We start from the raw sequence: 54,660 nt of genomic DNA on the forward strand, positions 1-54,660 counted from the left end.
AGGACGCCCATGCCGCGATCGCCAGCGCTGTTCCCCGATTCCATGCAGGTGTTCGAACGCGGCTGGCTGTCGTCGAATAACATCCTGTTCCAGGGCAGGGACGACACGGCCCTGATCGACAGCGGCTATGTCACGCATGCGCCGCAAACCCTGGCCCTGCTGCGCCACAGCCTGGCCGGCCGGCCGCTGGAGCGGCTGTTCAATACGCACCTGCACTCCGACCATTGCGGCGGCAACGCGCTGCTGCAAGCCGCATATGGCTGTCATACGGCCATTCCCTCCTCGGAAGCGGACAAGGTGGCGGCGTGGGACGTCGACGCCCTCAGCTTCCAGGCCACGGGCCAGCAGTGCCCGCGCTTCGGCTTCGACGCCACCGTCTCGCCCGGCGACACCTTTAGCATGGCCGACATGGCCTGGCAAGCGCTGGGCGCGCCGGGCCACGATCCGCACTCGCTGATCTTTTACTGCGCCCAGGAGGGCATCCTCATTTCCGCCGACGCCCTGTGGGAAAACGGCTTTGGCGTGATCTTCCCCGAACTCGATGGCGGCTCCGGCTTTCCTGAGGCGCGCGCCACCCTGGACCTGATCGCCAGCCTGGACGTGCGCGTGGTGATCCCCGGCCACGGGCGGCCGTTCCAGGATGCCGCCGGCGCCCTGCAGCGCGCCTATTCGCGCCTCGACTACCTGGCGTCCGATCCCGTGCGCAACGCGCAGAATGCGGTGAAAGTGCTGCTGAAATTCCTGCTGCTGGAACGCCAGCGCATCGCCCTTGCCGAGATACCCGCGCTGCTGCGCGGCATGCCCATATTTGAAGAGGCCAACCGGCGCTTCCTGCGCCAGGAAACGGCCGCGCTGGCCGAATGGGCCGTCTCGCAACTGTTGAGGGCTGCAGCGGCACGCGTCGAGGGTGAGTACTTGCTTAACGAGGGGTGATGCGCGGGCGCAATAAATTCAGCACGATCGTACTTTTTCTGCACTATAATCAACGTTCAGTGTTTTTTACGTCCGATCAACTTTCCAGCGAGTCCGCCATGGCATTGCCTGTTGCGTTGCAAAACCTCTCCTTACCCGTTATCGCGTCGCCGATGTTCATCGCCAGCGGCCCGGCCCTCGTCGCGGCGCAGTGCAAGGCCGGCATCGTCGGATCCTTTCCCGCCCTGAACGCGCGTCCCGCCGAATTGCTCGACACCTGGCTCACGGAGCTGCAGGCCGAGCTGGCCGCCTTCCAGGCCGCCAATCCCGACAAGAAAGTGGGACCGATCGCCGTCAACCAGATCGTGCACCAGTCGAACGACCGCCTCGCGCATGACGTGGAAGTGTGCGTCAAACACCAGATCCCCATCATCATTTCCTCGCTGCGCGCGCCGCCCAAGGAAATGCTCGACGCCATCCACAGCTATGGCGGCATCGTGCTGCATGACGTGATCTCGATCCGCCACGCGAAAAAGGCGCTGGAGGCGGGTGTCGATGGCCTGATCCTGGTGGCCAGCGGCGCCGGCGGCCATGCGGGCACCCTGTCGCCGTTCGCGCTGGTGGGCGAAGTGCGCAAATTCTTTGACGGTCCGCTGGCGCTGTCGGGCTCCATCGCCACGGGCGACGCCGTGCTGGCCGCGCAAGCGATGGGCGCGGACTTTGCCTACATCGGCTCGCGCTGGCTGGCCACCAAGGAATCGAACGTCAGCGACGGCTACCGCGACGCCATCGTCGATTCCAGCGCGGCGGACATCGTCTACACGAACCTGTTTACCGGCGTGCACGGCAACTATCTGAAGAAATCGATCGTCGCGGCCGGACTCGATCCGGAAGCCTTGCCCGAAGCGGACAAGAGTTCGATGAATTTTGGTTCGGGCAGCGCCAAGGCCTGGCGCGACATCTGGGGCGCGGGCCAGGGCGTGGGCTTGATGGATGACGTGCCGAGCGTTGAAGAGATGGTGGCGCGCCTGAAGGCCGAATACGATGCGGCGCGCGCGCGGCTGAAGCTGTAACGTTGGTGAGGATGTCGGATAACGCGCTGCGCGCCAATCCGACCACCATCATGAATCACTCCTGCTTCAAATCCTCGGGCTTGATGGCCCACAGGCCCGGCAGGTTGCGCCAGTAGCCATATGCATCCATGCCGAAGCCGACGACGAAGCGGTTCGGGATCACCAGGCCGACGATATCGGCTTGCACGGGCTTTTTCTTGCCGATGGCCTTGTCGGCAAACACGGCCAGGATCACTTCGGAGGCACCCATGTCCAGCAAGCGCTGCTTGACGTGCGCCAGGGTTTCGCCTTCGTCCAGGATGTCGTCGAGCACGATGACGGTGCGGCCCGCTACATTCGAGCGGGGGATGACTTTCCACACCACTTCGCCACCCTTGTCGTCGTCGCCGTAGCGGCTGACGTGGATATAGTCGAACTCGAGCGGAAAGCTCAGTTGTGGCAGCAGGTTGCCCGTAAACACGACGGCGCCGCCCATCACGCCCAGCACCAGCGGGAATTCCTGCGAATCCTCGGCGTTGAAGCGCGTGTTGAGCACATCGGCCATGCGCGTGATCGACGCCTGCACGGTATCTTGGTCGAACAGCAGTTCCGCGTTCTTGATCAGGTCACGGGCACGGTTGTGATGAAATTCTTGCATGGACTCTTGCATGGCGATGAATGGGGCTGATGGTCAATGCCGGTATTATCCCGCAAATCGGCCTTATTTGTAATCGCGCATGTCGTCGATGATCTTGCCATCCTGCGCCAGGCTGCCCACGGCCACGAGCACCACGTCGCCGCGCAGCTTGGTCAGTTCGCGGATCGAGCCGATGATGGCCTCGGTGCCGCTGGCGTCATGCGGATCGTCGACTTCGCAATGCAAAGCCATCTCGTCGTTGGCCATGCGTCCGGACACCACCAGCCGCGCCTTCCTGATCTGCGGGTGGCGGCGCGCGATTTCATGCACCTGCGACGGATGCACGAACATGGCGCGCACCTTGGTGGTCTGGTCGGCGCGTCCCATCCAGCCGCGGATGCGCGTATTCGTGCGCCCGCACGGCGATGCCGGCGCATCCGTCAGCACGGCCGACAGGTCTCCCGTGGCAAAGCGGATCAGCGGGTAGTCGGCATTGAAGACGGTGACGACGACTTCGCCCACTTCGCCCGGCGCGACGGGCATGCCGCTGCCGGGGTGGACGATTTCGAGCAGCACGTTTTCATCGATCACCATGCCCGGATTGAGCTTGCCATTGCTGGCCGTTTCATAGGCGATGCTGCCGATATCGGCCGAGGCATAGGTCTGGAACACGTGCGGCACGCCGTTCGCGGCAAACCAGCTGCGCAGGGATTCGGGCAAGGCTTCCGCGCCCATCACGGCCTTGGTGACGCTGCTGATGTCGGCGCCCATTTCGCGCGCCTTTTCGATGATCAGTTTCAGGAACGACGGCGTGCCGATATACGTGTCCGGCTTCAGGTCGACCATCGCCTGCACCTGCATTTCCGTCTGGCCGATGCCGGCCGGGATGACGGTGCAGCCCAGGCGCGCGGCGCCCCCTTCGACCATGAAGGCGGCCGGCGTGAAGTGGTACGAAAAGCAGTTCTGCAGCAAGCCGCCGGCGCGCACGCCGGCCGCATACATGGGCCGCGCGAAGCGCCACCAGTCGGGGCCGCGGCCTTCCGGGTCGAAGATGGGGCCGGGCGAGACAAACACGCGCGACAGCGCATTCTTCGGCGTCGTGTTCAAGCCGCCGAACGGCAGGGCGTCGTGCTGCAATTGCTTGAGGTCGGACTTGCGCGTCACGGGCAGTTGCGCCAGCGCGGCGCGGCTGGTGATGTCGGCGGCGTTGACGCCATCAAGGATGCGGGCCCAGCCCGGCGCCGTTTGCGCGCGCGCGATCAGCTGCGGCAGGCCGGCCATCAATTCGCGTTCGCGCTCTTCGGGCGCGCGTGCTTCCAGACTGTCGAGCGTATCGGTCATGTTGCGGATTCTCCAATGTCACGTTGCAGTTTTTTCGTCAGCCTGGCAAAAATCAGGCTGTATGAGCGGTGCAGCAGGGCCGCCATTTCCCCGTCGTCGAGCGCATCGGGGCTGGCGATATACACCCACTTGGCCCGTGCCAGGTACGGCGCCGGGCGGATGCCGGGGCGGTCCGTCAATTCCAGGAAGCGTTCCGCATCGACCTTGAAGCTCATGCCGCGCGTGCTGTGCGCTTCCGCGCCGCACAGCGCGAACATCCGGCCACCGACGCAAAACGCCAGCACGTTCGTCCATTTGATGTCTTGCGTCGCGCCGGGAAAGCCGCGGCACACTTGCTTCGCCCGTTCCAGGTCCATGCTTTGCTTCCTGCGTCAGGCCAGCCAGCGCTTGCGGCGGCGGTAGAACTTCATGTCGCGGAAGCTCTTGCGCCCGGCGCTGGACACGCCCAGGTAAAACTCCTTGACGTCTTCGTTGCTGGCCAGTTCCTGCGCCTGCCCTTCCATCACGACCCGGCCGTTTTCCAGGATGTAGCCGAAGTCGGCATAGCGCAGCGCCACGTTGGTGTTCTGTTCGGCCAGCAAAAAGGAGACGTTTTCCTTGTGGTTCAGGTCCTTGACGATGCCGAAGATCTCTTCGACGATCTGCGGCGCGATGCCCATCGACGGTTCGTCCAGCAAGATCATCGATGGCTTGGCCATCAGCGCGCGGCCGATGGCGCACATCTGCTGTTCGCCGCCCGAGGTGTAGCCGGCCTGGCTGCTGCGCCGGGTTTTCAGGCGCGGGAAGTAGTGGTAGACCTTGTCCAGCGCGTCTTTCAGCTCGCCGCGCGACAGGCTGCGCGTGTAGGCACCCGTCAGCAGGTTTTCCTCGATGGTGAGGTGGCCGAAACAGTGGCGGCCCTCCATCACCTGCGACAGGCCCCGCTTCACCAGCTCATTCGGCGTCAACTGGTCCACGCGCTCGCCCTTGAACTGGACTTCGCCCTTGGTGACGTCGCCCCGTTCGCCGCGCAGCAGGGTCGAGATGGTTTTCAGGGTGGTCGACTTGCCGGCGCCGTTGGCGCCTAGCAGCGCCACGATCTTGCCTTGCGGGACTTGCAGCGACACGCCTTTCAGGACCAGGATCACGTGGTCGTAGATGACTTCGATATTGTTCACCGACAGGTAGGGCGGCGGCGCGTCCGGCTTGATCGGGGTTTGCGTGGCTGTGTGGGTCATGGCTGCTTCGTTTTCATATGTGTTGGCGATGCTGTCGGATCACGCTTCGCTAATCCGACCTACGTGGATGCGGCGTAGGTCGGATCAGGCCGCAGGCCGTAATCCGACACCACCATCGGCAGCGATTTACTTCATGCACGCCGGCGTGATCTTCTTCTCTTCCGCGTACTTGTTCGAGGATTCCTCGACGAGCTTGCGCACCAGGGCCTTGTCGCCGACGATCCACTTCGGCGTGATGGCGGTCCACTTCTTGCCATCCCACTGCTGCACTTTCACGGCGCCCGAGCCTTCATGGTCGTCGCAGCTGGTCTTCACGGTGGGGAACATGCCCAGCGCGCCGACGGCCTTCTGGCGCGCATCGTCGACGTTCAGGTTTTCCAGGCCCCAGCGCATCTGTTCGCCCGTGATCGGTTTGCCCTTGCCGAATTTTTCCTGCGCCGTGCGGATCGCTTCCACCCACAGGATGCCGGCCGTCACGCCGCGCATGTGGTAGACGGAGCCGATGCGCGACTGGTCGGACAGGTTGCCCTTGCCGGACGCGTAGAGCTTCTTGCGGATGTCGTCGAGCACGGGGTAGTTGCCCGGCGTATTGAAGGTCATCGCCGTGTAGCCCTTGGCCGCGTCGCCCGATGGAATCGTGTCTTCCTCGGAGCCGGCCCACCAGACGCCCAGCATCTTGTCGCGCGGGAAGCCGTTGCGCTGCGCCGTCTTGATGGCAACGGAGTTCATCACGCCCCAGCCCCACAGGATCACGTGATCCGGCTTGGCCTGGCGGATCTGCAGCCATTGCGATTGCTGTTCGCTGCCTGGCGGCGCGACGGGAATTTTCACCAGTTCGAAGCCGTACTGTTTCGACAGCGCTTCGAGCACGGGCAGCGGCTCCTTGCCGAAGGCCGAATCGTGGTACAGGTGGACGATTTTCTTGCCTTTCAGCTTGTCCATGCCGCCGTCCTTGTCGCCCAGGTATCTGATCATGCCGGCGGCCTGGCTCCAGTAGCTGGAGATCAGCGGATAGACATACGGGAAGACCTTGCCGTTGGCCGCGTCCGAGCGGCCGTAGCCGATCATCGTCATGGGGATCTTGTCCTGTGCCACGCGGTCCAGGATGCCGTAGGCGACGCCCGTGGACAGGGTTTCGACCAGGGTGGCGCCGCCCTGTTTGGTTTTCAGGCGTTCATAGCATTCGACGCCGCGCGACGGGTTGTATTCGGTTTCGCATTCTTCCCAGCTGATCTTCACGCCATTGACGCCGCCGGCCTGGTTGACCAGGTTGAAGTAGTCGATGATGCCGCCGTAGAAACCGGAGCCGCCGGCCGCGTAAGGACCCACGCGGTAAGACGGCAGGGCGATGTACTGTTCCTTGTCCTGCGCCTGCGCGCTGCCGGCCATGGTGAGTGCGGCACTGGCGATGGCGGCGGCCAGCATGAGCGATTTGATGTGTTTCATTGTGTCTCCTCTTGTTTTATTTGGTATTCAAGTGAACCGACATCGACTGCAAAAACTTAATGGGGGAAGGGCCAGAGTCTCAACTTTTCTTTCGCGATCTGCCACAGCCTGGCCAGGCCGTGCGGCTCGACGATCAGGAAGAAGATGATCAGCGCGCCGAACACCATCAGTTCCAGGTTCGAGGCCACGCTGGTCGGCAGTGCCAGGCCATGCGCGATGGTGTTCAGGACGACGGGCAGCAGCACGATGAAGGCCGCGCCGAGGAAGGAACCGAGGATCGAACCGACGCCGCCGATGATGATCATGAACAGGATGCGGAAGGACAGGTCCAGGTTGTACGCTTCCGGTTCCACCGTGCCCAGGTAGGCATACGCATACAGCGCGCCGGCCACGCCGCAGTAGAAGGAGCTGACGGCAAACGCCAGCAGCTTGGTGCGCATCAGGCGGAAACCGATCACCTCGGCCGCCATGTCCATGTCGCGCACGGCCATCCACGAGCGTCCCACGTTCGAGCGGATCATGTTCTTGGCCAGCAGCGCCATGCCGGCCACGATGGCCAGCACCAGCAGGTATTTGCTTTGCGGCGTGTCGAACTGGTAGCCCAGGATGCTCATCTTCTGCACCGTGATGACGCCCGAGGAGCTGTAGTTGGTCAGGTAGGGGATCTTGGTCAGGCACCAGACGACGAAGAACTGCGTCGCCAGCGTGGACGCGGCCAGGTAGAAGCCGCGGATGCGCAGGGAGGGCAGGCCGAAGGCGATGCCCACCATGGCCGCGCACAGGCCGCCCAGGATGAACGACACCAGCAGCGGCAAGCCCGGCATGCGGGCCATGAAGTTATACGAGGCAAAGGCGCCCACGGCCATGAAGGCGGCCGTGCCCAGCGACAGCTGGCCTGCGTAGCCGGTCAGGATGTTCAGGCCCAGTGCCGCCAGCGCGAAGATCAGGAACGGAATCAGGATCGCCGACAGCATGTAGGGCGAGGCGAAATACGGCAGGAGGAAGACGGCGACGAGGAGCGTGGCCGTCAGCGCCAGGCGGTCCTGGCGGATCGGGAAGATCTGGTTGTCAGCCTGGTAGCTGGTCTTGAATTGTCCTGCTTCACGGTAAATCATGACGTGTCCTTTGCGATGGAGCGATAGCGTTGTGCGGCGTGTGCATGGGGCGGCGCTGCGGCGTCAGATGCGCCGGATGATGCGTTCGCCGAACAGGCCTTCCGGGCGCACCAGCAGGAACAGCAGGGCCAGCACATACGGGAACCAGCCTTCGATGCCGCCGCCCACCATGGGGCCCAGGTAGACTTCGGCCAGCTTTTCCGACGCGCCGATGATCAGGCCGCCGACGATGGCGCCCGGCACCGAGGTAAAGCCGCCGAGGATCAGCACCGGCAGCGCTTTCAATGCGATGAAGGTCAGCGCGAACTGCACGCCGTTGCGCGCGCCCCACAGCAAGCCCGCCACCATGGCCACCAGGCCGGCCACGCCCCACACGACGGCCCAGATGCGCTGCAGCGGAATGCCCACGGCCAGCGCCGCCTGGTGGTCGTCGGCGACGGCGCGCAGGGCGCGGCCCACCTTGGTCTTCGAGAACAGCAGGGCCAGACAGATCACCAGCAGCGCGCAGATGCCGGCCGCCACCACGTCGAACTGCGAGACGATGATATTGAAATGGTCCATCAGGAAGGGCATCGGCACGTCTTCGATGGGCAGGTCCAGCTTGTGCACCTGCGAGCCCCACATCAGCTGCGCCAGGCCTTCGATGAAAAAGGTCAGGCCGATGGTGGCCATGAAGAGCGTGATCTCGGGCTGGTTGACGAGGGGCCGCAAGACCACCCGTTCGATCGCCATGCCCAGCACGATCATGGTCACCATCGTCAGCGGGATGGCCAGCCACAGCGACAGGCCGAACTTGTCCATGATGCCCACGCAGGTGAGGGCGGCGAAAAACACCATCGCGCCCTGCGCAAAATTGAACACGCCCGACGCCTTGTAGATCAGCACAAAACCGATCGCCACCAGCGCATACATGACGCCCGACAGCAGGCCGCCGATCAGCACTTCAAAGAAAAAATTTATATTCATGAGTTGTCCAATGGGTTGTGCGTAGCCCTGCCCGATTACGGGCAGGTCGTTTCGCCGGCAGGCAGCGTGCTGCCTGAATTCCCGGCTACACCACCTAAATACGCGTTGATGACATCCTGGTTGCTGCGCACCTCGTCGGGCGTGCCGTCGCCGATCTTCTTGCCGTAGTCGAGCACCACGACGCGGTCGGAGATATCCATCACCACGCCCATGTCGTGCTCGATCAGCACGATGGTCGTGCCCAGCTGGTCGTTGACGTCGAGGATGAAGCGGCACATGTCCTGCTTTTCTTCCACGTTCATGCCGGCCATCGGTTCGTCCAGCAGCAGGATTTCCGGCTCGGCCACGAGGGCGCGGCCCAGTTCCACGCGCTTTTGCAAGCCATAGGGCAGGCGCCCCACGGGGGTCTTGCGGATGGCCTGGATTTCCAGGAAATCGATGATTTCCTCGGCCTTCTTGCGGTGCTCGATTTCCTCGCGCCGCGCCGGTCCCCAGTACAGGGCTTGCAGCAGGAAATTCGACTTCATTTTGAGGTTACGCCCCGTCATGATATTGTCGAGCACCGTCATGCCTTTGAACAGGGCGATGTTCTGGAAGGTGCGCGCGATGCCGGACTTGGCGGCCGCGTAGCAATCCATGCCGCGCCGGTGTTCGCCGCGGTAGATGATTTCCCCTTGCTGCGGGCGGTACACGCCATTGATCACGTTGAGCATCGAGCTTTTGCCCGCGCCGTTCGGGCCGATGATGGCGCGGATTTCATGCTGCTTGACGTCGAACGAGATGTCGGTCAGCGCCTTCACGCCGCCGAACGACAGCGAGATGTTCTTCAGATCGAGGATGACGGGACCCGTCTTGCGGGCCGTGCCGAAATGGGCGTCGAGTTCGTTCATTTGCATCGTGCTGTGCTCCATCATGCGGCCAGGCCCTGGGGCCGATACGTTTTGCTGTCCCAGATCTGCAGGTCGGCGCTGGTCGAGCCAAGGCGGCCATCCTCGAATTTCACCTGGGTCTCGATGTATTGCGTTGCCTTGCCCTCATACAGGGCAGAAATGAGCACCGCGTATTTTTCGGCGATGAATTTGCGGCGCACCTTGCGCGTGCGCGTCAGCTCGTCGTCGTCCGGGTCGAGTTCCTTGTGCAGCACCAGGAAGCGGTGCACCTGCGTGCGGTCCATCAGCGGGTCGGCCGCCAGTTCCGCGTTGACCTGCTCGATGCAGTCGCGGATCAAGCCGTAGGTTTCGGCACGCGCCGCCAGGTCCGTGTAGCCGGAGTAGGCGATGCCGCGCCGCTCGGACCAGTTGCCCACCGCTTCGATGTCGATATTGATGAAGGCGCAGACCTGGTCGCGCGCATGGCCGAAGGCCACCACTTCCTTGATGAAGGGGAAGAACTTGAGCTTGTTCTCGATGTAGTTGGGCGCGAACATGGCGCCGCAATTCATCTTGCCGACGTCGGCCGCGCGGTCGATGATTTTCAGGTGGCCTTCGCCGTCGAACACGCCCGCGTCGCCCGTATGAAAGTAGCCGTCGGCATCGATCACTTCTGCCGTCGCATCTGGACGCCTGAAGTAGCCGCTCATGGTGGCGGGCGACTTCACCAGCACTTCGCCATTGGCCGCCAGCTTGACTTCCACGCCCGGCGCGGGCAGGCCCACGCTGTCGAACTTGATATTGCCATCCGGCTGCAGGCACACATAGGCGCAGGTTTCGGTGGAACCGTACAATTGCTTGAGATTGACGCCGATGGAGCGGTAGAAGCGGAACAGGTCGGGACCGATGGCAGCACCGGCCGTGTAGGCGACGCGCACGCGCGACAGTCCCAGCACGTTTTTCAGCGGGCCGTAGACCAGCAGCTCGCCCAGCTTGTAGCTGAGGCGGTCCGCCAGCGACACGGGCTTGCCATCCAAAATCTGCGCGCCGCAGCGCTTGGCCACGTCCATGAAGTGGCTGAACATGCGGCGCTTGATGCTGCTCGCGTCTTCCATGCGTATCATCACGCTGGTGAGCATGTTCTCGAACACGCGCGGCGGCGCAAAGTAGCAAGTGGGGCCGATTTCGCGCATGTCGATCATCACCGTGTCGCCCGATTCGGGGCAGTTGACGGTGAAGCCGGCCACCATGGCCTGCGCCAGCGAGAACAGGCAGTCGCCCACCCACGCCATGGGCAGGTAGGACAGGATGTCTTCCTCGTCGGTGAGCTTGTCGAAGGCCACGCCGCCTTCGCCGGCGGCCAGCAGCGCCGTATGGCTCTGGCACACGCCCTTCGGCTTGCCCGTGGTGCCCGAGGTGTACAGGATGACGGCCGAATCGCTGCCATTGCCCGCTGCCACGGCGGCGTCATAAAAGCCCGGGTGTTCGCGGTCGTAGGCCCTGCCGAGCACCTGCAGCGCGGCAAAGGAGGTCAGCTCCGGCTGGCGGTAGTGGCGCATGCCCCGTTCATCGTCATAGGCGATGTGGGCCACGTGCGGGTACAGGCTTTTCAGTTCCAGCAGCTTGTCGACCTGCTCCTGGTCTTCGACGATGGCGTAGCGGATTTCCGCGTCCTGCAGCACGTAGGCCATGTCGGCGGCCGGCGCGTCCTGGTACAGCGGCACGGGCACGCCGCCCAGGCTTTGCGCGGCCAGCATGGCCCAGTACAGGCGGGGCCGGTTGTCGCCGATGATGGCCAGGTTCATGCCGCGCTGGAAGCCGATGGCGGCCAGGCCGCAGGCCAGTGCGCGCACTTCGTCGTTGACCTCATGCCAGGTCCAGGTTTGCCAGATGCCCAGGTATTTTTCGCGAAATGCGGGCTTGTCGGATCGTGCTGTCCCGTGTTGCAATAAGCGCCGCGGAAAAGTCGGCATGGTTGCTGTGGTATTCGTTTGCACCAGTGTCTCCCTGTTGCTTGTCTCAGGCCCCACCTCGTTGGATGGCGCTCTGTGTTTTTTATGTGTAAGGCGTTTGTGCAATGATAGTAGCTTGCGTTAGTTTGCCGAGTTGTCTTTTCGGGGACATTTACCCACTTTTCGATGGTGCATCGCACAATGACCAACCCTGATATCAGCCTCAAGGATGCCGTGCGCGCGGCCAACTGGGCGCAGCTGCTCGATCCCGTGCAAATGGCCCGGGTGGAGGCGGATGTGTTTGAAACCTTCGTGCCGAAAGGCGGCTTTGTCTGCCGCAAGGGCGAGCCGGTGGACAACTGGATCGGCGTCATCAGCGGCATGGTCAAGATGAATAATTTTTCCGCCTCCGGCAAGGCCATGACCTTCATCGGCGTGCCGCCCGGCAGCTGGTTCGGCGAAGGTTCATTGCTGAAGAATGAAATCCGCAAATACGACACCATGGCCCTGCGCGACACGCGCGTGGCGCGCCTGCCCGGCACCACCTTCCACTGGCTGCTGGAAACGAGTCTGCCGTTTACGCGCTTCCTGTTGATGCAGCTGAACGAACGCCTGGGACAGTTCATCGGCATGGTGGAAAACGAGCGCCTGCTGGACCTGAACACGCGCGTGGCGCGCTGCCTGGCCTCGATGTTCAACTCGCATCTGTACCCGGGCGTCGATACCCTGGTGCAGCTGTCGCAGGAAGAGATCGGCCTGCTGTCCGGTTCCTCGCGCCAGCGCGCCAACCAGGCCTTGCAGGTGCTGGAAAAGAAAGGCTTGCTGCGCCTCGATTACGGCGGCATCCGCGTGCTGGACCTCGATGGCTTGCGCCGTTATGAAGCCGATGACGCCGAATGAGGCCGCGCTGCCGGAACACCCTGCAAGCGCCCGGCTAATCGCGGTATCATAGGCGCTTCCCAGCACCGCACCTTTTCGCCGCCATGCAGACATCCGTTCAGAGTACCCCCGCCTCCCGTTTGACCGAACTGCGCGCCGCCATGCGCGCGCAGCGGATCGATGCGCTGATCGTGCCATCGGCCGACCCGCATTTGTCCGAATACCTGCCGGCCCGCTGGCAGGGCCGCGAGTGGCTGTCGGGCTTTACGGGTTCCGTCGGCACCCTGGTCGTCACGCAGGACTTCGCCGGCGTGTGGACCGATGGCCGCTACTGGGAGCAGGCGGAAGACGAACTGGCCGGCAGCGGCATCGTCCTGAAGAAGATCCCGTCCGGCGCCAGCGTGCTGTATATCGACTGGCTGGGCGAGACCATGCAGCCGGGGCAGACGGTGGCCGTCGATGGCGCCGTGCTGGGCCTGGCCAATGCGCGCCTGCTGCAGCAGGCGCTGGGCGCGCAAGTGACCCTGCGCACGGATACCGATCTGCTGCAAGCCGTGTGGCCGGATCGTCCGGCCATGCCGGCCGCGCCCGTGTACGAGCACGCGGCCGCGTATCCGGCCCTGTCGCGCACGCAGAAACTGGACGCCCTGCGCGCCGGCATAGCGGCCCACGGCGCCAGCCACCACGTGATTTCCACGCTTGACGATATCGCGTACCTGTTCAACCTGCGCGGCGCCGACGTCAGCTACAACCCCGTCTTCCTCGCGCATGCGCTGGTGGGCCCGGAGCGCGCCACCCTGTTCGTCGCCGACGGCAAGCTGCCGGCCGCCCTGCGCGCCACCCTGGAGAGCGAAGGCGTGGACGTGGCCGCGTATGACCGCGCGGCGGCCGTGCTGGCCGCCCTGCCTGCGGGCGCCACCTTGCTGCTGGACCCGCGCCGCATCACGTTCGGCACGCGCCAGGCCGTGCCCGACGGCGTGCGCGTGGTGGAAGCCATCAACCCGACCACCCTGGCCAAGTCGCGCAAGACGGACAGCGAAGCGGCGCATGTGCGGGCGGCCATGGAGCAGGATGGCGCTGCCCTGTGCGAGTTCTTCAGCTGGCTCGATGCCACCCTGGCCGACCCGCAGCGCGCGCCGCTGACGGAAATCGGCGTCGACGAACACCTGACGGCCGCCCGCGCGCGCCGCGCCGGTTTTGTCAGCCCCAGTTTCGGTACCATCGCCGGCTTTAATGCGCACGGCGCCATCATGCATTACCACGCCCATGCGGGCACGGAGGCGACCATCGAAGGCGACGGCTTGCTGCTGATCGATTCGGGCGGCCAGTACCTGGGCGGCACCACGGATATCACGCGCGTGGTTCCCGTCGGCGCGATCACGGCCGAACACCGGCGCGACTTCACCCTGGTCCTGCGCAGCATGATCGCGCTGTCGCGCGCGCAGTTCCCGCGCGGCGTGAAGTCGCCCATGCTGGACTCGATCGCCCGCGCGCCCCTGTGGGCCGAGGGCATCGACTTCGGCCACGGCACGGGCCATGGCGTGGGCTTCTTCCTCAACGTGCATGAGGGGCCGCAATCGATTTCGCAGTCCGCCATGCCGGAGCCGCAGACGGCCATGGAGCCGGGCATGATCACTTCCGTGGAGCCGGGTATCTACCGGCCCGGCCAGTGGGGCATCCGCATCGAGAACCTGGTGCTGAATGTCCCGGCAGGGACGACGCCCTTCGGCGAATTTTTGCGCTTCGAAACCCTCACCCTGTGCCCGATCGACACGCGCTGCGTGGAGCGCAGCCTGTTGCGCGACGACGAGGCGGCCTGGCTCAACGACTATCACGCCACCGTGCGTGCGCGCCTGTCGCCGCACCTGGCGGGCGACGCGCTGGCGTGGCTGGAACAGCGCACGGGAGCCATCTGATGCGCTCGACCCGCGCCACCGCCGCCATCGAGCGGCTCAAGGAACGCACCGGCCACCGCCTCTACACGATGGCGCGCACGGGCGATGAACTGTTCTTTCTCACGGAAGGCCCGGGCTTGCCGCCTTTGTGCCCGCCGCTGGAATTGGACGCCTTTGTCGCCTTCGTCAATGGCCTGGGACCGCAAAAGGCGCGCCGCGTCAGCAAGCTTGACGTGGCGTTTGAAAAGCAGCTGACGAAAAAGCCACAGGACTAAATGCCGACCATCGACTTCCTGCGCGCCTACTGGTCGCCGGCCGAGCTGGCGACGAATGGCGTGATCCTGCTGAACCTGCTGGGCGCACTGCTGCTGGGCTTGCTGGTGGGTTACGAGCGCTCGTATCACGGGCGCGCGGCGGGCATGCGCACCTACAGCCTCGTATGCATGGCCTCGGCCGCGCTGACGGTGCTGGGCGGCTATCCCGAGTTCTGGTACGGCGGGCATGGCGCCATCGTCGGCAGCGATCCCACGCGCGTCATCCAGGGCATCGTCACGGGCGTGGGCTTTCTCGGCGCCGGCGTGATCATGCGCGAAGGCTTCAATATCAGCGGCCTGACGACGGCCGCCTCGATCTGGGCCTCGTCCGTGATCGGCATCATGGTCGGCATCGGCTTTTATCTGTCGGCCATGGGTCTGGCTTTCCTGTGCGCGATGGCGATGATTTTCCTGTCAAAACTGGAAAACTGGCTGCCGTCGCGCCACGCGGTGGCCATCACCATGCGCTTCAGGCAGGGCTTTATTCCGCGCGAAGATGCGCTGCGGCGCATGGCCGCCAAGCGCGGTTATGACATCGCCAGCGGCTCGCTGACCATCGGCAGCACGGACGGCATGCAGGAATGGCGCTTCGTCGCCATCGCGCATGGCAAGAATACGGGCGCCAGCCTGTCGGCCATGTCGGCCGAACTGGCCGCCTTCGAAGGCATCGCCGGCTTCCAGCTGTCGCATGCACGCAACTGAAAAGGATGGACATGGACGCACAGGCCCAAAACGTACTCGATTTCTGGTTCCTGCCGCCGGATAACCCTGGCCATGGCCAGTCGCGCATGGAATGGTTCCGCAAGGATGATGGCTACGACGCGCAGATACGCGCGCGTTTCGGCGCGCTGATCGACGCCGCCATCGGGGGCGGCTTGCGCGAATGGGAAGCGACGCCGCACGGCGCGCTGGCGCGCCTCATCGTGCTCGATCAATTCACGCGCAACGTCTATCGGGGCACGCCGCGCGCGTTTGCCGGCGACGCCCAGGCGCTGGCGCTGGCCGTCGCCCTGACGCAGGCAGGACAGGACCGGCAGCTGCCGCCCATTCTGCGCGCGTTCGTCTACCTGCCGTTCGAACATGCGGAAGACCTGGCCATGCAGGCGCGCGCCGTCGAATTGTTCCAGCTGCTGTCGCAGGCGCAGCCCGGTTTCGAGAGCATGCTCGATTATGCGCAGCGCCACCAGGAAGTGATCGCCCGCTTTGGCCGCTTCCCGCACCGTAACGCCATTCTGGGCCGGCCCTCCACGCCGGAAGAAGCGGCATTCCTGCGCCAGCCCGGTTCCAGCTTCTAGGCCGCCATGAACGTCACCCTCAACATCGTCGGCGCCGGCCATGTGGGCCGCGTGCTGGGCCGTCTGTTCGCTGGCGTGGACGGTATCGCCGTGCAGGACGTGCTGACGCGCTCGATGGCGTCGGCGCAGGCGGCCGTCGATTTCATCGGTGCCGGCACGCCCGTCGCGCACTATGCGGCCTTGCGCCATGCCGACGTCACCATGCTGGCCGTGGCGGACGACCAGATCGGCCCCGCGTGCGCGGCACTGGTGGCCGAGGGACGCCAGGCGGGCGCCATCGTGTTTCACTGCAGCGGCGCGCTGGCGTCCAGCGTGCTGTTGGCGGCCACGCAGGCGGGCGCCTCGGTGGCCAGCGCGCACCCGATCCGCAGCTTTGCCGACCCGCAGCAGGTGGCGGCCACCTTTGACGGCACCTTTTGCGGCGTCGAAGGCGATGCGCTGGCGCTGGCCTTCCTCACGCCGGCCTTGAACGCCATCGGCGCGCGCCCCGTGCCCATCGATCCGGCAGCCAAGACCCTGTATCACGCCGCTGCCGTGTTTGCCAGCAATTATCTGGTGACGGTGCTCGATGCGGCGCTGCGCGCCTACCAGGCGGCCGGGATTCCCGAGCCCGTGGCGCGCGAACTGGCGCAGCCGCTGGTGACGGAAGCGGTGGCCAATGTGTTTCGCCTGGGCGCCGCGCCCGCGCTGTCCGGGCCCATCGCCCGCGGCGATTCGGCCACCGTGCAACGCCAGCAGCAGGCGGTGCAAGGCTGGGATGCCGCCACGGGCGAGTTGTACCGGGCGCTGGTGGCGCCCACGCAGGCGCTGGCCAAGCGCAAGTCCGAGCGCTAGCTCGCGTGCACGCCGTTGCGTCCCTGCTGTTTCGCCTGATACAGGGCGCTGTCGGCGCGTGAAAAGAACGCCGATTCGCTTTCGTCGAGCCGGTACTCGGCCACGCCCAGGCTGATCGTCACGGGTATCTGCGGCTCGGGCAGGCCGAAATCGTGCTGTTCGACGGCGGCGCGCAGGTTTTCCGCCACTTCCGCCGCCTTGGCCAGGCTGCAGTTATTCAGCAGCACCAGGTATTCCTCGCCGCCCCAGCGCGTGATGACGTCGCTTTCGCGCACGGTGGCGCGCGCCACGTCGGCCACGCCACGGATGACCTTGTCGCCCCACAGGTGGCCGTGCGTATCGTTGACGCGCTTGAAGAAATCGATGTCGAACAGGATGGCCGACATCGGCTGCGCCGTGCGCTTGGACAGGAGCATGGCGCGCTGGAACAGCAATTCCAGCGATTGGCGGTTCAATAGCCCCGTCAGCGCATCCGTCGAGGCGATGCGCTCGATGCGGCGCTGGTAGCGGTTCACCGTCAGCAAGGTCAGCACCAGTACCAGCAGGGTGACGCCAAAGCTGATGGCCAGGTTGAAGATGAATACGCGCTGCAGCGACTGGACTTCGTCGCTGACATTCTGCTCGACCACCAGATACCAGCCCAGTTCCGGAATGAAGCGCGAATTGACGAGGATTTGCGCGCGGCCCAGCTGGTACGACAGGTGCGTCGGTTCGCTCTGCTGGTTGATGATCCGGTCGGCAATGGCGGTCACGCCGGGCAGGCTGCGGATGTTGCCGTGCCCGTTGCGCATGGTCTTGCCTGCCAATACCAGGGTGCCGGCGCCGTCAACAAAATAGATGTTGCGGTGGAAGCGCGCCTGGTAGCGGTCGATGATGTGGCTCATGGTGGCCAGGGTCAGGCCGATGCCGGTGGCGCCGATGAACTGGCCGTCGTAGTCGTACACGCGGTGGTTGATGAAGATGGTCATGCTGTCGCGGTTGGCCATGTCCACGTCGACATTCGTTTCGTAGTCGCTGTTTTCCATGGCGCGCACGCGGTAGTACCAGATGTCGCGCGTCGCTTGCGGGCTGACGGATTTCAGCGTGCCTTCGGCATAATAATATTTGCTGCTCTTGTCCGAGACGAGAAAGCTGGTGATGGCGCCGTATTTCTTCTTCACTTCGGCCAGGTAGCGCACGATCTGCGCCGGGTCGCGCTCGCCGGCGAGTATCCAGTCGCGCACGAAGGTGTCGTGCGCCATCAGCGACGAGATGAAGACGGGGCGCAGCATGTCTTTCTGGATTTCGGAATAAATATTGTCGCCCGTCAAAGGCAAGGTCTGGTCGGCGATGCCATGCTCGATGGCCTGGCGCGAGGCCAGGTAGCTGGCCAGGCTGGTGGCCAGGAAGCCCGCCCCCAGGATCAGGGTCAGGAGAATGAGCAGGCGGTACTTGATCGACAGAAGGCGCATGGAGACGAAGGTGGGCAGGCCAGGGCGTGCAGGTCTTGCCCAGGCGCCTGGCGCTGAAGCAATCTTTACGCAAGCCAAAAGTATGCAGCAGGCCGGGTATTGGCGCAATGATAACTGGCTTTATTGATAATTTACGCTGGCGAACGCGACAAGATAACCACGACTTACCAAATAAAAGTGCCGATTTGTCGACAAAGATGCAAATTAGCAATAAGATTTGACGAGGGGAATCATTGCGCAGCACCCCTGTCTTGCCGCCCGTTTCAGGTGCAGGACACCACGCGCAGGGAGTGTAGTATGTTATTTTTAAAGAGTACGTCCGTCAGCAAGGCCCCCGGTATTTATGAGGTCGACATCGCCGCCAAACCACCGGGCAAGACCTTCGGCATTTTCCTCGCCACCGATCCCGACCATCCACCGCATGCCTTGCTGGGACAATTGAAGGCGCTCGGCTTCGAGAACACCTATAGTTCGCCCTACCTGCACAAGGATTCGGGCAAAGTGCTGGACCTGCATTTCCAGAAAGATGGCACGGATATCTTCAAGGGCTGGAAAACCGAGGAGTGCACGCACAACCTGGCGGCCATCACGGCTCTGTTCGAGGAGCACGGCATCACCATCGCGCCGCGCGTCATGTCGATGGCCGAAGCCTACGCCTGAACGCCTGTCACAACCTGCAGCGCGTGCGGCGGCCGATGCTCACTGCCTCGGCGGCCTCGTGCATGCGCACCGCGCCGCTTCTCAAGCCAACGGGGGCGCCGCGCCCCACTGCCGCTCGCCACGGTTCTGTTTGGCGTTTTAAGCCGCGTCAGCCAGCTTCCACGCCGATGTGATACAGCGCCCACGGGCAGTTGGCGAAGCGTTCGGCCAGGGGCAGGGCCGCCACGGTCGCGATGCGGTCCGCATCGTGGATCGCCCATAGCGGGCCCAGGCCGCCCAGCGCCATCGCCTGGCCGTCCAGGTGGGTGGCGACAATAAAGCGCTGTGCGCGCGCCTGCGCCACGGTCAGCGCCGCTGCATAGCCGTCCACGGCGCGCAGCAGCAGGCGCACCTCGCCATCGTCCGGGGCGCCCGCCACCTTCAAGACATCGACCAGCAGGGGCCCGCGCAGGGCATGCGCCTTGCCGTCGTATTCCAGGGTGGGGTGGATGGTGCGTGCCGGCAAGTTCGCCAGCGCCGCAAAGTCGAATGCCCGCGCCCGCTCAAAACTGATTTTTTGCTTGTGCATCATCTGGTCGCGCACGGCGTCGAACGGCCCCCGGTTGGGCTTGTCGATGCTGCCCGTGATGGTCAGCAGGGCCGGGCCGCGCAGGCCGGTGGGTGCCGCCCGGGCAATGGCGGGCAGGGCCGCGGCGGCCATGGCGGCGGCGAGAAACTGGCGTTTGTGCATGCACCTCTCCTGTGGGCTGAAAATCGCTAATGTTCTTAAGTCTATCTTAAGTTCGCTCAACAGTGCGCATCTTTGCTTTATTGTCAGTTTGAAATCTCCGCTTACATCTTGTCACAGTTCTTACGGAATGGAGAAAGACGTGGCTTTTTTCGGCTGTTATTGTGTAGTCATCGCACTTCGCTGAACTGCGAATCCAGGCACCATTCACTAATTGAGAGAGAGAACATGATGAAGAAGAAAATCCTGTTTGCAATGATCGCTACGGCCACCGCACTGACCGGCATGAGCGCCGCACACGCTGAAGGCGCCTATGTGGGTGCCGGTATCACGGGTAACCGTTACAACTTCGATATTCCTGGCGCCACCAGCGCCGATAATCACAGCGGCTACAAGGCCGGCGCCAAGGTCTTCGCCGGTTACGATTTCGATAAAACCTGGGCAATCGAAGGCGGCTACGCCGATTTCGGCAGCAAGGATTACAGCTATGTCACCAGCGCCGGCAACGGTTCCGTGAAAAGCGATTCGCACGGCTACTACCTGGCCGGCAAGGCCACCATGCCAGTGAGCGACAAAGTGGGCGTGTTCGGCAAGCTGGGCGTGGCCAAGGTCAAGAACAGCTTGAGCGGCACGGGCCTGTCGACCGGCATCAGCGGCAACGACAAGACGGGCGTGTACGCCTCCGTCGGTGCCCAGTACGCGATCAACGAGAAAGTCTCGCTGACGGCGGAAGTGGAACATTTCGGCAAGAGCGCCGACCAGGGCCGCAAGGCGACGGGTCTCGCTTTGGGCGCACGCTACAATTTCTAATCACTTAGAAATGTGCTGAAAAAAAAGGCAGTCACCGTGAGGTAACTGCCTTTTTGCATTGCTGGACCGAAATTACGTGGTCAGCGGCTTGTAGCGGATACGTTTTGGTTTCGCGCCTTCTTCACCCAGGCGTTTCTTCTTGTCGGCTTCGTATTCTTGATAGTTGCCGTCAAAGAAAGTCACCTGCGAGTTGCCTTCGAAAGCGAGGATGTGCGTGGCGATACGGTCGAGGAACCAGCGATCATGCGAAATGACCATGACGCTGCCGGCAAATTCCAGCAGGGCGTCTTCCAGCGCGCGCAAGGTTTCCACGTCCAGATCGTTCGACGGTTCATCGAGCAGCAGGACGTTGCCGCCCATCAGCAAGGTTTTTGCCAGGTGCAAACGTCCGCGTTCACCGCCGGACAGGTTGCCCACTTGCTTTTGCTGGTCCGATCCCTTGAAGTTGAAGCGGCCCAGGTAGGCGCGCGACGGCATTTCGAAGCGGCCCACGGTCAGCATGTCGGCACCGCCGGACACGTCTTCAAACACGGACTTGTTGTCGGCCAGCGAATCGCGGTTCTGGTCGACGATGGAGACGCGCGCCGTCTGGCCGATGGCCACTTCGCCGCTGTCCGGCGTTTCCTTGCCGGTGATCATCTTGAACAGGGTCGACTTACCGGCGCCGTTGGGGCCGATGATGCCGACGATGGCGCCTGGCGGCACGGTAAAGCTCAGGTTATCGATCAGCAGGCGGTCGCCGAACGCTTTCGACACGTTCTTGAACTCGATGACTTCATTGCCCAGGCGTTCGGCCACGGGAATGAAGATTTCCTGCGTCTCGTTGCGCTTCTGGTATTCGTGCTCGGACAGCTCGTTGAAGCGGGCCAGACGGGCTTTCGACTTGGCCTGGCGCGCTTTCGGGTTCTGGCGCGACCATTCCAATTCCTTCTGCAGCGCTTTCTGGCGCGCCGATTCCGTCGCCTCTTCCTGCTTCAGGCGGGCTTGCTTCTGGTCCAGCCAGGTCGAGTAATTGCCCTTCCATGGAATGCCGTGGCCGCGGTCCAGCTCCAGGATCCACTCGGCCGCATTGTCGAGGAAGTAGCGGTCATGGGTGATGGCCACGACGGTGCCGGGGAAGCGCAGCAGGAATTGCTCCAGCCAGTCGACCGATTCCGCATCCAGATGGTTGGTCGGCTCGTCGAGCAGCAGCATGTCCGGTTTCGACAGCAGCAGCTTGCACAGCGCCACGCGGCGCTTTTCACCGCCGGACAGCACGCCGATCTTGGCGTCCCATGGCGGCAGGCGCAGCGCGTCGGCGGCCATTTCCAGCTGCAGGTTCAGATTGCCGCCGTCGGAAGTCGAGATGATCGCTTCCAGGCGTGCCTGTTCCGTGGCCAGGGCGTCGAAATCGGCGTCTTCCTCGGCATACGCGGCGTACACGGCTTCCAGCTTGGCTTGCGCTTCAAATACTTCGCCCAGGCCCGACTCGACTTCCTGGCGCACGGTCTTTTCCGGGTCCAGCTGCGGTTCCTGCGGCAGGTAGCCGATGTTCAGGCCCGGCATCGGCACGGCTTCGCCCTGGATGTCGGTGTCGATGCCTGCCATGATTTTCAGCAGGGTCGATTTGCCGGAGCCGTTCAGGCCCAGCACGCCGATCTTCGCGCCTGGGAAGAAGGACAGGGAAATATCTTTCAGAATCTGGCGCTTGGGCGGGACGATTTTGCCCACGCGATTCATGGTGTAGACGTAATTTGCCATTAGAAATCTCGGGTGATATACAAAGACGGACAGGATACGGTAAACGCCCGCTTCCGGCCAGCGCTGCGCGCTGCGGAAACGGACGCCAGAGGCAGGACTAGGCGGCGGCACGCGCCTTGCGGGCCGTCCACAGCCCTTCGGCCGCATACAGGGCCAGCGCCGTCCAGATGACGAGGAAGCCCAGCATGCGCTCGGGCGTGAACGACTCGTGGAAGACCCACACGCCGATCAGCAGCTGGCCCGTGGGAGCGATATATTGCAGCAAACCCAGTACGGCCAGCGGCAGGCGGCGCGCGCCGGCGGCAAACAGCAGCAGGGGAATGGCCGTGATGGGGCCGGACGCCAGCAGCAGCGCGCGCGTGGCGGTGGAATCTGTATTGACGAAGCCGCTCTGGCCATGCCAGGCCAGCCACAGCATGTAGGCCAGCGCCAGGGGAAATAAAATCAGTGTTTCAAACGACAGGCCCTCGAGCGCGCCCAGCGCGGCCGTCTTGCGCAGCAAGCCATAGCCGCCGAACGTGGCGGCCAGCAGCAGGGCGATCCACGGCACTTGTCCCGCCTGCCAGGTGAGCCAGGCCACGCCGCAGGCGGCCAGGCCGATGGCCAGCCACTGCAGGCGGCGCAGGCGCTCGTGCAGCAGCAAAAAGCCCAGCATGACGTTGATCAGGGGCGTAATGAAGTAGCCGAGGCTGGCGTCGACCACGTGGCCGTTGTTGACGGCCCAGATATAGATGAACCAGTTGGCGGACAGCAAAAACGCGCTGGCCACGAAGCTGGCCACGACCCGGGGCTGCGCTTTCAGGCTGCCCAGCCAGCCCCACTGGCGGCGCACGGTCAGCACGACACCCAGGAACAACAATGACCAGACCATGCGGTGCGCCAGGATTTCCTGCGGTGCGATCTCGCCGATGGCATGGAAATACAGGGGGAACAGGCCCCAGCACAGGAAGGCGAGGGAGGCGTAGAGCATGCCTGGATTCATGATGGCGTTCGCTAAAGAGTAGACAGTCTGTCATTATGGCTGAAAACACCGGGGGCTGCCCGGCGCCGCTGGCGAGGCGTAGAATGGCAACAAATCAATGGCCGCAAGCCCGCGCGACATGGCGGAACGGCATAAAACAACGACTGTGGGGCAGCCCGGAACCATGCAAAAATACTCTTGCTATTTGCTAATACCTATCATATTGTGCGATGCAACAAAACAAAAACGGGTGCAATCTTGACGTCGGAACACAAAAAAAGCGGCCTGGTTGGCTTGACCCTGGCGGCCGTCGGCATCGTTTACGGCGATATCGGCACCAGTCCGCTGTACACGCTGAAGACGGTCTTTGACCCGGCCCACGGCCTGGAGGTCACGCACAACAACCTGCTGGGCATCGTTTCGCTGATTTTCTGGGGCCTGACCCTGATCGTCTCGCTCAAGTACGTGACCCTGGTGTTGCGCGCCGACAACCGCGGCGAGGGCGGCATCATGGCCCTGATGGCGCTGGTGCTGTCGTCCGTCAGCAAGTCGTCGCGCTGGCATGTGCCGCTGATGGTGATCGGCGTGTTTGGCGCCACCCTGTTCTATGGTGACAGCGTGATCACGCCGGCCATTTCCGTGCTGTCGGCCATCGAGGGCCTGGAAGTGGCCACGCCCGCCTTCAGTCCCTACGTGGTGTGGCTGACGATTGCCGTGCTGGTGGGCCTGTATTCCGTGCAATCGCACGGCACGGCCGGCATCGGCCGCTTCTTCGCCCCCATCATGCTGATCTGGTTTGTCGCGCTGGCCTGCATGGGCGTCGTCAACATCATCAAGTCGCCGGGCATCCTGGCCGCCGTCAACCCGCTGCATGCGGTAGCGTTCCTGCTGGAAAATGGCCGCATCGCCTTCCTGTCGCTGGGCGCCGTGGTGCTGGCGCTGACGGGCGCCGAGGCGCTGTACGCGGACATGGGCCACTTCGGCAAGAAGCCGATCCGCATGGCCTGGTTCCTGATCGCCTTCCCCGCGCTGGCATTGAACTACCTGGGCCAGGGCGGCCTGCTGCTGGCCCATCCGGAAGCCATTTCCAATCCGTTCTACCAGCAGCTGGGCGCCTGGAGCGTGTACCCGCTGGTGATCCTGTCGACCATGGCCACCGTGATCGCTTCGCAGGCAACCATTTCCGGCACCTTCTCGATGACCAAGCAAGCGATCGCGCTGGGCTTCCTGCCGCGCATGCGCGTGCGCCACACGTCGGAAAGCGAAATCGGCCAGATCTACATTCCCGCCGTCAACTGGCTGCAGCTGGCCGTGGTGCTGATGGCCGTCGTCGGCTTCGGCTCGTCGGAAAAGCTGGCCGCCGCCTACGGCATTGCCGTCACGGCCACCATGCTGGCCACCACTATCCTCACCTTCTTCGTCATCCGCTACCGCTGGAAGATGAATTTGCTGCTGTGCTGGGCCGCTACCGGTTTCTTCCTGATTATCGACGTCAACCTGTTCTCGGCCAGTGCCCTGAAACTGTTTCACGGCGGCTGGTTCCCGCTGCTGCTGGGCTCGATCTTGTTCATCATCATGCTGACCTGGAAGCGGGGCCGCCAGCTGGTGTTCGAGAACCTGGAAAAGCATGCGATTCCGCTCGACGATTTCCTTTCCTCGCTGTTCATCGCGCCGCCGCTGCGCGTGCCCGGCACGGCCATCTTCCTGCGCGGCGAAACGGACGGCGTGCCGCATGCGCTGCTGCATAACCTGTTGCACAACAAGGTGCTGCACGAACGGGTGATCTTCCTGACCGTCTTCATGCATGAAGAGCCGTGGGTGGCGCCATCGGAGCGCGTGCGCGTGGTGGACCTGGGCCACCAGTGCTACCAGGTCAATGTGCATTACGGCTTCAAGGATGAACCGGACATTCCGGCGGCGCTGGCGCAATGCGCCGAGCAGGGCCTGGATTTCGAGATGATGGAAACGTCGTTCTTCATCGCGCGCCAGACCATCATCTCGACGCCGGGCGCCGGCATGATGCCGTGGCGCGAGCACCTGTTCGTCACCATGTCGCGCAATGCGCGCACGGCGGCCGACTACTACCAGATCCCCAGCAACCGGGTGATCGAACTGGGCACGCAGGTGGAAATTTAAACAATATGATAATTGTGTCAACGTTGCATTGACGCACAAATTTATCGCCGCGCTTACGTCTGCTTACAAATGGGTCCGGCGACTCCTGTTAAACTCCAGCCCGTACCGGTCCGCACCGTACGGGCCTTAGCCACACACCAATATTTAAAGGGAAACCATGAAATCGGTATTTCAATTGATCGCCACGCTTGCTTGCGCCGTGGCCCTGACTGCTTGCGGTGCTGCTGCCAATACCGAGAAACCGGTCGTGCTGGACCCGAATACACAGGTGAAAGAGCTCACCATTACCAATCCGGTGGTCGGCACCGGCACGGCGGCAGCGGCCGGCGATACCCTGCTGGTGACCTACACGGGCTGGCTGTATGACGCGACCAAGCCGGATAACAAGGGCAAGCAGTTCGATGCATCTCCCGCGCTCACCGGTTTCGAGTTTCCCTTGGGCATAGGCAAAATGATCCTGGGCTGGGACCGCGGCCTGGTCGGCATGCAGGTGGGCGGTACGCGCCGCCTGCTCATACCGTATGACCTGGGCTATGGTGTCAGCGGCTCCCGCGACCCCGTGACGGGCGCCGTGGTGATCCCGGCCTACGCCGGCCTGGTGTTCGACATCACGCTGGTCAAGGTGACGAAAAAGTAAGCGCACACAGGGTAGCAATGACAAAGGGCGATTCCACGGAATCGCCCTTTTTGCTTTCATGGCCAGGCGCCGTCAGGCCGGCGCCAGCTCCTGGAAGTAATAGGTGGCGCCGCCCAGGGTGGCTGGCGCGTCGTATTGCAGCACCTGCGTGCGGCGCAGCGCCACCGGCGCGCTGAAGGCGGGACCGTCGTAGACGAAGGTGTGGAATTCGCCGTTTTCGCCGCAGGCGTCGACGCCGGGCGGCAGGTCGGCCAGGAAGGCGGCGTCGAATTCGCGCCCGCAAAATTCACGCGGCAGGTGCTGGCCATTGATGCACACGACGATGGCCTTGAAGCCGGCGGCGAGGAATTCGTCGACCAGCGCGCGCCGTTCTTCGCCCCACAGGGGCAGATGCGCCGTCAGGCCGGCCGCGGCGCACACCTTTTCTTCCCAGTCGCGGTGCGGCTGCAGGTCGATGTCGCCAAAGATGGCGTGGGCTATGCCCTCGTCCTTCGCCGCGCGCAGCATGGCGATGAATTTCTCCTCGTAGCTGGCCCAGCTGGCGTGATAGCGCTGCAGGCGCGCACCCAGGCTGGCCGCCTGCGCTTCGAGCAACTCGGGCGGCACGCCGTGCGAGCGCGATTTGCGGCCATCCTCATCCATGGCCGTGATCAGCAGCGGCACGCGCAGGCCGGCGTTGCGCGCGCGCCACAGGGCCAGGCAGGAATCCTTGCCGCCGCTCCAGGAAATCAGGGCCGTCGTCATGCCGCCACGGCCCGCAGCATGTCGATATGCTGTATGCCGTCTTCATCGTACGGCGCGCTGACGGTGACAAAGCCGAACGACTGGTAGAAGCGCTCCAGGTACTGCTGCGCGCCGATGCGGATGGCGTGGCCCGGGTGCTGGCGCTCGGCCCGCGCGATGCCTTCCGCCAGCAGCTGCCGGCCGGCGCCCGTGGTGCGCGCCTCGGGCGCCGTCAGCACGCGGCCCAGCGACATTTCCACATACTTGGCGCCGGGCGCCAGCACGCGCAGGTACGCGGCCAGCTGGCGCTGGCCGCCGGCCGTTTGCCAGCCCAGCAAGTGCATGGCCTGCTGGTCATGGCCATCGAGGTCCGGGTAAATGCACTGCTGTTCGATGACGAACACGCGCTGGCGCAAGGCCAGCACCTGGTACAAATCGTGGGGGCCGAGTTCTTCGAACGTATTCCATTGCCAGCTGATCATGGGTCATCCTTGATTGAGAGTGGCCATGATTTTACCGGCTTCACGCCGCTGGCGCGGGATAGCGCTGCGCATACCACTGCTTCAGGTGCTCGATGCAGCGCGTCACGCGGGGTGCCACGAGCTGGCGCGACGGGTAGATGGCAAACAGCGCCAGGCTGGGACGCTCGACGTCGGGAAACAGTTCGACCAGCGCGCCGCTGGCCAGTTCTTCGCGGCAGACAAAGGTGGGCAGGATGCCGATGCCCAGGCCCCGCAGGATCAGGCTGCGCATGAACAGGGTGTTATTCGTGCGCACCCAGTTCGGCACTTCGATGTCGCTGTGCGGCCCCGCATGGCGCAGCGGCCAGCGGCTGCCGAACAGGGCGTGGCTGTAGATGAAGCAGCGCTGGCGCGTCAGGTCCGTGGGGGCCAGCAGGGGGCCGTGGCGTTCCAGGTAGGCGGGCGCGCAGCAGATGTGCAGGCGGTAGTCGTGGATGTGGCGCGCCACATAGCTCGAATCCGTGAGCGCCGTGGTGACGCGAAAACCCAGGTCGTAGTTGGCGGCCGCCAGGTCCACATATTCATCCTTCAGGTCGACGTCCAGGCGCAAGGCCGGCCACTCGGCCATGAAATCGGCCAGGCCCTCGGCCAGCTCGCCCACGCCCAAGGACAGCGGCGCGTTGATGCGCAGGCGGCCCGTCACGTGGGCCGTCGAATGGGCTACCATGTCCTCGGCCTGCGCCAGTTCGTCGAGCAGCTTGCGGCAGTGCTCGAGGTAGGCGGCGCCCGTTTCCGTCAGGGCCAGCTGGCGCGTGGTGCGCGTCATCAGGCGCCCGCCCAGTTCCTGCTCCAGCTGGCCGATGCGCCGGCTCACATACGAGGCCGACAGGTCCAGTTCATCGGCCGCGCGGCGAAAGCTGCCCAGCTCGGCCACGCGGCGAAACAGCTGCATCGCCTGCAATTTATCCATTGCGTTTCCATTCGGTCGTATTTGGCATTAGTCAGCTGCATTATTCATCATTTTTCTCCATTTTGATTCGGAATATGCTGGCGGCTTCTCTACTGGAATCCTCATGATGAAAAAATTACTCTTAAGCAGTGTGTTGCTCGCCGCCTTTTCCACCGCCCAGGCGGCCGACGTCCTCGTCGTGCTGTCCGACGCGAACCACCTCGAACTGCGCGATGGCAAGGTCTTCGCGACGGGCTTTTATCTGAATGAACTGATGCAGCCCGTAAAACGGCTGCTCGACGCGGGCCACACGGTGACGTTCGCCACGCCGCAGGGCCAGGCGCCCACCCTGGACGCCAGCTCGGATACGGCTGCCTATTTCGGCGGCGACGCGGCCGCGCACGCGGCGCACAAGGCCTTGCTGGACCAGCTGGCGCTGACGGTGCCGGGCCGCTCGCCCGTGATCAGCCTGAAACGGGTGGAGCAGATCGGCTATGGCCACTATGCGGCCGTGCTGGTGCCGGGCGGCCACGCGCCCATGCAGGACTTGTTGAAGGATGCCAGCCTGGGCGCCTTGCTGCGCCAGTTCCATGCGGACGGCAAGCCGACGGCGCTGCTGTGCCACGGCCCCATCGCCCTGCTGTCGGCCCTGCCGCAGGCGGGGGCATTTGCGGCCGCGCTGGAAGCGGGCCAGACGCCCGCCACGCCGGCCGGCTGGATCTACAGCGGCTACCGCATGACGGTGATCAGCAACGAGGAAGAGGCGGCGGCGCAGGGAGCGCTCGGCGGCGGCACGATGAAGTTCTATCCGCAGTCGGGCTTGCAGGCGGCCGGTGCGCAGTATGTGCAGAACCAGGCGCCGTGGAGCAGCAACGTGGTGGTCGACCGCGAACTGATCACGGGACAGAATCCCGCCTCGGCGCCGGCCCTGGCGGACCAGCTGCTGCAGGCGCTGCGTTAATGCAACGTTAACGCAACGTTAACGCAACATCCCCGGCGGCGCCAGGGCGCGGCCGGGGATGTGCAACGGGCGCAGGGCCGCGTGTTCTGCGTGTTCTATTACACGATCGTCAGGGTGACGTCGATGTTGCCGCGCGTGGCGTTCGAGTAGGGGCACACGATGTGGGCGGCGGCGACCAGCGCTTCGGCGGCGGCGCGGTCCATGCCCGGCAGCGAAATTTTCAGTTCCACTTCGATGCCGAAGCCCGTGTCGATGGCGCCGATGCCGACGTTGCCTTCGATGGACAGGTCTGCCGGCAGGGCGATCTTGTCGCGGCCGCCAACGAATTTCATGGCGCCGATGAAGCAGGCCGAGTAGCCGGCAGCGAACAGTTGTTCCGGATTGGTGCCCACGGCGCCATTGCCGCCCAGTTCTTTCGGCGTGGTCAGCTTGACATCCAGCACATTGTCGGACGATACGGCACGGCCTTCGCGGCCTCCGGTGGCGGTAGCTTGAGCGCGGTACAGGACTTGTTTGATCGACATGATGGTTTTCCTCGAGTAAATTAAATAGTTAACGACTAGATAGTGTGCTACTTGTTTCGTGGGCTGGTGCCCCAGGATGCCCGTCTGAAGAAGCGATTGCCGGCGTCCATGTACACAATATATATCGCGCGCTATTTAATTGCAAGCGATTTTATTTTGAGGCGGCGCATATTTGTGCATTATTTTTTGGCCTTTGTCGCCGGTATGGCCCTTCCATCGCATAATGGCCTCCGTCGCCGGGGCCGATTGCTATGCTGGCCCCACTTCAAACCCCAAGGAAAAATCATGACCAGCCTCTTCTTTATCCTGCGCATCACCCTGGCCACGATGGTCACCTACATCATTGCCACGGCTATCCTGGTGGAGAATTTCCTGCGCTATATCTTCGGGCATACGGAAGGCTTTTTTGTCATCGTCGGCGCGCTGCTGGCCAGCGTCGTCGTCACGAACGCGTTTTCGCATGTGCGCCGCGTGCGCCTGATCGCCGGCGCCGTCAATGCCAGCACCCTGTCGAGCCGTCAGCGGCGCCAGATCGAGATCCCGTTCGAGGCGGGCGAGGTGTTCGACATGATCGACGCGGCCATCCGCGAACTGCCGGGCAGCGAAGTGGTCGAAAGCGCGCGCGACAGCCTGCAGGTGCAGGCCCGCGTGCGCCGCGCGGCACCGTACACGCACACGGGCTTGCCCCGCATGCGCGTGCTGGGTTTCCTGGAGCCGCGGCCGAACCAGATCCTTGCCACCGTCACGCCGAATGGCGAGGCGGGCAGCGTGACCCTGATCTGCGAGCCGGCGCGCAATGCCTGGACCGACTGGTTCCTCGTCGACCATGGCAGCAACCTGGAAAATGCGGAAGCGGTGACGCGGGCGATGACGCGCCGGGTGGCGCAGCGGCGCCGCGGCGAGCAGGCCGAGGCGCGCCAGACGGTGACGGAAAAGGAGCTCACGGTGGCCAAGCTGAGCCTGCTGCACGCGCAGGTGGAGCCGCACTTCCTGTACAACACCCTGGCCAGCGCGCAGCTGCTCACGCGCAGCGATCCCGTGCGCGCCGACGAAATGCTGGGCAACCTGATCCTGTACCTGCGCCACTCGCTGCCGCGCACGGAGCAGGCGATGTCGACCCTGGGCACGGAGCTGGAACGGGCGCGCGCCTACCTCGATATCCTGAAAATCCGCATGGGCGAGCGCCTGAACCTGCAGATCGAAGTGCCGCAATACCTGCGCCAGGTGGAACTGCCGCCCATGATGCTGCAAACCCTGGTGGAAAACGCCATCAAGCATGGGCTGGAGCCGAAAAGCGGCGGCGGCACGATCTGGATCATGGCGCGCAGCGGCAATGGCACGGTGATCGTCACGGTGGCCGACGACGGCAAGGGGTTCAGCGACGACGGCGCGGGCACGGGCATTGGTTTGCGCAATGTGCGTGAACGCCTGCGCCTGACCTACGGCAATGCCGCCGCGTTTGCCATTGTCGCCAATTTCCCCGATGGCGTGACGGCCACCATCACGGTGCCGGACAGCACGGCGCAAGGAGTGTCGTATGCATGAGATTGAAATGACGTGCGTCATCGCCGAAGACGAGACCCTGCTGCGCGATGCGCTGGTGGCCCTGCTGGCCGAAGCGTGGCCCAACTTGCGCATCGTCGCCGCCTGCGACGACGGCGGCACGGCGCTCGAGGCCATCGCCACCCTGCGTCCCGACGTGGCGTTTCTCGATATCCGCATGCCGGGCCTGACGGGGCTGGAAGTGGCGGCCGGCGCGCTGGAAGCGAGCCCCGGCACGCAGGTGGTATTCGTCACCGCCTACGACCAGTACGCGATCGATGCCTTCGACAACGGCGCCGTCGATTACCTGTTAAAACCCATCGCCCGCGAGCGCCTGCAGGCGACCCTGCAGCGCTTGCGGGCGCGCGCCGGCAAGGCCAGGGCGGGCGACGGCGCGCTGGCCGGCCTGCTGCAGCAATTGAGCAGCGCCTTGCCGGCGGCCGCCAAGTCGCCGCCGCTGGTATGGCTGACGGCCAGCAGCGGCAAGGATACGCGCCTGATCATGGTGGAAGATATCGCGTATTTTCAGTCGGACACCAAGTACACGGCCGTCATGACGGCCGAGGGCGAGGCGCTGCTGCGCAAGCCGATCCGCGAATTGCTCGACGTGCTGGACCCGGCCATCTTCAAGCAGATCCACCGTTCCACCATCGTCAACATGAAGATGGTGGCGTCCGTCACGCGCGACGAGGTGGGGCGGGGAATCCTGCGCCTCAAGACGCGGCCGGAAACCCTGGCCGTGAGCCAGCCGTTCATGGCGCTGTTCAGGAATATGTAGAGCTGCTAAAGCCGGGGTCAGGCCCTCAACACCGCTAACGCCAGGCTCACCGTCAACGTGGACGGGGGTCTGACCCCAGAATTACTCCGCCGTTTCAAAACCCTCAAGCACATTGACGACATTGATGCCGATTTCCTTCACCGCATAGCCCCCTTCGAGGATGAAGGCGGTGGGCAGGTTCAGGTGCGCGAGGCGCTCGCCCACGCGCAGGTAGTCGCCGCTTTGCAGGCAGAAGTGCGACAGCGGGTCGCCGGCGAACGTATCGACGCCCAGCGACACCACCAGCGCGTCGGGCGCATACATGGCGATGCGCAGGCAGGCCGTTTCCAGCGCGGCGAACCAGCTGGCCGCGGACGTGCCGGCCGGCAGCGGCAGGTTGACGTTGTAGCCGAGCCCCGCGCCGCTGCCCGTCTCGTCGGCATGGCCCAGGTAAAACGGATATTCGCTGCGCGGGTCGGCGTGGACGGAGGCGAACAGCACATCGTCGCGCGTATAGAAAATGCTCTGGGTGCCGTTGCCGTGGTGGTAGTCGATATCGAGGATGGCGACCTTGCGCGCGCCGTCGTCGAGCAGGTGCTGCGCGGCCAGGGCCGCGTTGTTGAGAAAACAGTAGCCGCCGAAGAAATCGCTGCCCGCGTGGTGGCCCGGCGGGCGCGTCAGGGCAAACGTGGCCCGTTCGCCCAGGCGCAGCGCGTGGGCCGCGTTGACGGCGCAGTCGGCGCCCGTCTTGGCCGCCGTCCACGTGCCGGCCGTCAGCGGCGTGCCGTTGTCCATCGAATACAGCCCCAGCTTGGCCGTGAAGTTGTCCGGTTCGATATCGCTGCGCAAGGTGCGCACGGGCCACACGGATGGCAGCGCGTCCTTGCCCGCGTTGTCGGGATCGAGCGCCAGCCAGTCGTGCCAGGCGTGGCGCAGGAAGTGCAGGTAGCGTGGCGTGTGGATACGCTCGAGCGACGTCAGCGGCACGCCGTGCGGCGTGACGATGCGGCCCAGATTGCGCCGTCCCAGCTCGGCCACCACCATGTCGGCCCGTTCGGGCGTCTCGAAGCAGGGCACCATGGCGCCGCGAAACATCTCGAAGCGGCCCCGGTGCTGGCCGTGCAATTCATTGTAGAAGGTCAGCATGGGGCGCTTTGCGCAAGGTCAGGCTCAGGTGTGCGAGCACAGGGTGCTGGCGCGGTAGGCAGCGACGAAATCGTCGAAGCTGCCGGCGGGCGCCGCTTCCATGGCGCGCTGCTCGGCCAGCGAGCTGGCGGCCATCTCGTCGAAATACGCGCTTTGTTCCGGCGCCGGCGGCTGCGCGCGGAAATAGGCGGCGTGGCGTTCGCTCTGGCGCAGGCCGAAGGCGGCAAACGAGCCGCCGTTGGCGCGCAGCTCGGCCAGCACCTTCGCCGATGGCGTCGCATCGGGGTCGGCCAGTTTACGGGCTTGCGCGGCCAGGCTGTCCGCGTGCTGCGTGCCACCATGGCGCGCGTCGAGCAGCGCCGCCACGGGGGCGATGCGCGCCAGCAGCTCTTCGCCCCACGCTTGCAGGCCGATGTCTTCGCCGTCGCGGCGCAGGGTCAGGCCCGGCTTGCGGCCTTCCTTGACGGTGCGGGCGAAATTGTTCGTGTAGCAGGCGCTTTGCTCGGCCGAGATGGGCGCGCTGTCGTCGAGCGCGCAGAACAGCAGGAACGCGTCGAGGAAGCGGCCCGTTTCCAGGCTGATGCCCACCGGTTCGAACGGGTCGACATCCATGCAGCGCACTTCGATGTATTGCACGCCGCGCAGGCACAGGGCCTGGATGGGGCGCTCGCCCGTGCGGATCACGCGCTTCGGTCGGATGGTCGAATAGTATTCATTTTCGATCTGCAGCACGTTGGTGGACAACTGAATCCACTCGCCATCCTTTTTGGTACCCAGCGCTTCATACGGCGGATACGGATCGTTGACGGCATGCGTGAGCGCGTTGACGTAGTCGTCCAGGCTGTTCTCGTGCGGACGCAGACCCGACTGGGCATCGTTCTGGTAGCCGAGGTCGCTCATGCGCAGGCTGGTGGCATACGGCAGGAACAGGGTGTCGTCGGACAGGGTGTCGAGCTTGTGCGCGCGGCCGCGCAGGAAACCGGCCGACAGGGCCGGCGAGGCGCCGAACAGGTACATCAGGAGCCAGCTGTAGCGGCGGAAATTGCGGATCGTCGCCAGGTAGCTTTCCGACTGCACGTCTTTCGGCGTGGCCGTGGCGTGCGCGGGGCTGGCGCTGGTGTCCGGATTGCTGGCCAGCACTTGCCACAGCTGCTCGTCGAGCGAATAGTTATAGTGGATGCCGGCGATGCATTGCATGGCTTTGCCGTAGCGCAAGGCCAGGCCGCGCCGGTAGACGTGCTTGAGCATGCCCATGTTCGAGGTGCCGTAGTTGGCGATCTCGATTTCCGCTTCGGGCGGCAGCTGGCACGGCATCGACTGGCTCCACAGCAACTCGTCGCCGAGGCGGCTGTAGGCGTGGCGGTGCACGGTGTCGAGCTTGTCGAGCGTGACGGCGATATCCTGTTCCGCCGGCGTGATGAATTCGAGCAGCGCTTCCGCGTAGTCGGTGGTGATTTCAGGGTGCGTCAGCGCCGAGCCCAGGGCGGCGGGGTGGGGCGTGGAAGCCAGATGGCCGGCATGGTCGACGCGCAGGGTTTCACGCTCGATGCCGCGCAAGCCGCCCAGCAGCGCGCGGTTGGCATCTTCGGTCAGCAATGCCAGGCGGCGAGTCAACAGGTTGGGCAATTTGAGCTTCCTTTCTTGTGCAGCATATAAATAATTTGTGCTGAGATTAACCGAATTTTGGCAAATGCGTCGGCGCCGGCCCAAAAAACGCCGCGTCGCCAGCGTCCGCCCCGGGGAACGGGGGCGGCGCTTCGGTCAGGAATTCGCTTGATATTTTAACAAACTGCGGAGCATCTGGCGCGTCGCCGGATCAAGCCCCGTGCACGTGGACGGGCTCAGCCCAGGCGGGCGCCGCTGACGCGCTCGATGCCGGCCAGGTCGCGCCAGCTTTGCACTTTGCTGTAGCCGGCGTCGGCCAGCAAGCCGCGCACGGCTGGCGCCTGGTCGTAGCCGTGTTCCATCAGCAGCCAGGCGCCTGACGCCAGGTGGCGCGCGGCGCCGGAGACGATGGTGCGCAGGGCCGACAGGCCGTCCGCGTGGTCGGTCAGCGCGCCGGCCGGCTCGAAGCGCAGGTCGCCTTCGGCCAGGTGGCGGTCGCCGCTGGCGATGTAGGGGGGATTGGAGACGATCAGGTCGAATTTTTCCGTCCCCAGCGCTTCGAACCAGTCGCTGGCCATGAAGGTGATGTTGACGCCGTTGGCGCTGGCATTGCGGCGCGCCACGGCCAGGGCCGCGCTGCTCACGTCCAGGGCCGTGACGACGGCGTCGGGCCGCGTGTAGGCCAGCGCGACGGCGATGGCGCCGCTGCCCGTGCCCATGTCGAGCACGCGTCCGCCGGGCGGCAGGCGCTCGAGCGCCAGTTCGACCAGCACTTCCGTGTCGGGGCGGGGGATCAGCACGGCGTCGTTTACTTCGAACGGCAGGCCGAAAAATTCGCGCTGGCCCACGATATAGGCGATCGGCTCGCCTTGCAGGCGGCGCGCCAGCAAGGCCGACAAGCGACCCGCTTCGTCGCTAGTGAGCACACGCTCCGATTGCGTGATCAGCGAGACGCGCGACAGGCCCAGCGCGTGGCCCAGCAGGATGCGGTTGTCGAGCGGGTCGAGCAGTGGACGGATTTGCAGGGCGCCGACAGTGCTGCCGGCGGGGATCAGTGTTTCTGGCATAGTGCTTTCAATTATTTCTGACGGCGCAGCAAGGTCCACAGCAGGCCGAGGGCAAAAATGGCGAACCAGAGGAACGCCCATTGCGGGATGGACAGGCCGAAAAATGGCTCGCCGGCATTTTCGCAGGCGCCATACGATTCAAACATGAAGGGCATGATTTGCGCCGTGAAGACCTTGTTCAGCGCCGTTTCCACGGGGTCGATGCCGCACGAGAAGCCGGGATTGGCCAGCACGTACAAATGCTTGGCGCCCACGCCCAGGCCGCCCAAGGCCGCCAGCAGGCCGATGCCGGCGCCGATTTTCGGCCGGTTCGCCGCCGCGCCCGCCAGGCAGGCGATGCCGATGGCGAGGAACAGGTAGCGCTGGATCACGCACAGCGGGCAGGGCGCCATGTTCATGGCATGCTGCAAATACATGGCGACGCCCAGCATCAGGAAACACAGGGCGGCGATCGACAGGAGGACGGTGCGTGAATTTTTCATGGGCGACACGGTGAGGTGAATAGGGAAAAAGCGTTACGCATTCTCGCACAAGGGCAGATTTTTATTGCTTAGCCGCTACTTAAAGCTGTCGGCTTACGCGCTGCGCGCTAAGCCGACCTACAACTGGCTTTGGGAATGTAGGTCGGCTTAGCGCAGCGTAAGCCGACGCAATGACACCAGCGTTTAGTCGCCTAAAGCAGCCAGCAGTTCCGCCTGGTGCTCTGCCGCCAGCGCATTCGTCAGCTCCGTCAAATCCCCATCCATGATGAAGTCCAGCTTGTACAAGGTCAAATTGATGCGGTGGTCCGTCAGCCGGCCTTGCGGGAAGTTATAGGTGCGGATGCGTTCGCTGCGGTCGCCCGAGCCGATCAGGCTCTTGCGGGTGGCCGCTTCCTTCGATTGCTGTTCGCGCAGCTGCACGTCCTTGATGCGCGCGGCCAGCACTTTCATCGCCTGCGCCTTGTTCTTGTGCTGGCTGCGGTCATCCTGGCATTCCACCACGATGCCGGTCGGCAAGTGGGTGATGCGCACGGCGGAGTCCGTCTTGTTGATGTGCTGTCCGCCCGCGCCCGACGCGCGGTAGGTATCGATGCGCAGGTCGGCCGGGTTGATGTTGACGTCTTCCACTTCGTCCGCTTCCGGCATCACGGCCACCGTGCAGGCGGACGTGTGGATGCGGCCCTGCGTTTCCGTGGCCGGCACGCGCTGCACGCGGTGGCCGCCGGACTCGAATTTCAGCTTCGAGTACGCGCCATTGCCGACGATACGCACGATCACTTCGCGGTAGCCGCCCAGGTCGGAATCGGACGAGGACACCAGTTCCACCTGCCAGCGGTTGCGCTCGGCAAAGCGCGTGTACATGCGCAGTAAGTCGCCGGCGAACAGGGCCGATTCGTCGCCGCCCGTGCCGGCGCGGATTTCCAGGAAGATATTGCGCTCGTCGTTGACGTCTTTCGGCAGCAGCATGGTCTGCAATTCGCGCTCCAGCTGCGCCATGGTGGCTTTTGCCGCCTCGATCTCTTCCTGGGCGAATTCCTTCATGTCCGGGTCGGACAGCATCTCTTGCGCCGTCGCAATATCGTTGCCCGCTTCCTGGTAGGAACGGTACAGGGCCACCAGCGGGCCCAGTTCGGCGTGCTCGCGCGTCATCTTGCGGTAGCTGTCCATGTTCGACGTGGCGTCCGGATGCATCAGCAGTTCGTCGAGTTCGACCAGGCGGTTCGCCAGTTGATCGAGTTTGGCCAGCATGGATGGTTTCATAGCGATTCGCGGTAAAAGAGTGTAGGGATGGTGCGGGTCCGGCAAGCCCGGCAGGCGGGCAGGGGCGGCCGCGCGGGCGGCCAGCGGGCTGCGCTAACGGCGGGGGCGGAACAGTTTCGGCAGCAGGGTGACCAGTTGCTTGCGCTCGTCGCCCTGCGCATGGTGCAGCGCCTGCTGCGGGCCGTGCAGGAACTTGGCCGTCAAGCCTTTCGACAGCGCTTCGAGCACGGCGTCGATGTCGGCGCCCTTGGCCAGCATCTTGCGCGCCCGCTCCACTTCCATCAGGCGCAGCGCTTCGCTGTTTTCATGCAGATGCTGGATGACGGGCACCATGGCGCGGTCGTCGACCCAGCTCATGAACGATTGCACGCGCGTCTCGATGATGGCTTCCGCTTGCGCCACGGCCGCTTGCCGGCTTTCCAGGCCCGTCTGCACGACCTTGCCCAGGTCGTCGACCGTGTACAGGAAGACGTCGTTCAAACGGCCCACTTCCGCTTCGATGTCGCGCGGCACGGCCAGGTCGACCATGAACATGGGCTTGTGGCGGCGTGCCTTGATGGCGCGCTCGACCAGGCCCAGGCCCAGCAGCGGCAACGACGACGCCGTGCACGAGATGACGATGTCGAACTGGTGCAGTTTTTCCGGCAAATCGGCCAGGCGGATGGCCGTGCCGTTGAAGCGGTGCGCCAGTTCCTCGCCCCGTTCCATGGTGCGATTGGCAATGGTGATGCTTTTCGGATTCTGCGCCGCGAAGTGCGTGGCGCACAGTTCGATCATTTCGCCGGCGCCGATGAACAGCACGTTTTGCTCGGCAATCTTGTCGAAGATGCGCTGCGACAGGCGCACGGCGGCGGCCGCCATCGACACGCTGTGGGCGCCGATTTCCGTGCTGCTGCGCACTTCCTTGGCCACGGAAAAGCTGCGCTGGAACAACTGGTGCAGATACGTGCCCAGGCCGCCCGCCTCGTCGGCCGTGCGGATGGCGTCCTTGATTTGCCCCAGGATCTGCGTTTCGCCCAGCACCATCGAGTCCAGCCCGGAGGCGACGCGGAAGGTGTGGCGCACGGCATCGTGCTGCGGCAGCATATATAAGTGGGGGCGTAGCTCGCTGTAGTTGAGCTGGTGGTAATCGGCCAGGAAATGCGCGCCCGCGTCGAGCGGATTGGGCACATGGCTGGCCGCATACAGCTCCGTGCGGTTGCAGGTCGACAGGATGGCCGCTTCGTCGTTGTCGCGCAGGTCGATGCGCTGGAACCAGGTGCGCGCCGCCATCACCGCCTGGCCCAGATGCTCAGGCGCAAACGCCAGCTGTTCGCGGAGCGACACTGGGGCAGTGGTATGGTTGAGGCCGACGGCAAGCAGTTGCATTTCAGGGCTGTTGGGAATTCTTATGCCGACATTATAGCGCCTTGTGCCCGCTCTTTGAGCAGTCCGCCTGTTTTTGCCCTGCTGCGCCGGCGTCACCCGCCCAGTTTTTCCAGGCGATATCCATAGCTGTAGACGGGCACGAGGCGGTAGCCGTGTTCCGGTTTCAGCTGCAGCTTGTTGCGCACGCGCGAGACGTGGGTATCCATGGTGCGCGAAGGCAGGGCCGTGTCGCGCTGCCACACGGCTTCGTGGATGTAGGCGCGCGACAGGGGACGGCCCAGATTGCGGAAAAACAGCAGCGCCAGGGCGAATTCCTTGTGCGTCACGTCCAGCACTTCGCCATCGCGCAGCAGACGGCCGGGGCGGGTCTCGAACGTGTAATGACCGAATTGCAAGTACTCGGCGCCATTCTGGGCCGGGTAGGCCACGCGCAGCAGCGCCTGGGTACGCAAGGTCAGCTCGCTGCGCCGCAGGGGCTTGATCATGTAGTCGTCGGCGCCTGCCGTCATGCCCGCCACCACGTCGTCTTCGCCCGAGCTGTTGGTCATAAACAACACGGGCGCCTTCGGCGCCAGTTTTTCCCGGGCACGGCGCAACACTTCCGCACCGTCCAGATCGCTGACATGCCAGTCGAGGATGAGCATGTCGCAACTGTCCTTGCGCAGTTGTCCCAGCATCTCCTTGCCACTCTGAAACTCGTGGCAAGCGTGGCCGGCGGCGGTGAGCACCTGGCAGATCAGTTCTGCCTGGCTATGATCGCTATCGAGTACGGCAATTCGCATAATGGGCTGGAGTGTGTAGCAACAAACAGACGGTCCGCTCTGCTTATCGTAATGTTAAGGAATGCTCAAGTGAAATATAACAGAGATTGCAACTGTGTCCAGTGAAATCGGAAGACAGGGCCTTTACGTTACACTTGTTGATCGACCCCTCACCGCGGAGTAACGGCCATGACAGACAAGAGCAGCACCGATTGGACCCTGATACCGGCCAGCCGCGCCGAAATCGAGCAGGTGCGCGAGCGTTGCCGGCGCCTGGTGCAGCGGCGCGCCATGATGTCGGCGGGCGCTTCGGCCATTCCCATCCCCGGCGTCGACCTGATGTCCGACGTGGGCCTGTTTTCCATGCTGATCAATGATATCAACCACGAATTCGGTCTCACGCCCGAGCAGATCGAGCGTCTCAACCCGCAGTTCAAGATGATGGCCTACCGCGCGGCGGTGGGCATGGGGGGCATGCTGGTGGGTAAGCTGGTATCGCGCGAACTGATCCTCCACCTGCTCAAGCGCAGTGGCGTCAAGATTGCCACCAAGCAGGTGGCGCGCTTCGTGCCGTTTGCCGGCCAGGCCGTGGCGGCCGCCATCGGCTACGCCGTGTTCCGCCAGATCGGCAACCAGCACGTGAATGCCTGCGCCGCGGTGGCGCAGGAGTTGCTCACGGTCAGGCCGGATTAGACCTCAGGCGTCCGGCAGCACCACGTTGACGTCGAGTACTTCCAGGTTGCCCTGGCGGTCCAGCGAGATCTTGATGTCGTCGGCATTGACCTTGGTGTACTTGGAAATGACGGCGATCAATTCCTTGTGCAGGGCGGGCAGGAAGTCCGGACCATCGCGTCCGCTGCGTTCGCGGGCGATGATGATCTGCAGGCGTTCCTTGGCCGCGGTGGCCGTCTTCGGCTTGGGGGGGAACAGGAAAGAAAGCAAGGCCATATCACTTCGCCCCAAAAATGCGCTGGAGTAATCCAGGCTTTTCATAGTTGGTAAAGCGCAACTCGACATCTTCGCCGAGGAAACGCGAAACCACGTCTTCATAGGCTTGCGCCACGTCCGTGCCCTTGAAATGGATGGCCGGGTTGCCCTGGTTCGAGGCAGCCAGCACTTGTTCCGATTCCGGGATGATGCCCACCAGCGGGATGCGCAGGATTTCCTGCACGTCCTGGTAGGACAGCATTTCATCCGATTCCACGCGTTTCGGCGAGTAGCGGGTAATCAAGAGGTGTTCCTTGACGGGTTCGCCGCCCGTCTGCGCGCGGCGCGACTTGGCTTGCAGGATGCCCAGGATGCGGTCCGAATCGCGCACCGACGATACTTCCGGGTTGGTGACGATGATGGCTTCGTCGGCAAACGTCAGCGCCATCAGCGCGCCATGTTCGATGCCGGCCGGCGAATCGCAGATGATGAACTCGAAACCCATGTTGATCAGGTCGTTCAACACGCGTTCCACGCCTTCTTCCGACAAGGCATCCTTGTCGCGCGTTTGCGAGGCAGGCAGGATGAACAGGTTGTCGCAGTGCTTGTCCTTGATCAAGGCCTGGTTCAGCGTGGCCTCTTTATTGATCACATTGATCAGGTCGTAGACGACGCGGCGCTCGCAACCCATGATCAGGTCGAGGTTACGCAGGCCCACGTCGAAGTCGAGCACGGCTGTCTTGTGGCCGCGCATGGCCAGACCAGTGGAAAAACTGGCGCTAGAGGTCGTCTTGCCGACACCGCCCTTGCCGGACGTCACAACAATAATTCTTGCCACAAATAATCCTTTTCAGATATCTCTTGAATTGTGCAGCTTAAGAGCGGTTCACGGGAGTGACCGGATTGACAGAGTGTATATCGATTCTGTCTCCAGCCAAACGAATTTGCGCGGGTCCGCGCGCCATTTCTGGCGGGAAACCATCCTCGAACGTGCGGTAGACACCGGCGATCGAGACCAGTTCCGGTTCCATGGCCAGCGCGAAGATGCGCGCCTGGGCATTGCCCGAGGCGCCGGCCAGCGCGCGGCCGTACAGCGAGGAATACACGTGGATGCTGCCGTCGGCGATGATTTCGGCGCCATTGTTGACGACGGCGGTGATGATCAGGTCGCAGCCGCGCGCGTAAATGCGCTGGCCGGCCCGCACGGGCGTGTCGACCACCATCACCTGTGCTTCGGCGCCCGCCTGGGCGGCCGCCGTCGGGGTATCCTTGGGGCCATCCTTGGGCGGCGCATCGTCGCGCGTCTTGCCGCTGTCGAGGCTCAGGCCTTGCGCCAGGATGGCGTCATGCATGTCGGCCGGCGCATTGCGCACGGCCACGGCATTCAAACGGTATTTTTTCAGCAGGGCCACGAGGGCGGCCCAGTCGATGGGCACGCTGCCGGAGGGCAAGGCCGCCACGTCCAGCACGGCCAGGTCATCCTCGAAAAAGTCCGCCACGCCTCCCGTCATGTCACGCAAGGCGGCATCGAGTGCCTGCGTATCGGCGCTATGCAAAATGGCGGAGACGGCGACGACGGTGGAAATCTTGATTTCGATAGGCTTCTGCGACGGGCTTTTGGACATAAACATTTATCAAAGTGAAACTGCGGCAGGCCAACTGTTCCGTACGGCAACAATAGGGAGCAGTAAATTTCTTGCATTCTACTGCAAAAAAATCACGGTCAGGGACCTGGAGTGTGCTATTCCGCAGGGCAACAGTAACTTCTTGTCAAAAAACAAGGGCGGCGCCCGGAAAAAACCCGGGCGCCGCCCCGAAAGCAGCCGAGAATGCGGCCTGAGTACGCCTATGTCATCACGCCGCCCGCATCTGCCGTGCCGCCGCGACCATATTTTGCAGGGCCGCTTCCGTTTCCGCCCAGCCCCGCGTCTTCAGGCCGCAGTCGGGGTTCACCCATAAATTGGCGGGCGGGATGACGGCGCTGGCCTTTTGCAGCAGTCTCACCATGTCGGGCGTGGAGGGGATGCGCGGCGAGTGGATGTCGTACACGCCGGGGCCGATTTCGTTCGGATACTGGAACTGGCCAAAGTCCGCCAGCAGTTCCATGTCCGAGCGGCTCGTCTCCAAGGTGATCACGTCCGCATCCATGGCGGCGATCTGCGGCAGGATGTCGTTGAACTGCGCGTAGCACATGTGCGTGTGGATCTGCGTCGCGTCGCCGACGACAGATGCGGCGATGCGGAAGGCGCGCGTGGCCCACTCCAGGTAGGCGTCCCACTGGCCGCGGCGCAGCGGCAAGCCTTCGCGGATGGCCGGTTCGTCGATCTGGATGATGCCGATGCCGGCCGTTTCCAGGTCGGCGACCTCGTCGCGGATGGCCAGGGCCAGCTGCAGCGCCGTGGCGGCGCGCGGCTGGTCGTCGCGCACGAACGACCATTGCAGGATCGTCACCGGGCCCGTCAGCATGCCCTTCATCGGTTTATCGGTCAGGCTTTGCGCGTGCACCGTCCATTCGACGGTCATGGCGGCCGGGCGCTGCACGTCGCCGTAGAGGATGGGCGGCTTGACGCAGCGCGAGCCGTACGACTGCACCCAGCCCAGGCGCGTGAAGATGAAACCGTCCAATTGTTCGCCGAAGTATTCGACCATGTCGTTGCGTTCCGCTTCGCCATGCACGAGCACGTCCAGGCCCAGCGCTTCCTGGCGCTCCACGGCGTGGGCGATTTCGGCGCGCATCTGCCGTTCGTACTCGGCCACCGGCAAGTCGCCCCGTTTATGGCTGGCGCGGGCGGCGCGGATGGCCGTCGTTTGCGGGAAGGAGCCGATGGTCGTCGTCGGGAAGTGGGGCAGCTGAAAACGCGTGCGCTGCACGGCCTGGCGCAGGGCAAAGCTGGAATCGCGGCGGTCCACGGTGGGCGACAGCGTTTGCAGGCGCTGCGCGACGGGCGGGCGGTGCACGCGGACGCTGGCGCGCCGGCTGGCGATGGCCTGGCGGGATATTGCCAGCGCGGCGGCGTCGGGATGGCCGGCCAGCGCGTCTTTCAGCAGCGACAGTTCCGTCAATTTCTCCGTGGCAAATGCCAGCCAGGTCCTGATTTCCCCATCGAGGCCCGTTTCCGTTGCGAGGCTGAACGGCGCGTGCAGCAAGGAGCACGACGGCGCCAGCCACAGGGGGCCAGTGCGCCTGGCGGCCAGCGGCCGCAGCACGGCCAGGGCCGCGTCGAGGTCGGTGCGCCAGACATTGCGGCCATCGACGATGCCTATCGACAAGACTTTATGCGCGGGCAGCCAGTCCGTCACGCTGACCAGCTCATGCGGCGCGCGGATGCCGTCCACGTGCAGGCCGGCCACGGGTAGGCGGCACGTCAGGCTGAGGTTTTCTTCCAGCGGAGAAAAATACGTGGCCAGCAGGATATTCACGCCCACCTGGTTCAGCTGCCAATAGGTGCTCTCGAAGGCGCTGCGCCATGCGTTAGGCAAGTCCAGGCCCAGGATCGGTTCGTCGATCTGCACCCAGGTGACGCCTTGCTGTTTCAGGCGGTCGAGCAGGGCGCCGTAGACGGGCAGCAATTGTTCCAGCAGGGCCAGACGGTCAAAGCCCGGTGTCTTTTCCTTGCCCAGCCACAGGAAGGTGAGGGGGCCGATCAGGGCCGCCTTGACCGGGTGGCCCAGCGCCTGCGCCTCGGCCACTTCCGCCAGCAGGCGCTCGCCGGCCAGCGAAAACCGGGTCTGCGGCGACAATTCGGGCACCAGGTAATGGTAATTGGTGTCAAACCATTTGGTCATTTCCAGCGCGTGATGGCCGGCCTCGAGTGCCTGGTGGCCGTGGCAGCAGTCCCCGTGCGCCGTTTGCGTGTCTGCGCCGCGCGCCAGCGTGAAATAGCGCGACAGCGGCGACTGCTCTGGCGTGAAATTGAAGCGGGCCGGTTCGCAGCCCAGCAGCTGGATATGGTTGGCCACCTGGTCGTAAAAGGCGAAGTCGCCCACGGTGACGTAGTCGAGCCCCGCGTCGCGTTGCAGCGCCCAGTGGCGCGCGCGCAGTTGCCGGCCCGTCGCTTCCAGGTCCGCCTCGGACGCCGCGCCGCGCCAGTGGCTTTCCAGCGCCAGTTTCAGCTCACGCGCGGCGCCGATACGGGGAAAGCCAAGGATGTGGGTGTGCACGGTCATGATGTCATCGAGATTTAATGTGAATGCGCTAGAGTGTGCGGCAACTTGGTCTATAATCAAAACGAAACATTTTGCCGAATAACATGAAAATAATTCACGCACATCATCCATTGTCCCGATGCTAGAAATCCGCCACCTGCGCACCCTGAGTGCCTTGCGTTCGTCCGGCAGCCTGGTGCGCGCCGCGCAGCTGCTCAACCTGACCCAGTCGGCCCTGTCGCACCAGATCCGTTTGCTGGAAGAGCGCTACAAGGCGCCTTTGTTCGAGCGTAAGTCGATGCCGATCGCCTTTACGGCCACGGGCAGCCGGCTGCTGGAGCTGGCCGACAAGCTGCTGCCCGAGATCGAACTGGCCGAGCGCGACGTGGCGCGCCTGTCGCAAGGGGACAAGGGACAGTTGCGCGTGGCGCTCGAATGCCATACCTGCTTCGACTGGCTGATGCCCGTGATGGATGCGTTCCGCCAGCGCTGGCCGGAAGTGGAGATCGACCTCGTGTCCGGCTTTCACAGCGAGCCGGCGGACTTGCTGCGTTCGGGCGAGGCGGATCTCGTGATCGGCTCGCCGTATGGCCCCGATTTCACCGTGTTTCCCCTGTTCCGCTTTGAAATGCTGGTGGTGATGGCGCAAAAGCACCGGCTGCAGGCGCAGCGCCGGCTGGCGGCGGCCGACTTCACGGGCGAAACATTAATTACCTATCCCGTGCCGGAAGAGCGCATCGACCTGATCCGCGAAGTGCTGCGGCCGGCCGGCATCGCGTTCGAACGCCGCACGGCGGAATTGACGGTGGCCGTGCTGCAGCTGGTGGCGAGCCGGCGCGGCATCGCCGCCTTGCCGAACTGGGCCATCAAGAATTACGTCGACTACGATTATGTGGTGGCGCGCCCGGTGGGCGAGCACGGCCTGTGGAGCGACCTGTATGTGTCCGTGCCCGACCATCTGCAGGACAAGGCGTATGTGCGCGATTTCGTCAGCGTGATACGCGAGCAGTGCGCGGCTTCGCTCGATGGTATCAAGTTGTTGTCCTGATCAACGTTGAATTGGAAACAAACCAACAGGAAAGCTTGAGATATATCAAGGTTCAGCAATGAACCACCGCTTACAGTTGAGTACTGTGCGGCGCAACATGGCGCCGCCTACTCTTAGGGGAGGAACGACATGTTTTCATTTTCCGAACAATGGGCGCTCGCCGGCAAGGCCGTGGTGGAAGCGCAATTGAGTACTGCGCAAGCGTATGCCCAGGCTGCCGTCGACAGCGGCACCTGCGTGCTGGACCTGCAGCTCGATGCGGCCCGCACGGCGCTGGCTGCCGCTACGGTGGCGGGCAATCAGCTGCTGTCCGTGAAGGACCCGCAAGCATTGCTGCAACTGTCGCGCACGCAGTCGCAACTGGCCATCGAACGCATCGGTGCATATGGTCGCCAGGCAAAGGATGTTGCTCAAGAAACCCAGGAGAAATTCGACAGCGTGACAAAGGGTGAGTTTGCTGCATCGCGTCAAAAATTTGGCGAGCTGTTGCAAGTGGTAAAGCAAACCCCCGTGCCCCTGATTATTCCCTTCAATAATTTTCTAAAAACCACTTTCGGCGGCGCCGATGAAGGGTATGATAAAAATAAAAACACGCGTCCCGCTCGTCAAACGTAGGCGCGTTGCGGCTTGGCAGCGGCTATCCGCCGCGCCAGGCCGCCCGCCGCCATCGCCGGGCAGGCTGTCATCGCCGCCGCCTGCGGTGCGGTGCTGGAACTGCGGCGTATGCCGCGCTAGAATGAAACACAGCTTGCTGTGTCTTCCCGGATTCATTGAATTGTATTACCACCTTGACCTTGGCCCTCGTGGCCTGCTTATCGGAGAAATAAATGGATGATGTCGTAATCGTGGCCGCCGGCCGTACCGCAGTCGGCAAATTCGGTGGCAGTCTGGCCAAGATTCCTGCGTCCGAACTGGGCGCGCATGTAATCAAGGGCTTGCTGGCACAAACCGGCATCGACCCGAACCTGATCGGCGAAGCGATCCTGGGCCAGGTGCTGACGGCCGCCGTCGGCCAGAACGCCGCGCGCCAGGCCGTCATCAAGGCTGGCCTGCCGAGCAGCATCCCGGCATTTACCATCAACAAGGTATGCGGCAGCGGCCTGAAGGCCACGCACCTGGCGGCGCAAGCGATCAAGTGCGGCGACGCCAACATCATCATCGCCGGCGGCCAGGAAAACATGAGCGCTTCGCCGCATGCGATGAATGGCTCGCGCGACGGTTTCCGCATGGGCGACTTCAAGATGATCGATACCATGATCGTCGACGGCCTGTGGGACGTGTACAACCAGTACCACATGGGCATCACGGCGGAAAACGTCGCCAAGAAATACGAAGTGACGCGCGCCGAGCAGGATGAATTCGCGCTGCAGTCGCAACTGAAGGCGGAAGCGGCGCAAAAGGCGGGCAAGTTCAAGGATGAAATCCTGCCGCTGGAAATCGCCAACAAAAAAGGTACCGTTGTCTTCGACAGCGACGAATACATCAAGCCTGGTTCGACCCTGGAATCGCTGGCCGGCCTGCGCCCCGCGTTTGCCAAGGACGGCACCGTCACGGCCGGCAACGCTTCCGGCCTGAACGACGGCGCCGCCGCCGTCATCATGATGTCCGCTTCGCAAGCGAAGGAACTGGGCCTCAAGCCGCTGGCACGCATCAAGGCCTACGCCTCGTCGGGCCTGGACCCGGCCGTCATGGGCATGGGTCCCGTCTCCGCATCGCGCCTGTGCCTGAAAAAAGCGGGCTGGACGCATGAAGAGCTGGATTTGATGGAAATTAACGAAGCGTTTGCCGCGCAAGCGATTGCCGTCAACAAGGAAATGGGCTGGGATACCAGCAAGATCAACGTGAACGGCGGCGCGATTGCCATCGGCCACCCGATCGGCGCGTCGGGCGCGCGCATCCTGGTTACCCTGATCCACGAAATGATACGCCGCGACGCCAAGAAAGGCCTGGCCGCACTGTGCATCGGCGGCGGCATGGGTGTAGCACTCGCCATCGAGCGAGATTAACCGCTAGCGCCGGACCCAGGCCGTCGCGCGCTGTGCGTGACGGTGGGGTTTGCTGTGGTTGGCCGCCGTCACGCGGCGGATGTGGATAGCTTTCACTAAATGATTAACTTTTTAGCAACAGAACGACACTGAGGGGATGAAAATGGCAAGAGTTGCATTGGTAACTGGTGGCATGGGTGGTCTGGGCGAAGCGGTGTGTTTCAAGCTGGCGGCGCTCGGCTATCGCGTGGTGACCACATATTCCCCAGGCAATCCGAAGGTCGCGGAATGGCTGGCGACGACGAAGGACATGGGCTACGACTTCAAGGCATATCCATGCGACGTGGCCGACTACGATTCGGCGGCTGCCTGCGTGGCGGCCGTGGAAGCGGAAATCGGTCCTGTCGACGTGCTGGTGAATAACGCCGGCATCACGCGCGACATGACGTTCAAGAAGATGGACAAGCCGAACTGGGATGCCGTGATGGGCACCAACCTCGATTCCGTGTTCAACATGACCAAGCCCGTCTGCGACGGCATGGTGGAACGCGGCTGGGGCCGCATCATCAATATCTCGTCCGTGAATGGCCAGAAGGGCGCCTTCGGCCAGACCAACTATTCGGCCGCGAAAGCCGGCATGCATGGTTTCACCAAGTCGCTGGCGCTGGAAGTGGCGCGCAAGAACGTCACCGTCAACACCATCTCGCCAGGCTACATCGGTACCAAGATGGTCATGGCGATTCCGCAGGAAGTGCTCGACAGCAAAATCATCCCGCAAATTCCGATGGCGCGCCTGGGCAAGCCGGAAGAAGTGGCCGGTCTGGTGGCCTACCTGGCCTCCGATGAGGCAGCGTTCGTCACGGGCGCGAATATCTCGATCAACGGCGGCCAGCACATGTCGTAATCGTTGGTGCGGTTAAACAAAAAAGACAGCTGCGGCTGTCTTTTTTTATGCTGGCGAGCAAAACGGGACCAGCGCGTGCTTTGCCTTAGAATCAGCATTTCTCCACTGCATCATCTCCATGACTCTTCTTCCCGCCTTGCGCCGCGCCAGCGTGCTGGCCTTCCTTTTCCTGGGCACGTCCGCTGTCCAGGCCAGCGTCGCGTTCCACGTCACGGTGATTAGCGAGCGCGTCAATAAGACAGGCGTGAAAACCAGCTTGCCCGCGCGCGATACGCAGGACAGCGATGTCTTGCTGGGCCCGCATTACCTGAGCGTGCGCGATGGCCAGCACCTGTCCGTGCTCGACTTTGCCACGCGCCGTCGCTACGTCATCGATATGGCGGCATCCACCTACGACACGTATTCGCTGTTCGACGTGGCGGGTTTTCGCCGTATCGAGAGCGAACACCGCAAGGGCCTGGCTGGCGCGCTCAAGGCTGGTGGCTTGCAGGACCACGTCACGCCGCCCGTGTACGAGGAGCAAGCGCTGTCCGTGCCGGCGACAAGGCGGCGCGGCGCCCTGCTGCCGCAGGTACTCGACGGCGCCGCGCTGTGGTCGCTCGACGGGCAGCCCCTGCTGCGCCTGGGGATAGCCGGCAGCCCCGTCAGCGGCGACGATGCCACGGCATTTGCCCAGTATCTGCGCTACACCTGGGGCGGCCACCCGCTGGTGCTGAAGATGCTGGCCGATGGCAAGCGCATTCCCGCCCAGTTCACCTTGCATTACCAGGAGGTGGGCGGCACGGTCGCGCGCCATTTCCGCATCGGCGCCATGACGGTGGGGGCGCCCGCCGCTTACACGCTGGCTGCCTACCGGCCCCGCCCGCCGGCGGCCGACGCGTCTCCGCTCGAGCGCGTGCTGGCACAGGCGACCACGCTGCCGCCGCTGGCCCCCCAGGCGCATCCGGCGCTGCGGGCCGAGGCGGAAAAGCTCTTTGCGGCAGAGCAACCGTTTGACGCTTTCCTGATCATGCTGGAAGACCATTTTTCCACGGGCGCGCTGGTGGAGAAACTGTCGCCCCGGCAGCAGCTGGCCATGCAGCAATGCCAGCCCATCCACGACTTGACGCGGGGGCTGCTGGCCAAGGACCAGGAAGGCATCGCGGCCGCGCTGGCCACCGTGCAGGAATTAAGGACGCAGACGGGGCTGGAGCAGCCTGTATTGGCCTTGTTCGAAGGAAATTTGCGCGCCAAGCTGGGCCAATGGCCCGCAGCGACGGCCCTGTATCTGCAAGTGCTGCAAGCCAGGCCCCACATGGCGGCCGTGTACCAGGATCTGGGCGAGGCCTTGCTGGCGCAGTTCGACGCGCCAAATGCGTGGCGTAGCTGGGATGCGGGCCGGGCCATGGCGCCCACGCTGCGGCAATTTCGCAAGGTCAACGATCTGGAGGCCCGCTTGCTGAGCGATTATCCCGCTTTCTTTGCCGATGGCACGGCAGGTCAGCCCAGCACCAGCCGTCCGGCCAGCAGCACGAAGATGGAGGGCAGCACGAACTTGCCGTAAGGCGAAGGTTTGCCCCGCAGGCGGCGCGCCAGACGGGCGGCCAGCATGGCGTACACGGCGTCAAACAGCAGGCCCACCAGCACCAGGGTGGCGCCCAGGCGCAGGTATTGCATGCCGACACTGTCGCTGCCGGTGACGAACTGCGGCAAGAACATGCTGCAAAACAGCAGTGCCTTCGGATTGAGCAGATTCGTCAGGAAGCCGCGCACCAGGCTGGCGCGGGCGCTGTGCGCCGTGGCGGGCGCCTGCGCTTCGGACGCCGCGCTTTTCGACAGGGCCGACTGCAGCAGGCGCAGCGCCAGGTACAGCAGGTAGGCGGCGCCCGCCCATTTGACCCACTGCAAGGCTTGCGGATGCGTCACCATCAGCGCCGCCAGGCCCGCGCCCGACAGCGCCACGTGCACGGCGCGCGCGCCGGCAATGCCCAGTGCCGTCACCAGCGCCGTGGCCACGCCGCGCGCGGCGCCCGTGGCCAGCACCAGTGCCATGTCGGGGCCAGGTAATAAAAAGGCGCCGGCCAGTGCCAGCAGGTACATCAGGAAGGTAGAATCGGACATGGGCCAGTCGACAAGAAAAGCGGGAGCATGCGCACGGTGCAGCCTGCTCGCCGGGCACCATTATGTTCTTGCTGTGATGAAATGTGCTTGCTTTTCCTGCCCTGCATGCCCTAGTATTCGGGTAGATTCCACTCCCATAAAAACAAAAATTAGATGAAAATTTCAGAAGTTAGCCTCGACGCCACCGATTTGCAGATACTCAGGCTGTTGCAGGATGAAGGAAGGCTGTCGAATGCGCGCCTGGCCGAGCGCTTGAAGCTCAGCGAAACCCCCGTGTGGCGCCGCTTGCGCCGCCTGGAAGAGGAGGGGTTTATTACCGGCTACCAGGCTTTGCTCAACCGCAAGAAGCTGGGCATCGGCCTGGTGGCGTTCGTGCGGGTCGTGTTTGCCAACCATGGCGGCGAGCAGCCTTCGCAGTTCGAGCAAGCCATCGCGACGATTCCAGAAATTTTGTCGTGCCACAATGTGGCGGGCGAAGCCGATTACTTCCTGCAAGTGGTGGCGCGCGACCTGGAAGCGTATGGCGAATTCGTCTCGACCGTGCTGCGCCGCCTGCCCGGCGTGGCGGAAATCCAGTCCAGCCTGTCGATGCGCGAAATCAAGTCGTCGAACCGCCTGCCCTTGCTGCTGGCCTGAGCCGGCGGGGGCGCACTATAATTGGAACAGTTGCCGGGCACGCAGTGCCTGGCGCCCTGACCGTATCTAGAGGACCGCCATGCCCGATTCCCTGACTCCCCTGTTTCCCGCCCTGTCGCCGAACCGGCACGGCATGCTGGCGGTCGATGACATTCACACCATTTACTGGGAAGAGTGCGGCAATCCCGACGGCATTCCCGTGCTGTTCCTGCATGGCGGCCCCGGCGCTGGCCTGTCGCCGCAGCACCGCCGCTTCTTCGATCCGCAGCGCTACCGCGTGATCCTGTTCGACCAGCGCGGCGCGGGCAAGTCCACGCCGCTGGGCGAATGGCGCAATAACACGACGCAGTTGCTGATTGCCGACATCGAACGCTTGCGCGCCCAGTTCGGCATCGCTCAATGGCTGGTGTTTGGCGGTTCCTGGGGCTCGACCCTGGCGCTCGCGTATGGCCAGGCGCATCCCGAAGCCTGTCTCGGCTTCGTGCTGCGCGGCATTTTCCTGTGCACGCAGGCGGAAATCGACTGGTTCATCGATGGCGTGCGCTGGTTCTATCCGGAACTGTATGAGGAATTCGCCGCACCGATTCCGGCAGAGGAGCGGGGCGACTTGCTGGCGGCCTACGTGAAACGCATCCTCAGCAGCGATCCCGCCGTGTACTGGCCGGCCGCGCGCGCGTGGAGCCGCTTCGAGGGCCGCCGCGTCTACCTGATGCCGCAACCGGAAGATGCGCCGAACGATGCGCTGGACCTGGGCGTGGGCCGGCTCGAATCGCATTACATGGCCAATCTCGGTTTCTTCGAGGAAGACCAGCTGATACGCAACATGGCGCGCATCGCGCATTTGCCGGCCGTCATCGTGCAAGGACGCTACGACGCCATCTGCCCGCCGCTGTCGGCCTACCGCCTGCAGCAAGCCTGGCCCGGCGCGCAGCTGGACATGATCCCGGACGCGGGCCATGGCGCGCTTGAGCACGGCATCGCCTCGGCGCTGGTGCGCGCCACCGAGCGCTTCGTGCCGGGGCGCGGCTTCGCATGATCTTGCAACACGCCGGTTGGCAAAGGGGCCAGCCGGCGTGCGCCACCTGCTACACTATGGCCTGTGCTGGCGCCAAGGTCGGGCGCCGGTGTGAACCCACGACTTTTTATCCATGAACATACAGATCGGCGACATCGGCCATATCATCCAGCTGGCGATTGCGCCGGTTTTCCTGCTGACCGGTATCGGCACCATGCTGGTGGTGCTGACGAACCGCCTGGGCCGCATCATCGACCGCACGCGCGTGCTGGAAGACCGGCTCGACATCGGCTACAACGATTTCTATATGGATGAGCTAGATACCCTGTATCGGCGCACCCATCTGATCAATTATTCGATTTCGCTCAGCACGGCCTGCGGTTTCTTTGTCTGCGTCATCATCGCCATGCTGTTTTTGGGCGACATCCTGAACCTGACCCTGGATAAATACATCGCGGCCTTCTTTGTGCTGGCCGTGGTTTGCCTGATCGGCTGTTTTATTTATTTATTGCGCGAAATTTACCTGGCCGCGACGGCCCAGCGCATCCGGCGCCATATCCGCCCGCCCCGCTAGGCGGCGCGCGCCGGTTTACCCTACTATTGAAGAACGAGTCCAGCATGCACGATTACAAACGTCCCCCCACCCTGCACCGCTACGGCCAGCGCAGCGAACTCGAGCTGGCGCTGAGCCTGGGCCAGTTCCGCCTGGTGCCAGCGGGCAATTGCCTGACCCTGAGCTTTTCACAAGTGTGGGACAAGCAACTGTTCGACCTGTTCGCCCCGGCCGACGCCTGTCTGATCATCCACAATACGGAAGAATTCGGCGAACGCCTGCACCGCGCCGTGCAGCGCACCTTGCCCAGCTGGGCCGGCATCGATGGCCTGGTCGAATACGGCCAGCGCGCCGCCCTGGGCGCCGCCTTCACCAAGACGCGCGCCGAAGCGCCCGAGCAGGAATGGCTGTTTGCCTGGCGCTCGATGCAGCCGCAGGCCAGCCTGAACCCCGTCACCGTGAAGCTGGGCAGCCTGGAAAACTTCGCGGAAATCCGCGACCGCGATACCTACCTGGCGTAATTCAGCCGGATTTATCCGCGTACTGGCTGTCGATGCGCGCGAGAACGGCCGCCATCATGCGTTCGATATCGCCGCGTATCATGGTCGTGCCCAGCATGCCGGGCACATAGAAGCCCGGCATCAGCCGGCTGGAAAAGACGATGCGCGTGCCGCCCGTCTCGGGGATCGGATACAGATTCCAGCGCGATTCGTAATGCCGCATGTCGCCGGAAATCAGGGCGATGTCGATGGCCGTGAACGGCGTTTCCGTGGCCCGCACCACCAGGTGGATGGGGTGGTTCATGAACAGGAAGCGCGCCATGCCCTGCTGCTCGATGATGACTTCATTGCCGTTGCGCGACAGCACGCGGCAGGAGCTCAAGTCCGGCACGAATTCATTCATGCGCTCGTAGGTGGTCAGGGTCTTCCAGACGGAGGCCGGCGGCGCCTGCACGCTGCCGCTGGCATCGACTTCATACATGCGCTGCCCGTCGACCTCGATGCGCTTGACGTCGACCTTGAGCTTGTCCAGCCGCAGTGCCTGCGCCTGCGCCAGCACGGTAGCGGGGAGGGCGCACAGCATCAGCAGGCAGAGGAAGAGTCGCGTCATGCCACCTAGCCTACGGGAAAGTACCGCGCGGCACAAGCTGTACGCATCGCCGGCGGGCACGGCGGACGATTTAGAACTCCCGGTCTAGAGAAATACGCTGCGGCGGCCCGCAATGCTTGTTACCGTACGGCCTGCATACCATCTTCTATCGGACCGACCATGACTGCCTATCCCCACCTGCTGGCCCCGCTCGACCTGGGCTTCACCACCTTGCGCAACAGAGTCATCATGGGGTCCATGCACACGGGCCTGGAAGACCGTTTTTATCATTATGGCAAGCTGGCTGCGTTTTACCGCGAGCGGGCGCGGGGCGGCGTGGGGCTGATCGTCACGGGCGGCATTTCGCCGAACCGCCAGGGCTGGCTGCTGCCGTTCGGCGGCACCCTCAACTTCCTCGGCGACGTGCCGAACCACCGCAAGGTGACGCGCGCCGTACACGAGGAGGGCGGCAAGATCGTCATGCAGATCCTGCATGCGGGCCGCTATGGCTATCAGCCCTTCGTCGTCTCGGCGTCGGCCAAGAAATCGCCGATCTCGCCGTTCCGCCCCCGTCCCTTGAGCGAGCGGGGCATCGAGCGCACGATCTGCGACTACGTGCGCTGCGCGCGCCTGGCGCAAAAGGCCGGCTACGACGGTATCGAAGTGATGGGCAGCGAAGGATACTTATTGAACCAGTTCCTGTGCGCGCGCACCAACCTGCGCCAGGACCGCTGGGGCGGCAGCATCGAGAACCGCATGCGCCTGCCCGTGGAGATCGTGCGCCGCATCCGCGCCGCCGTCGGCC

At 63.8% G+C, this 54,660-nt stretch carries 57 protein-coding genes (2 of these 57 running past the window's edge); 27 read left to right on the plus strand and 30 right to left on the minus strand.

The window, feature by feature from the left end; genetic code table 11:
* The 3 genes from GCN75_RS06300 to GCN75_RS06310 all read left to right on the plus strand — a co-directional run.
* Nucleotide 1, plus strand: a 1-nt sliver of a protein-coding gene (locus tag GCN75_RS06300; RefSeq protein ID WP_319633285.1) for a DUF1289 domain-containing protein. 227 nt of this gene lie to the left of the window's left edge; only 1 of the gene's 228 nt is visible here; its start codon lies off the left edge, out of view; the stop codon is cut by the window's left edge — 1 of its three bases falls inside, at nucleotide 1.
* A gap of 8 nt (nucleotides 2–9) precedes the next feature.
* Nucleotides 10–933: an MBL fold metallo-hydrolase gene (locus GCN75_RS06305; protein ID WP_152281843.1), complete on the plus strand. Its 924-nt coding sequence runs from the start codon at nucleotides 10–12 to the stop codon at nucleotides 931–933.
* Nucleotides 934–1,031: 98 nt separating this feature from the next.
* Complete coding sequence (locus GCN75_RS06310; protein WP_152257634.1) at nucleotides 1,032–1,985, plus strand: NAD(P)H-dependent flavin oxidoreductase; 954 nt, start codon at nucleotides 1,032–1,034, stop codon at nucleotides 1,983–1,985.
* A gap of 55 nt (nucleotides 1,986–2,040) precedes the next feature.
* Here GCN75_RS06310 and GCN75_RS06315 read toward each other — a convergent pair whose 3' ends face one another.
* The 9 genes from GCN75_RS06315 to GCN75_RS06355 all read right to left on the minus strand — a co-directional run bounded on the left by GCN75_RS06315 (nucleotide 2,041) and on the right by GCN75_RS06355 (nucleotide 11,528).
* The gene (locus GCN75_RS06315; RefSeq protein WP_152257633.1) at nucleotides 2,041–2,622 is read right to left on the minus strand and encodes a hypoxanthine-guanine phosphoribosyltransferase; all 582 of its coding nucleotides are present in this window, start codon (nucleotides 2,620–2,622) and stop codon (nucleotides 2,041–2,043) included.
* Nucleotides 2,623–2,685: 63 nt separating this feature from the next.
* Complete coding sequence (locus GCN75_RS06320) at nucleotides 2,686–3,942, minus strand: phenylacetate--CoA ligase family protein (RefSeq protein WP_152281844.1); 1,257 nt, start codon at nucleotides 3,940–3,942, stop codon at nucleotides 2,686–2,688.
* Nucleotides 3,939–4,298 (minus strand): MmcQ/YjbR family DNA-binding protein, encoded by a 360-nt coding sequence (locus GCN75_RS06325; protein ID WP_152281845.1) that lies wholly within the window; start codon nucleotides 4,296–4,298, stop codon nucleotides 3,939–3,941. Before GCN75_RS06325 ends, GCN75_RS06320 begins: the two co-directional genes overlap by 4 nt.
* 15 nt (nucleotides 4,299–4,313) lie before the next feature.
* Entirely contained in the window at nucleotides 4,314–5,159 is an 846-nt protein-coding gene (locus GCN75_RS06330) for an ABC transporter ATP-binding protein (protein ID WP_152281846.1), read from the minus strand.
* A gap of 126 nt (nucleotides 5,160–5,285) precedes the next feature.
* Nucleotides 5,286–6,605: an ABC transporter substrate-binding protein gene (locus GCN75_RS06335; RefSeq protein ID WP_152281847.1), complete on the minus strand. Its 1,320-nt coding sequence runs from the start codon at nucleotides 6,603–6,605 to the stop codon at nucleotides 5,286–5,288.
* Between the two features lie 56 nt (nucleotides 6,606–6,661).
* Complete coding sequence (locus GCN75_RS06340; RefSeq protein ID WP_152281848.1) at nucleotides 6,662–7,720, minus strand: branched-chain amino acid ABC transporter permease; 1,059 nt, start codon at nucleotides 7,718–7,720, stop codon at nucleotides 6,662–6,664.
* 63 nt (nucleotides 7,721–7,783) lie between these two features.
* A complete protein-coding gene (locus tag GCN75_RS06345) occupies nucleotides 7,784–8,680 on the minus strand; it encodes a branched-chain amino acid ABC transporter permease (protein ID WP_193317400.1) in 897 nt (298 codons plus the stop codon).
* A gap of 41 nt (nucleotides 8,681–8,721) precedes the next feature.
* Nucleotides 8,722–9,582 (minus strand): ABC transporter ATP-binding protein, encoded by an 861-nt coding sequence (locus tag GCN75_RS06350; protein WP_226939077.1) that lies wholly within the window; start codon nucleotides 9,580–9,582, stop codon nucleotides 8,722–8,724.
* 14 nt (nucleotides 9,583–9,596) lie between these two features.
* Nucleotides 9,597–11,528 carry an AMP-binding protein gene (locus tag GCN75_RS06355; protein WP_152281850.1) on the minus strand — a complete coding sequence of 644 codons (1,932 nt, stop codon included), beginning with the start codon at nucleotides 11,526–11,528 and terminating at the stop codon, nucleotides 9,597–9,599.
* Nucleotides 11,529–11,708: 180 nt separating this feature from the next.
* Between GCN75_RS06355 and GCN75_RS06360 the strand changes: the two genes are divergently transcribed.
* From GCN75_RS06360 to GCN75_RS06385, 6 genes are all read left to right on the plus strand, one after another.
* Nucleotides 11,709–12,407 (plus strand): Crp/Fnr family transcriptional regulator, encoded by a 699-nt coding sequence (locus GCN75_RS06360; protein WP_152281851.1) that lies wholly within the window; start codon nucleotides 11,709–11,711, stop codon nucleotides 12,405–12,407.
* Nucleotides 12,408–12,490: 83 nt separating this feature from the next.
* Nucleotides 12,491–14,302 (plus strand): aminopeptidase P family protein, encoded by a 1,812-nt coding sequence (locus tag GCN75_RS06365; RefSeq protein WP_152281852.1) that lies wholly within the window; start codon nucleotides 12,491–12,493, stop codon nucleotides 14,300–14,302.
* Nucleotides 14,302–14,556, plus strand: a complete 255-nt coding sequence (locus GCN75_RS06370; protein WP_152281853.1) for a hypothetical protein — start codon at nucleotides 14,302–14,304, stop codon at nucleotides 14,554–14,556. The genes GCN75_RS06365 and GCN75_RS06370 overlap by 1 nt, the downstream gene beginning before the upstream one ends.
* Complete coding sequence (locus GCN75_RS06375) at nucleotides 14,557–15,297, plus strand: MgtC/SapB family protein (RefSeq protein WP_152281854.1); 741 nt, start codon at nucleotides 14,557–14,559, stop codon at nucleotides 15,295–15,297. It begins immediately after the preceding gene.
* A 5-nt stretch (nucleotides 15,298–15,302) separates the two neighbouring features.
* Nucleotides 15,303–15,890 (plus strand): DUF924 family protein, encoded by a 588-nt coding sequence (locus GCN75_RS06380; protein WP_152281855.1) that lies wholly within the window; start codon nucleotides 15,303–15,305, stop codon nucleotides 15,888–15,890.
* A gap of 6 nt (nucleotides 15,891–15,896) precedes the next feature.
* Nucleotides 15,897–16,724 (plus strand): Rossmann-like and DUF2520 domain-containing protein, encoded by an 828-nt coding sequence (locus GCN75_RS06385; protein ID WP_152281856.1) that lies wholly within the window; start codon nucleotides 15,897–15,899, stop codon nucleotides 16,722–16,724.
* Here the strand turns inward: GCN75_RS06385 and GCN75_RS06390 are convergent.
* Nucleotides 16,721–18,175 carry a sensor domain-containing diguanylate cyclase gene (locus GCN75_RS06390; protein WP_152281857.1) on the minus strand — a complete coding sequence of 485 codons (1,455 nt, stop codon included), beginning with the start codon at nucleotides 18,173–18,175 and terminating at the stop codon, nucleotides 16,721–16,723. The genes GCN75_RS06385 and GCN75_RS06390 overlap by 4 nt on opposite strands.
* Before the next feature lie 297 nt (nucleotides 18,176–18,472).
* Here GCN75_RS06390 and GCN75_RS06395 point away from each other — a divergent pair, with 297 nt between their 5' ends.
* Nucleotides 18,473–18,835 (plus strand): hypothetical protein, encoded by a 363-nt coding sequence (locus GCN75_RS06395; protein ID WP_152281858.1) that lies wholly within the window; start codon nucleotides 18,473–18,475, stop codon nucleotides 18,833–18,835.
* Nucleotides 18,836–18,983: 148 nt separating this feature from the next.
* Here the strand turns inward: GCN75_RS06395 and GCN75_RS06400 are convergent, their stop codons facing one another.
* Nucleotides 18,984–19,565, minus strand: a complete 582-nt coding sequence (locus GCN75_RS06400; RefSeq protein WP_152281859.1) for a molybdopterin-dependent oxidoreductase — start codon at nucleotides 19,563–19,565, stop codon at nucleotides 18,984–18,986.
* A gap of 225 nt (nucleotides 19,566–19,790) precedes the next feature.
* Between GCN75_RS06400 and GCN75_RS06405 the strand changes: the two genes are divergently transcribed.
* Entirely contained in the window at nucleotides 19,791–20,372 is a 582-nt protein-coding gene (locus GCN75_RS06405) for a porin family protein (RefSeq protein ID WP_152281860.1), read from the plus strand.
* A gap of 72 nt (nucleotides 20,373–20,444) precedes the next feature.
* On the opposite strand, the gene ettA is transcribed toward GCN75_RS06405, so the two are convergent.
* Together ettA and rarD are read right to left on the minus strand one after the other, a co-directional pair.
* Entirely contained in the window at nucleotides 20,445–22,112 is a 1,668-nt protein-coding gene (gene ettA, locus GCN75_RS06410; RefSeq protein WP_086144373.1) for an energy-dependent translational throttle protein EttA, read from the minus strand.
* Nucleotides 22,113–22,209: 97 nt separating this feature from the next.
* Nucleotides 22,210–23,094, minus strand: coding sequence for an EamA family transporter RarD (rarD, locus tag GCN75_RS06415; protein WP_152281861.1), 885 nt, complete (start codon nucleotides 23,092–23,094; stop codon nucleotides 22,210–22,212).
* Nucleotides 23,095–23,331: 237 nt separating this feature from the next.
* On the opposite strand from rarD, the gene GCN75_RS06420 reads away from it, so the two are divergent.
* Together GCN75_RS06420 and GCN75_RS06425 are read left to right on the plus strand one after the other, a co-directional pair.
* Entirely contained in the window at nucleotides 23,332–25,209 is a 1,878-nt protein-coding gene (locus GCN75_RS06420) for a potassium transporter Kup (RefSeq protein ID WP_152281862.1), read from the plus strand.
* A gap of 157 nt (nucleotides 25,210–25,366) precedes the next feature.
* The gene (locus tag GCN75_RS06425; RefSeq protein ID WP_152281863.1) at nucleotides 25,367–25,846 is read left to right on the plus strand and encodes an FKBP-type peptidyl-prolyl cis-trans isomerase; all 480 of its coding nucleotides are present in this window, start codon (nucleotides 25,367–25,369) and stop codon (nucleotides 25,844–25,846) included.
* A 72-nt stretch (nucleotides 25,847–25,918) separates the two neighbouring features.
* On the opposite strand, the gene GCN75_RS06430 is transcribed toward GCN75_RS06425, so the two are convergent.
* The 3 genes from GCN75_RS06430 to GCN75_RS06440 are packed head-to-tail and all read right to left on the minus strand — an operon-like array spanning nucleotide 25,919 to nucleotide 28,000.
* On the minus strand, nucleotides 25,919–26,590 hold the full coding sequence (locus tag GCN75_RS06430) for a Dph6-related ATP pyrophosphatase (protein ID WP_152281864.1): 672 nt from the start codon (nucleotides 26,588–26,590) through the stop codon (nucleotides 25,919–25,921).
* Entirely contained in the window at nucleotides 26,587–27,051 is a 465-nt protein-coding gene (locus GCN75_RS06435; RefSeq protein ID WP_152281865.1) for a GNAT family N-acetyltransferase, read from the minus strand. The genes GCN75_RS06430 and GCN75_RS06435 overlap by 4 nt, the downstream gene beginning before the upstream one ends.
* Nucleotides 27,052–27,091: 40 nt before the next feature.
* A complete protein-coding gene (locus GCN75_RS06440) occupies nucleotides 27,092–28,000 on the minus strand; it encodes a LysR family transcriptional regulator (protein ID WP_152281866.1) in 909 nt (302 codons plus the stop codon).
* A gap of 103 nt (nucleotides 28,001–28,103) precedes the next feature.
* Between GCN75_RS06440 and GCN75_RS06445 the strand changes: the two genes are divergently transcribed.
* Complete coding sequence (locus GCN75_RS06445) at nucleotides 28,104–28,940, plus strand: type 1 glutamine amidotransferase domain-containing protein (protein ID WP_152281867.1); 837 nt, start codon at nucleotides 28,104–28,106, stop codon at nucleotides 28,938–28,940.
* Nucleotides 28,941–29,038: 98 nt separating this feature from the next.
* On the opposite strand, the gene GCN75_RS06450 is transcribed toward GCN75_RS06445, so the two are convergent.
* The gene (locus tag GCN75_RS06450) at nucleotides 29,039–29,464 is read right to left on the minus strand and encodes an organic hydroperoxide resistance protein (RefSeq protein ID WP_152257608.1); all 426 of its coding nucleotides are present in this window, start codon (nucleotides 29,462–29,464) and stop codon (nucleotides 29,039–29,041) included.
* A gap of 285 nt (nucleotides 29,465–29,749) precedes the next feature.
* On the opposite strand from GCN75_RS06450, the gene GCN75_RS06455 reads away from it, so the two are divergent.
* Nucleotides 29,750–31,009, plus strand: coding sequence for a histidine kinase (locus GCN75_RS06455; protein ID WP_152281868.1), 1,260 nt, complete (start codon nucleotides 29,750–29,752; stop codon nucleotides 31,007–31,009).
* Nucleotides 31,002–31,784 carry a LytR/AlgR family response regulator transcription factor gene (locus GCN75_RS06460; RefSeq protein ID WP_152281869.1) on the plus strand — a complete coding sequence of 261 codons (783 nt, stop codon included), beginning with the start codon at nucleotides 31,002–31,004 and terminating at the stop codon, nucleotides 31,782–31,784. Before GCN75_RS06455 ends, GCN75_RS06460 begins: the two co-directional genes overlap by 8 nt.
* An 81-nt stretch (nucleotides 31,785–31,865) precedes the next feature.
* Here the strand turns inward: GCN75_RS06460 and GCN75_RS06465 are convergent, their stop codons facing one another.
* The 7 genes from GCN75_RS06465 to GCN75_RS06495 form a co-directional block, all read right to left on the minus strand.
* On the minus strand, nucleotides 31,866–32,909 hold the full coding sequence (locus GCN75_RS06465) for a histone deacetylase family protein (protein WP_152281870.1): 1,044 nt from the start codon (nucleotides 32,907–32,909) through the stop codon (nucleotides 31,866–31,868).
* Nucleotides 32,910–32,933: 24 nt separating this feature from the next.
* A complete protein-coding gene (gene gshA / locus GCN75_RS06470; protein ID WP_152281871.1) occupies nucleotides 32,934–34,535 on the minus strand; it encodes a glutamate--cysteine ligase in 1,602 nt (533 codons plus the stop codon).
* A 215-nt stretch (nucleotides 34,536–34,750) separates the two neighbouring features.
* Nucleotides 34,751–35,581: a peptide chain release factor N(5)-glutamine methyltransferase gene (gene prmC, locus GCN75_RS06475; protein WP_152281872.1), complete on the minus strand. Its 831-nt coding sequence runs from the start codon at nucleotides 35,579–35,581 to the stop codon at nucleotides 34,751–34,753.
* An 11-nt stretch (nucleotides 35,582–35,592) separates the two neighbouring features.
* A complete protein-coding gene (locus GCN75_RS06480) occupies nucleotides 35,593–36,063 on the minus strand; it encodes a disulfide bond formation protein B (protein ID WP_152281873.1) in 471 nt (156 codons plus the stop codon).
* Between the two features lie 183 nt (nucleotides 36,064–36,246).
* Nucleotides 36,247–37,323 carry a peptide chain release factor 1 gene (gene prfA, locus GCN75_RS06485; protein ID WP_152257601.1) on the minus strand — a complete coding sequence of 359 codons (1,077 nt, stop codon included), beginning with the start codon at nucleotides 37,321–37,323 and terminating at the stop codon, nucleotides 36,247–36,249.
* 93 nt (nucleotides 37,324–37,416) lie between these two features.
* The gene (gene hemA, locus GCN75_RS06490; protein WP_152281874.1) at nucleotides 37,417–38,691 is read right to left on the minus strand and encodes a glutamyl-tRNA reductase; all 1,275 of its coding nucleotides are present in this window, start codon (nucleotides 38,689–38,691) and stop codon (nucleotides 37,417–37,419) included.
* A gap of 92 nt (nucleotides 38,692–38,783) precedes the next feature.
* Nucleotides 38,784–39,473, minus strand: a complete 690-nt coding sequence (locus tag GCN75_RS06495; protein ID WP_046681910.1) for a response regulator transcription factor — start codon at nucleotides 39,471–39,473, stop codon at nucleotides 38,784–38,786.
* Nucleotides 39,474–39,641: 168 nt separating this feature from the next.
* Between GCN75_RS06495 and GCN75_RS06500 the strand changes: the two genes are divergently transcribed.
* On the plus strand, nucleotides 39,642–40,145 hold the full coding sequence (locus tag GCN75_RS06500; protein WP_152281875.1) for a hypothetical protein: 504 nt from the start codon (nucleotides 39,642–39,644) through the stop codon (nucleotides 40,143–40,145).
* A gap of 3 nt (nucleotides 40,146–40,148) precedes the next feature.
* Here the strand turns inward: GCN75_RS06500 and minE are convergent, their stop codons facing one another.
* The 4 genes from minE to metE all read right to left on the minus strand — a co-directional run bounded on the left by minE (nucleotide 40,149) and on the right by metE (nucleotide 44,546).
* The gene (gene minE / locus GCN75_RS06505) at nucleotides 40,149–40,400 is read right to left on the minus strand and encodes a cell division topological specificity factor MinE (RefSeq protein ID WP_034752886.1); all 252 of its coding nucleotides are present in this window, start codon (nucleotides 40,398–40,400) and stop codon (nucleotides 40,149–40,151) included.
* 1 nt (nucleotide 40,401) lies between these two features.
* Entirely contained in the window at nucleotides 40,402–41,217 is an 816-nt protein-coding gene (gene minD, locus GCN75_RS06510; RefSeq protein ID WP_071325832.1) for a septum site-determining protein MinD, read from the minus strand.
* Nucleotides 41,218–41,254: 37 nt separating this feature from the next.
* On the minus strand, nucleotides 41,255–42,004 hold the full coding sequence (gene minC / locus GCN75_RS06515) for a septum site-determining protein MinC (protein WP_152281876.1): 750 nt from the start codon (nucleotides 42,002–42,004) through the stop codon (nucleotides 41,255–41,257).
* Between the two features lie 229 nt (nucleotides 42,005–42,233).
* Entirely contained in the window at nucleotides 42,234–44,546 is a 2,313-nt protein-coding gene (gene metE / locus GCN75_RS06520) for a 5-methyltetrahydropteroyltriglutamate--homocysteine S-methyltransferase (RefSeq protein ID WP_152281877.1), read from the minus strand.
* Between the two features lie 118 nt (nucleotides 44,547–44,664).
* Between metE and GCN75_RS06525 the strand changes: the two genes are divergently transcribed.
* From GCN75_RS06525 to GCN75_RS06545, 5 genes are all read left to right on the plus strand, one after another.
* Nucleotides 44,665–45,573 carry a LysR family transcriptional regulator gene (locus GCN75_RS06525; protein WP_152257595.1) on the plus strand — a complete coding sequence of 303 codons (909 nt, stop codon included), beginning with the start codon at nucleotides 44,665–44,667 and terminating at the stop codon, nucleotides 45,571–45,573.
* A 129-nt stretch (nucleotides 45,574–45,702) separates the two neighbouring features.
* Nucleotides 45,703–46,188 (plus strand): phasin family protein, encoded by a 486-nt coding sequence (locus GCN75_RS06530; protein ID WP_152281878.1) that lies wholly within the window; start codon nucleotides 45,703–45,705, stop codon nucleotides 46,186–46,188.
* Nucleotides 46,189–46,400: 212 nt separating this feature from the next.
* A complete protein-coding gene (locus GCN75_RS06535; RefSeq protein ID WP_034783723.1) occupies nucleotides 46,401–47,579 on the plus strand; it encodes an acetyl-CoA C-acetyltransferase in 1,179 nt (392 codons plus the stop codon).
* Nucleotides 47,580–47,721: 142 nt separating this feature from the next.
* Complete coding sequence (gene phbB / locus GCN75_RS06540; RefSeq protein WP_035823615.1) at nucleotides 47,722–48,462, plus strand: acetoacetyl-CoA reductase; 741 nt, start codon at nucleotides 47,722–47,724, stop codon at nucleotides 48,460–48,462.
* A gap of 118 nt (nucleotides 48,463–48,580) precedes the next feature.
* Nucleotides 48,581–50,005: a tetratricopeptide repeat protein gene (locus GCN75_RS06545; protein WP_152281879.1), complete on the plus strand. Its 1,425-nt coding sequence runs from the start codon at nucleotides 48,581–48,583 to the stop codon at nucleotides 50,003–50,005.
* On the opposite strand, the gene GCN75_RS06550 is transcribed toward GCN75_RS06545, so the two are convergent.
* Nucleotides 49,942–50,562 (minus strand): LysE family translocator, encoded by a 621-nt coding sequence (locus GCN75_RS06550; RefSeq protein ID WP_226941157.1) that lies wholly within the window; start codon nucleotides 50,560–50,562, stop codon nucleotides 49,942–49,944. The genes GCN75_RS06545 and GCN75_RS06550 overlap by 64 nt on opposite strands.
* A gap of 153 nt (nucleotides 50,563–50,715) precedes the next feature.
* Here GCN75_RS06550 and GCN75_RS06555 point away from each other — a divergent pair, with 153 nt between their 5' ends.
* From GCN75_RS06555 to GCN75_RS06570, 4 genes are all read left to right on the plus strand, one after another.
* Entirely contained in the window at nucleotides 50,716–51,198 is a 483-nt protein-coding gene (locus tag GCN75_RS06555; protein ID WP_034752896.1) for an Lrp/AsnC family transcriptional regulator, read from the plus strand.
* Between the two features lie 79 nt (nucleotides 51,199–51,277).
* Nucleotides 51,278–52,234, plus strand: a complete 957-nt coding sequence (pip, locus tag GCN75_RS06560; RefSeq protein WP_152281880.1) for a prolyl aminopeptidase — start codon at nucleotides 51,278–51,280, stop codon at nucleotides 52,232–52,234.
* Between the two features lie 112 nt (nucleotides 52,235–52,346).
* Nucleotides 52,347–52,787 (plus strand): DUF2721 domain-containing protein, encoded by a 441-nt coding sequence (locus GCN75_RS06565; protein ID WP_152257590.1) that lies wholly within the window; start codon nucleotides 52,347–52,349, stop codon nucleotides 52,785–52,787.
* Between the two features lie 44 nt (nucleotides 52,788–52,831).
* A complete protein-coding gene (locus GCN75_RS06570) occupies nucleotides 52,832–53,287 on the plus strand; it encodes a hypothetical protein (RefSeq protein WP_152257589.1) in 456 nt (151 codons plus the stop codon).
* A 1-nt stretch (nucleotide 53,288) separates the two neighbouring features.
* Here the strand turns inward: GCN75_RS06570 and GCN75_RS06575 are convergent, their stop codons facing one another.
* Complete coding sequence (locus GCN75_RS06575) at nucleotides 53,289–53,876, minus strand: SRPBCC family protein (RefSeq protein ID WP_226941160.1); 588 nt, start codon at nucleotides 53,874–53,876, stop codon at nucleotides 53,289–53,291.
* A gap of 159 nt (nucleotides 53,877–54,035) precedes the next feature.
* Between GCN75_RS06575 and GCN75_RS06580 the strand changes: the two genes are divergently transcribed.
* Nucleotides 54,036–54,660, plus strand: the start of a protein-coding gene (locus tag GCN75_RS06580; protein WP_152281881.1) for an NADPH-dependent 2,4-dienoyl-CoA reductase. Its footprint extends 1,421 nt past the window's final position; only the first 625 of its 2,046 coding nucleotides appear in the window; its start codon is at nucleotides 54,036–54,038; the stop codon falls past the right edge of the window.

It is taken from the genome of Janthinobacterium violaceinigrum (genome assembly GCF_009208555.1).
GTDB classification, from domain to species: Bacteria; Pseudomonadota; Gammaproteobacteria; order Burkholderiales; family Burkholderiaceae_D; genus Janthinobacterium; species Janthinobacterium violaceinigrum.

Excerpts from the sequence above, each read along its gene's own strand:
- GCN75_RS06305 (WP_152281843.1), top strand. The coding sequence starts at position 10 with ATGCCGCGATCGCCAGCGCTGTTCCCCGATTCCATGCAGGTGTTCGAA.
- GCN75_RS06310 (WP_152257634.1), top strand. The coding sequence starts at position 1,032 with ATGGCATTGCCTGTTGCGTTGCAAAACCTCTCCTTACCCGTTATCGCG.
- GCN75_RS06315 (WP_152257633.1), bottom strand. The coding sequence starts at position 2,622 with ATGCAAGAATTTCATCACAACCGTGCCCGTGACCTGATCAAGAACGCG.
- GCN75_RS06320 (WP_152281844.1), bottom strand. The coding sequence starts at position 3,942 with ATGACCGATACGCTCGACAGTCTGGAAGCACGCGCGCCCGAAGAGCGC.
- GCN75_RS06325 (WP_152281845.1), bottom strand. The coding sequence starts at position 4,298 with ATGGACCTGGAACGGGCGAAGCAAGTGTGCCGCGGCTTTCCCGGCGCG.
- GCN75_RS06330 (WP_152281846.1), bottom strand. The coding sequence starts at position 5,159 with ATGACCCACACAGCCACGCAAACCCCGATCAAGCCGGACGCGCCGCCG.
- GCN75_RS06335 (WP_152281847.1), bottom strand. The coding sequence starts at position 6,605 with ATGAAACACATCAAATCGCTCATGCTGGCCGCCGCCATCGCCAGTGCC.
- GCN75_RS06340 (WP_152281848.1), bottom strand. The coding sequence starts at position 7,720 with ATGATTTACCGTGAAGCAGGACAATTCAAGACCAGCTACCAGGCTGAC.
- GCN75_RS06350 (WP_226939077.1), bottom strand. The coding sequence starts at position 9,582 with ATGCAAATGAACGAACTCGACGCCCATTTCGGCACGGCCCGCAAGACG.
- GCN75_RS06355 (WP_152281850.1), bottom strand. The coding sequence starts at position 11,528 with ATGCCGACTTTTCCGCGGCGCTTATTGCAACACGGGACAGCACGATCC.
- GCN75_RS06360 (WP_152281851.1), top strand. The coding sequence starts at position 11,709 with ATGACCAACCCTGATATCAGCCTCAAGGATGCCGTGCGCGCGGCCAAC.
- GCN75_RS06365 (WP_152281852.1), top strand. The coding sequence starts at position 12,491 with ATGCAGACATCCGTTCAGAGTACCCCCGCCTCCCGTTTGACCGAACTG.
- GCN75_RS06370 (WP_152281853.1), top strand. The coding sequence starts at position 14,302 with ATGCGCTCGACCCGCGCCACCGCCGCCATCGAGCGGCTCAAGGAACGC.
- GCN75_RS06375 (WP_152281854.1), top strand. The coding sequence starts at position 14,557 with ATGCCGACCATCGACTTCCTGCGCGCCTACTGGTCGCCGGCCGAGCTG.
- GCN75_RS06380 (WP_152281855.1), top strand. The coding sequence starts at position 15,303 with ATGGACATGGACGCACAGGCCCAAAACGTACTCGATTTCTGGTTCCTG.
- GCN75_RS06385 (WP_152281856.1), top strand. The coding sequence starts at position 15,897 with ATGAACGTCACCCTCAACATCGTCGGCGCCGGCCATGTGGGCCGCGTG.
- GCN75_RS06390 (WP_152281857.1), bottom strand. The coding sequence starts at position 18,175 with ATGCGCCTTCTGTCGATCAAGTACCGCCTGCTCATTCTCCTGACCCTG.
- GCN75_RS06395 (WP_152281858.1), top strand. The coding sequence starts at position 18,473 with ATGTTATTTTTAAAGAGTACGTCCGTCAGCAAGGCCCCCGGTATTTAT.
- GCN75_RS06400 (WP_152281859.1), bottom strand. The coding sequence starts at position 19,565 with ATGCACAAACGCCAGTTTCTCGCCGCCGCCATGGCCGCCGCGGCCCTG.
- GCN75_RS06405 (WP_152281860.1), top strand. The coding sequence starts at position 19,791 with ATGATGAAGAAGAAAATCCTGTTTGCAATGATCGCTACGGCCACCGCA.
- ettA (WP_086144373.1), bottom strand. The coding sequence starts at position 22,112 with ATGGCAAATTACGTCTACACCATGAATCGCGTGGGCAAAATCGTCCCG.
- rarD (WP_152281861.1), bottom strand. The coding sequence starts at position 23,094 with ATGAATCCAGGCATGCTCTACGCCTCCCTCGCCTTCCTGTGCTGGGGC.
- GCN75_RS06425 (WP_152281863.1), top strand. The coding sequence starts at position 25,367 with ATGAAATCGGTATTTCAATTGATCGCCACGCTTGCTTGCGCCGTGGCC.
- GCN75_RS06430 (WP_152281864.1), bottom strand. The coding sequence starts at position 26,590 with ATGACGACGGCCCTGATTTCCTGGAGCGGCGGCAAGGATTCCTGCCTG.
- GCN75_RS06435 (WP_152281865.1), bottom strand. The coding sequence starts at position 27,051 with ATGATCAGCTGGCAATGGAATACGTTCGAAGAACTCGGCCCCCACGAT.
- GCN75_RS06440 (WP_152281866.1), bottom strand. The coding sequence starts at position 28,000 with ATGGATAAATTGCAGGCGATGCAGCTGTTTCGCCGCGTGGCCGAGCTG.
- GCN75_RS06445 (WP_152281867.1), top strand. The coding sequence starts at position 28,104 with ATGATGAAAAAATTACTCTTAAGCAGTGTGTTGCTCGCCGCCTTTTCC.
- GCN75_RS06450 (WP_152257608.1), bottom strand. The coding sequence starts at position 29,464 with ATGTCGATCAAACAAGTCCTGTACCGCGCTCAAGCTACCGCCACCGGA.
- GCN75_RS06455 (WP_152281868.1), top strand. The coding sequence starts at position 29,750 with ATGACCAGCCTCTTCTTTATCCTGCGCATCACCCTGGCCACGATGGTC.
- GCN75_RS06460 (WP_152281869.1), top strand. The coding sequence starts at position 31,002 with ATGCATGAGATTGAAATGACGTGCGTCATCGCCGAAGACGAGACCCTG.
- GCN75_RS06465 (WP_152281870.1), bottom strand. The coding sequence starts at position 32,909 with ATGCTGACCTTCTACAATGAATTGCACGGCCAGCACCGGGGCCGCTTC.
- prmC (WP_152281872.1), bottom strand. The coding sequence starts at position 35,581 with ATGCCAGAAACACTGATCCCCGCCGGCAGCACTGTCGGCGCCCTGCAA.
- GCN75_RS06480 (WP_152281873.1), bottom strand. The coding sequence starts at position 36,063 with ATGAAAAATTCACGCACCGTCCTCCTGTCGATCGCCGCCCTGTGTTTC.
- prfA (WP_152257601.1), bottom strand. The coding sequence starts at position 37,323 with ATGAAACCATCCATGCTGGCCAAACTCGATCAACTGGCGAACCGCCTG.
- hemA (WP_152281874.1), bottom strand. The coding sequence starts at position 38,691 with ATGCAACTGCTTGCCGTCGGCCTCAACCATACCACTGCCCCAGTGTCG.
- GCN75_RS06495 (WP_046681910.1), bottom strand. The coding sequence starts at position 39,473 with ATGCGAATTGCCGTACTCGATAGCGATCATAGCCAGGCAGAACTGATC.
- GCN75_RS06500 (WP_152281875.1), top strand. The coding sequence starts at position 39,642 with ATGACAGACAAGAGCAGCACCGATTGGACCCTGATACCGGCCAGCCGC.
- minE (WP_034752886.1), bottom strand. The coding sequence starts at position 40,400 with ATGGCCTTGCTTTCTTTCCTGTTCCCCCCCAAGCCGAAGACGGCCACC.
- minC (WP_152281876.1), bottom strand. The coding sequence starts at position 42,004 with ATGTCCAAAAGCCCGTCGCAGAAGCCTATCGAAATCAAGATTTCCACC.
- metE (WP_152281877.1), bottom strand. The coding sequence starts at position 44,546 with ATGACCGTGCACACCCACATCCTTGGCTTTCCCCGTATCGGCGCCGCG.
- GCN75_RS06525 (WP_152257595.1), top strand. The coding sequence starts at position 44,665 with ATGCTAGAAATCCGCCACCTGCGCACCCTGAGTGCCTTGCGTTCGTCC.
- GCN75_RS06530 (WP_152281878.1), top strand. The coding sequence starts at position 45,703 with ATGTTTTCATTTTCCGAACAATGGGCGCTCGCCGGCAAGGCCGTGGTG.
- GCN75_RS06535 (WP_034783723.1), top strand. The coding sequence starts at position 46,401 with ATGGATGATGTCGTAATCGTGGCCGCCGGCCGTACCGCAGTCGGCAAA.
- phbB (WP_035823615.1), top strand. The coding sequence starts at position 47,722 with ATGGCAAGAGTTGCATTGGTAACTGGTGGCATGGGTGGTCTGGGCGAA.
- GCN75_RS06545 (WP_152281879.1), top strand. The coding sequence starts at position 48,581 with ATGACTCTTCTTCCCGCCTTGCGCCGCGCCAGCGTGCTGGCCTTCCTT.
- GCN75_RS06550 (WP_226941157.1), bottom strand. The coding sequence starts at position 50,562 with ATGTCCGATTCTACCTTCCTGATGTACCTGCTGGCACTGGCCGGCGCC.
- GCN75_RS06555 (WP_034752896.1), top strand. The coding sequence starts at position 50,716 with ATGAAAATTTCAGAAGTTAGCCTCGACGCCACCGATTTGCAGATACTC.
- pip (WP_152281880.1), top strand. The coding sequence starts at position 51,278 with ATGCCCGATTCCCTGACTCCCCTGTTTCCCGCCCTGTCGCCGAACCGG.
- GCN75_RS06565 (WP_152257590.1), top strand. The coding sequence starts at position 52,347 with ATGAACATACAGATCGGCGACATCGGCCATATCATCCAGCTGGCGATT.
- GCN75_RS06570 (WP_152257589.1), top strand. The coding sequence starts at position 52,832 with ATGCACGATTACAAACGTCCCCCCACCCTGCACCGCTACGGCCAGCGC.
- GCN75_RS06575 (WP_226941160.1), bottom strand. The coding sequence starts at position 53,876 with ATGACGCGACTCTTCCTCTGCCTGCTGATGCTGTGCGCCCTCCCCGCT.